Annotated in this window: 41 protein-coding genes and 3 rRNA genes (2 of these 44 only partly in view); 18 read left to right on the forward strand and 26 right to left on the reverse strand. The window is 70.7% G+C overall.

From position 1 onward, the window contains the following. The 4 genes from OG392_RS14440 to OG392_RS14455 all read left to right on the forward strand — a co-directional run. On the forward strand, positions 1–408 hold the final stretch of the coding sequence (locus OG392_RS14440; RefSeq protein WP_329279328.1) for an FtsK/SpoIIIE domain-containing protein. Its footprint begins 3,573 nt before the window's first position; the window shows 408 of its 3,981 coding nt (coding positions 3,574–3,981); its start codon lies beyond the left edge, outside the window; its stop codon occupies positions 406–408. Positions 409–531: 123 nt separating this feature from the next. After that, positions 532–1,896 carry an ABC transporter substrate-binding protein gene (locus tag OG392_RS14445; RefSeq protein ID WP_329279330.1) on the forward strand — a complete coding sequence of 455 codons (1,365 nt, stop codon included), beginning with the start codon at positions 532–534 and terminating at the stop codon, positions 1,894–1,896. Between the two features lie 9 nt (positions 1,897–1,905). Next, complete coding sequence (locus tag OG392_RS14450) at positions 1,906–3,300, forward strand: carbohydrate ABC transporter permease (RefSeq protein ID WP_329279332.1); 1,395 nt, start codon at positions 1,906–1,908, stop codon at positions 3,298–3,300. Next, positions 3,297–4,217, forward strand: coding sequence for a carbohydrate ABC transporter permease (locus OG392_RS14455; RefSeq protein WP_329279335.1), 921 nt, complete (start codon positions 3,297–3,299; stop codon positions 4,215–4,217). Before OG392_RS14450 ends, OG392_RS14455 begins: the two co-directional genes overlap by 4 nt. A 226-nt stretch (positions 4,218–4,443) precedes the next feature. Here the strand turns inward: OG392_RS14455 and OG392_RS14460 are convergent, their stop codons facing one another. After that, on the reverse strand, positions 4,444–5,043 hold the full coding sequence (locus OG392_RS14460) for a TetR/AcrR family transcriptional regulator (RefSeq protein ID WP_329279339.1): 600 nt from the start codon (positions 5,041–5,043) through the stop codon (positions 4,444–4,446). A 152-nt stretch (positions 5,044–5,195) separates the two neighbouring features. Here OG392_RS14460 and OG392_RS14465 point away from each other — a divergent pair, with 152 nt between their 5' ends. Genes OG392_RS14465 through OG392_RS14475 form a run of 3 tightly spaced genes read left to right on the forward strand, consistent with a single transcriptional unit; the run spans position 5,196 to position 8,342 of the window. Next, positions 5,196–6,158, forward strand: a complete 963-nt coding sequence (locus OG392_RS14465; protein WP_329279341.1) for an ABC transporter permease — start codon at positions 5,196–5,198, stop codon at positions 6,156–6,158. Beyond that, a complete protein-coding gene (locus OG392_RS14470; protein ID WP_329279343.1) occupies positions 6,151–7,002 on the forward strand; it encodes an ABC transporter ATP-binding protein in 852 nt (283 codons plus the stop codon). Before OG392_RS14465 ends, OG392_RS14470 begins: the two co-directional genes overlap by 8 nt. A gap of 26 nt (positions 7,003–7,028) precedes the next feature. Then, complete coding sequence (locus OG392_RS14475; protein ID WP_329279345.1) at positions 7,029–8,342, forward strand: glycosyltransferase 87 family protein; 1,314 nt, start codon at positions 7,029–7,031, stop codon at positions 8,340–8,342. Positions 8,343–8,415: 73 nt separating this feature from the next. On the opposite strand, the gene OG392_RS14480 is transcribed toward OG392_RS14475, so the two are convergent. Beyond that, positions 8,416–13,389, reverse strand: coding sequence for an NAD-glutamate dehydrogenase (locus tag OG392_RS14480; RefSeq protein WP_329279348.1), 4,974 nt, complete (start codon positions 13,387–13,389; stop codon positions 8,416–8,418). 434 nt (positions 13,390–13,823) lie between these two features. Between OG392_RS14480 and OG392_RS14485 the strand changes: the two genes are divergently transcribed. Beyond that, a complete protein-coding gene (locus OG392_RS14485; RefSeq protein WP_329279350.1) occupies positions 13,824–14,378 on the forward strand; it encodes a DJ-1/PfpI family protein in 555 nt (184 codons plus the stop codon). Positions 14,379–14,531: 153 nt separating this feature from the next. On the opposite strand, the gene OG392_RS14490 is transcribed toward OG392_RS14485, so the two are convergent. Together OG392_RS14490 and OG392_RS14495 are read right to left on the reverse strand one after the other, a co-directional pair. Beyond that, positions 14,532–15,203, reverse strand: coding sequence for an HAD family hydrolase (locus tag OG392_RS14490; protein WP_329279352.1), 672 nt, complete (start codon positions 15,201–15,203; stop codon positions 14,532–14,534). A 59-nt stretch (positions 15,204–15,262) separates the two neighbouring features. After that, the gene (locus tag OG392_RS14495; RefSeq protein WP_329279354.1) at positions 15,263–15,769 is read right to left on the reverse strand and encodes a DUF6912 family protein; all 507 of its coding nucleotides are present in this window, start codon (positions 15,767–15,769) and stop codon (positions 15,263–15,265) included. Positions 15,770–16,043: 274 nt separating this feature from the next. Here OG392_RS14495 and OG392_RS14500 point away from each other — a divergent pair, with 274 nt between their 5' ends. Then, positions 16,044–16,559 (forward strand): Rv3235 family protein, encoded by a 516-nt coding sequence (locus tag OG392_RS14500; protein ID WP_329279356.1) that lies wholly within the window; start codon positions 16,044–16,046, stop codon positions 16,557–16,559. 161 nt (positions 16,560–16,720) lie between these two features. On the opposite strand, the gene secA is transcribed toward OG392_RS14500, so the two are convergent. Beyond that, on the reverse strand, positions 16,721–19,534 hold the full coding sequence (gene secA / locus OG392_RS14505) for a preprotein translocase subunit SecA (protein ID WP_329279358.1): 2,814 nt from the start codon (positions 19,532–19,534) through the stop codon (positions 16,721–16,723). 239 nt (positions 19,535–19,773) lie between these two features. Here secA and OG392_RS14510 point away from each other — a divergent pair, with 239 nt between their 5' ends. Together OG392_RS14510 and OG392_RS14515 are read left to right on the forward strand one after the other, a co-directional pair. Beyond that, entirely contained in the window at positions 19,774–20,361 is a 588-nt protein-coding gene (locus tag OG392_RS14510; protein WP_329279359.1) for a GNAT family N-acetyltransferase, read from the forward strand. Positions 20,362–20,412: 51 nt separating this feature from the next. Then, positions 20,413–21,576, forward strand: a complete 1,164-nt coding sequence (locus OG392_RS14515; RefSeq protein ID WP_329279361.1) for a winged helix-turn-helix domain-containing protein — start codon at positions 20,413–20,415, stop codon at positions 21,574–21,576. Between the two features lie 55 nt (positions 21,577–21,631). On the opposite strand, the gene OG392_RS14520 is transcribed toward OG392_RS14515, so the two are convergent. From OG392_RS14520 to mtrA, 6 genes are all read right to left on the reverse strand, one after another. After that, positions 21,632–22,384 (reverse strand): response regulator transcription factor, encoded by a 753-nt coding sequence (locus tag OG392_RS14520; RefSeq protein WP_329279363.1) that lies wholly within the window; start codon positions 22,382–22,384, stop codon positions 21,632–21,634. Between the two features lie 207 nt (positions 22,385–22,591). Further along, positions 22,592–23,272 carry a ribosome hibernation-promoting factor, HPF/YfiA family gene (gene hpf / locus OG392_RS14525; RefSeq protein ID WP_443054776.1) on the reverse strand — a complete coding sequence of 227 codons (681 nt, stop codon included), beginning with the start codon at positions 23,270–23,272 and terminating at the stop codon, positions 22,592–22,594. A gap of 292 nt (positions 23,273–23,564) precedes the next feature. Then, a complete protein-coding gene (locus OG392_RS14530) occupies positions 23,565–24,374 on the reverse strand; it encodes a ComF family protein (protein ID WP_329279367.1) in 810 nt (269 codons plus the stop codon). A gap of 237 nt (positions 24,375–24,611) precedes the next feature. Continuing rightward, positions 24,612–26,378 (reverse strand): LpqB family beta-propeller domain-containing protein, encoded by a 1,767-nt coding sequence (locus OG392_RS14535; protein WP_443055071.1) that lies wholly within the window; start codon positions 26,376–26,378, stop codon positions 24,612–24,614. A gap of 94 nt (positions 26,379–26,472) precedes the next feature. Next, on the reverse strand, positions 26,473–28,491 hold the full coding sequence (gene mtrB, locus OG392_RS14540; protein ID WP_329279371.1) for an MtrAB system histidine kinase MtrB: 2,019 nt from the start codon (positions 28,489–28,491) through the stop codon (positions 26,473–26,475). 1 nt (position 28,492) lies between these two features. After that, positions 28,493–29,170, reverse strand: a complete 678-nt coding sequence (gene mtrA / locus OG392_RS14545) for a two-component system response regulator MtrA (protein WP_003968748.1) — start codon at positions 29,168–29,170, stop codon at positions 28,493–28,495. A 330-nt stretch (positions 29,171–29,500) separates the two neighbouring features. On the opposite strand from mtrA, the gene OG392_RS14550 reads away from it, so the two are divergent. Genes OG392_RS14550 through OG392_RS14570 form a run of 5 tightly spaced genes read left to right on the forward strand, consistent with a single transcriptional unit; the run spans position 29,501 to position 34,911 of the window. After that, on the forward strand, positions 29,501–30,721 hold the full coding sequence (locus OG392_RS14550) for a DUF7544 domain-containing protein (protein WP_329279377.1): 1,221 nt from the start codon (positions 29,501–29,503) through the stop codon (positions 30,719–30,721). A 4-nt stretch (positions 30,722–30,725) separates the two neighbouring features. Next, complete coding sequence (locus OG392_RS14555; protein ID WP_443054777.1) at positions 30,726–31,418, forward strand: DUF4129 domain-containing protein; 693 nt, start codon at positions 30,726–30,728, stop codon at positions 31,416–31,418. Next, entirely contained in the window at positions 31,415–32,608 is a 1,194-nt protein-coding gene (locus OG392_RS14560; protein ID WP_329279381.1) for a DUF4350 domain-containing protein, read from the forward strand. The genes OG392_RS14555 and OG392_RS14560 overlap by 4 nt, the downstream gene beginning before the upstream one ends. Further along, complete coding sequence (locus tag OG392_RS14565) at positions 32,605–33,588, forward strand: AAA family ATPase (RefSeq protein ID WP_329279383.1); 984 nt, start codon at positions 32,605–32,607, stop codon at positions 33,586–33,588. Before OG392_RS14560 ends, OG392_RS14565 begins: the two co-directional genes overlap by 4 nt. A 12-nt stretch (positions 33,589–33,600) precedes the next feature. Then, complete coding sequence (locus OG392_RS14570) at positions 33,601–34,911, forward strand: DUF58 domain-containing protein (RefSeq protein WP_329279386.1); 1,311 nt, start codon at positions 33,601–33,603, stop codon at positions 34,909–34,911. 69 nt (positions 34,912–34,980) lie between these two features. Here the strand turns inward: OG392_RS14570 and OG392_RS14575 are convergent, their stop codons facing one another. From OG392_RS14575 to OG392_RS14595, 5 genes are all read right to left on the reverse strand, one after another. Beyond that, entirely contained in the window at positions 34,981–35,484 is a 504-nt protein-coding gene (locus tag OG392_RS14575; protein WP_329279387.1) for a hypothetical protein, read from the reverse strand. A 165-nt stretch (positions 35,485–35,649) separates the two neighbouring features. Beyond that, positions 35,650–35,766 (reverse strand): 5S ribosomal RNA (gene rrf, locus OG392_RS14580). Positions 35,767–35,840: 74 nt separating this feature from the next. After that, positions 35,841–38,963 (reverse strand): 23S ribosomal RNA (locus tag OG392_RS14585). Between the two features lie 288 nt (positions 38,964–39,251). Next, positions 39,252–40,777, reverse strand: a 16S ribosomal RNA gene (locus OG392_RS14590). The 16S, 23S and 5S rRNA genes sit together here, the layout of an rRNA operon. A 590-nt stretch (positions 40,778–41,367) precedes the next feature. Then, positions 41,368–42,375 (reverse strand): stage II sporulation protein M, encoded by a 1,008-nt coding sequence (locus OG392_RS14595; RefSeq protein WP_329279389.1) that lies wholly within the window; start codon positions 42,373–42,375, stop codon positions 41,368–41,370. A 120-nt stretch (positions 42,376–42,495) separates the two neighbouring features. Here OG392_RS14595 and OG392_RS14600 point away from each other — a divergent pair, with 120 nt between their 5' ends. After that, a complete protein-coding gene (locus tag OG392_RS14600; protein WP_329279391.1) occupies positions 42,496–43,449 on the forward strand; it encodes an RDD family protein in 954 nt (317 codons plus the stop codon). Between the two features lie 3 nt (positions 43,450–43,452). Here the strand turns inward: OG392_RS14600 and OG392_RS14605 are convergent, their stop codons facing one another. The 8 genes from OG392_RS14605 to OG392_RS14640 all read right to left on the reverse strand — a co-directional run bounded on the left by OG392_RS14605 (position 43,453) and on the right by OG392_RS14640 (position 52,476). Continuing rightward, positions 43,453–44,067 carry a hypothetical protein gene (locus OG392_RS14605; protein ID WP_329279393.1) on the reverse strand — a complete coding sequence of 205 codons (615 nt, stop codon included), beginning with the start codon at positions 44,065–44,067 and terminating at the stop codon, positions 43,453–43,455. 191 nt (positions 44,068–44,258) lie between these two features. Next, positions 44,259–45,713: an adenosylhomocysteinase gene (gene ahcY / locus OG392_RS14610; RefSeq protein ID WP_329279395.1), complete on the reverse strand. Its 1,455-nt coding sequence runs from the start codon at positions 45,711–45,713 to the stop codon at positions 44,259–44,261. Positions 45,714–46,052: 339 nt separating this feature from the next. Then, entirely contained in the window at positions 46,053–47,018 is a 966-nt protein-coding gene (locus OG392_RS14615; RefSeq protein ID WP_329279397.1) for a cation diffusion facilitator family transporter, read from the reverse strand. 66 nt (positions 47,019–47,084) lie between these two features. Further along, the gene (gene manA / locus OG392_RS14620; RefSeq protein ID WP_329279398.1) at positions 47,085–48,236 is read right to left on the reverse strand and encodes a mannose-6-phosphate isomerase, class I; all 1,152 of its coding nucleotides are present in this window, start codon (positions 48,234–48,236) and stop codon (positions 47,085–47,087) included. 160 nt (positions 48,237–48,396) lie between these two features. Beyond that, positions 48,397–49,545: an SIS domain-containing protein gene (locus OG392_RS14625; RefSeq protein WP_329279400.1), complete on the reverse strand. Its 1,149-nt coding sequence runs from the start codon at positions 49,543–49,545 to the stop codon at positions 48,397–48,399. Between the two features lie 753 nt (positions 49,546–50,298). Beyond that, a complete protein-coding gene (locus OG392_RS14630) occupies positions 50,299–50,478 on the reverse strand; it encodes a Trm112 family protein (RefSeq protein ID WP_329279401.1) in 180 nt (59 codons plus the stop codon). Between the two features lie 95 nt (positions 50,479–50,573). After that, positions 50,574–51,938 (reverse strand): phosphomannomutase/phosphoglucomutase, encoded by a 1,365-nt coding sequence (locus OG392_RS14635; protein ID WP_329279403.1) that lies wholly within the window; start codon positions 51,936–51,938, stop codon positions 50,574–50,576. Positions 51,939–52,041: 103 nt separating this feature from the next. Further along, on the reverse strand, positions 52,042–52,476 hold the full coding sequence (locus OG392_RS14640; RefSeq protein WP_329287267.1) for a DUF3499 domain-containing protein: 435 nt from the start codon (positions 52,474–52,476) through the stop codon (positions 52,042–52,044). 299 nt (positions 52,477–52,775) lie between these two features. Here OG392_RS14640 and OG392_RS14645 point away from each other — a divergent pair, with 299 nt between their 5' ends. Further along, the gene (locus tag OG392_RS14645; RefSeq protein ID WP_329287269.1) at positions 52,776–53,231 is read left to right on the forward strand and encodes a metallopeptidase family protein; all 456 of its coding nucleotides are present in this window, start codon (positions 52,776–52,778) and stop codon (positions 53,229–53,231) included. 52 nt (positions 53,232–53,283) lie between these two features. Here the strand turns inward: OG392_RS14645 and OG392_RS14650 are convergent, their stop codons facing one another. Beyond that, on the reverse strand, positions 53,284–54,825 hold the full coding sequence (locus OG392_RS14650) for a DUF5719 family protein (RefSeq protein WP_329279405.1): 1,542 nt from the start codon (positions 54,823–54,825) through the stop codon (positions 53,284–53,286). Then, positions 54,822–57,671 carry the 3' portion of a glycosyltransferase family 2 protein gene (locus OG392_RS14655; RefSeq protein WP_329279407.1) on the reverse strand. It continues 909 nt past the right edge of the window, so the window shows 2,850 of its 3,759 coding nt (coding positions 910–3,759); its start codon lies off the right edge, out of view — the gene reads right to left on this strand; the stop codon is at positions 54,822–54,824. The genes OG392_RS14650 and OG392_RS14655 overlap by 4 nt, the downstream gene beginning before the upstream one ends.

Genomic DNA, 57,671 nt, shown 5'->3' on the forward strand with positions numbered 1-57,671 from the left:
GAGCGGCTCGGCGTGCACCTCGTCGCGACCTCCGCGCGTCCCGACCGGACCGCCGACACGGAGCTGGCCCACGGGGCCCGGCTGCGGATCGTGCTCGACGCGCCCCCGGTGACCCCGGGGCCGGACGTGCCGGCGGCCGGGCGCGGCCGCCTCGGTCATCCGGACGGCCGGGTGACGCCCTTCCAGGCGGGACGGGTCACCGGCCGGATCCCCCGGACGGCGACGCTCCGCCCCACCGTCGTGCCGCTGGAGTGGGAGCGGATGGGCGATCCGCCGACCCGCCGTCCGGTCCGCGAACTGGGCAACGGGCCGACCGATCTGGCCCTTCTCGCGAGCGCCCTCGACCGTGCCGCTCGCTCGGTCGAGGCGACCCCCGTGCCCCCGCTGACCCCTGCGACCCAGAGCTGATACGACGTCACGAGGGCGTCACGATCGCCCACTTGACACGGAAGGCGGTATTGCGGGGCCTCGTCACCGGGCGTAGACCTGTCGGCACGGGACAGCGAAGCGCACGAACGAGACGGGGCAGAAATGCGTACAACTCTTCGTCCACGCAAGACCGCGGTGGCCGTCACGGCGTTCACCGCCCTCACCGCACTGACCCTCGCGGCCTGCGGTGGCGGCGGATCCGACAAGGATCCGGGGGAGTCCGGGCCCAGCGGCGGCGCGCTCCCCCTCAAGGGCGAGAAGATCGAGGTCGCCGCCGTCTGGACGGGCCCCGAGCAGGAGAACTTCACCGAGGTCCTGAAGGAGTTCGAGAAGCGCACGGGCGCGACCGTCACCTTCGTGCCCGCCCAGGACCCGATCGTGAACTTCCTCGGCACGAAGATCGCGGGCGGTTCGCCGCCGGACGTCGCGATGCTCCCGCAGGTCGGCGCGATCCAGCAGGCCGCCGCGCAGAAGTGGCTGAAGCCGGTCGGCCCCGAGGCGAAGGCCGCGCTGGCCGCCAACTACTCGCGCGGCTGGCAGGAGCTCGGCGCGGTCGACGGAACCCAGTACGGGGTCTACTTCAAGGCCGCCAACAAGTCCCTGGTCTGGTACAACTCCGCGGTCTTCGAGAGCGCCGGCGCGACCGAGCCGAAGACGTGGAAGGAGTTCCTGACCACCGCCGAGACGATCTCGGCCTACGGCGTCACCCCGGTCTCGGTGGGCGGCGCGGACGGCTGGACCCTCACCGACTGGTTCGAGAACATCTACCTCTCCCAGGCGGGCCCGGCCAAGTACGACCAGCTGGCGAAGCACGCGATCAAGTGGACCGACCCGTCCGTCACGGCGGCCCTGACCACGCTCGGCGAACTCTTCGGCAAGCCGGCGCTCCTCGCGGGCGGCACGAGCGGCGCGCTGCAGACGGAGTACCCGGTGTCGGTCACCCAGACGTTCACGGGCGGCGACACCCCCAAGGGGGCGATGGTCTTCGAGGGCGACTTCGCGGCGGTCAACATCGCGCAGACGAAGGCGAAGATCGGCACGGACGCGAAGGTCTTCCCGTTCCCCACCGTCGGCACGGGCACCACCCCCGTGGTGACGGCCGGCGACGCGGCCGTGGCCCTCAAGGACACCAAGGGCGCACAGGCCCTGCTCGCCTTCCTCGCCTCACCGGACGCGGCGAAGATCTGGGCGGCCGCGGGCGGCTTCGTCTCCCCCAACAAGAACCTGGACCCGTCGGCGTACCCGAACGACGTCCAGCGCGAGATCGCCAAGGCGCTGATCGGCGCCGGTGACGACTTCCGCTTCGACATGTCGGACCAGATGCCGCAGTCCTTCGGCGGCACCCCGGGCAAGGGCGAGTGGAAGGCGCTCCAGGACTTCCTGAAGAACCCGAAGGACATCGCGGGGACCCAGGCGCGCCTGGAGAAGGACGCCGAGAAGGCGTACCGGGCCGCGGCGAAGAGCTGAGGCCCCGGCATGCCGAGGCACGACACGCTCCAGAAGAGCGGCCGCAAGCCCGGGCGGAGGATCGGCCCGGACTCCGGCCGGAAGCCCGGCCGGAGGACCGGCCACAGGACAGGGAGCCGGAGCAGGACCGTCGCCGCGGGATTCCTGCTCCCCGCCCTGCTCCTGCTCGGCGCGCTCGTCGTCTACCCCATCGGGTACTCCGTCCAGCGCTCGTTCTTCGACGGCTCCGGCTCCTCCTTCGTCGGCCTGGACAACTACCTCGCCCTGGTCACCGACGACTCGCTCCGCACCGCCGCCCGCAACAACGTGATCTGGCTGGTCGTCGCCCCGGTGGCCGCGACCGCCCTCGGTCTGATCTTCGCCGTGCTCACCGAACGGGTCCGCTGGGGAACGGCGTTCAAGCTGGTCGTCTTCATGCCGATGGCGATCTCGATGCTCGCCGCCGGGATCATCTTCCGGCTGGTCTACGAGCAGGACCCGGACCGCGGGGTCGCCAACGCCGTCTGGGTGGGGGTCCACGACACCTTCGCCGAGTCCTCCGGCTTCCCGCGGGCCCGGCCGCTGCCCGTCCATCCGCTGGAGGCGGCGGGTGACGGCGCGTTCGTCACGAAGGAGCCGGTGCGCGCCGGGGAGCCCGTACGGCTTCCGCTGATCGGGGTGGCACCGGGTCAGATGCCGGAGGAGGCCCGTCCGGCGCGGGCGCCGGACGCGGCACCGGGATCGCCGGAAAAGATCACCGGCACCGCCTGGCTGGACTTCACCCGGGGCGGCGGCGGGCGGCAGAACGACGTCGACCCGGCCGAACTGGGCCTCGCGGGGCTGCGGATCGAGGCCGTACGGGACGGAAGGGTGGTCGCCCGGGCCACGGCGGCGGCCGACGGCAGTTTCGCGCTGCCCGCCGACCGCGCCGACGGAGCCGTACTGCGGCTGCCCGCGAGCAACTTCCGGGAGCAGTACGACGGCGTGGAGTGGCTGGGCCCCCGGCTCGTCACCCCAGCCGTGATCGGCGCGTACGTGTGGATGTGGGCCGGGTTCGCGATGGTGCTGATCGGCGCCGGACTCGCCGCCGTCCCGCGCGAACTGCTGGAGGCGGCGCGGGTGGACGGGGCGAACGAGTGGCAGGTGTTCCGCCGCATCACGGTGCCGCTGCTCGCCCCGGTCCTCGCCGTCGTCCTCGTCACCCTGATGATCAATGTGCTCAAGGTCTTCGACCTGGTCTTCGTCATCGCGCCGGGCTCGGCCCAGGACGACGCGAACGTGCTCGCGCTCCAGCTGTACCGCTCGTCGTTCGGTACGGACGCCGATCTCGGGGTCGGCTCGGCCATCGCCGTCCTGCTGCTGCTGCTGGTGGTCCCGGTGATGGTCCTCAACATCCGCCGCATGCGCCGGGAGGCCCGCCGATGAGTTCCTCCGCAACCCGCACGCGCGCGCGTACCGACGCCTCCGCACCGCTCGCGGGGTCGTCCGCGCCCCGGACGTTCGCCGCGCGGGCCGCCGCCCGGGCCGCCGGGGGCGCGGTCCGGGTGTTCCTCGTCCTCGCCGGGCTGTTCTGGCTGCTGCCGACGATCGGGCTGCTGCTCTCCTCGCTCCGTTCGCCCTCCGACATCGCGGCGAGCGGCTGGTGGCAGGTGTTCACGGCCCCGGCCCAGCTGACCACCGAGAACTACGGCCGTCTCCTCGCCGACGACACGATCACGGACTCCCTGCTCTCCACGGTCCTGATCACCGTCCCGTCCACGCTGCTCGTCCTCCTCCTCGGCTCGTTCGCCGGGTACGCCTTCGCGTGGCTGGAGTTCCCGGGCAGGGACTGGTGGTTCCTCGGGGTGGTCGCCCTGCTCGTGGTCCCCGTGCAGGTGGCCCTCGTCCCGGTGTCGAAGCTCTTCGGGGCGGTGGGCCTCTTCGAGACGACCCTCGGGGTGGTCCTCTTCCACACGGCCTTCGGCCTGCCGTTCGCGATCTTCCTGCTGCGGAACTTCTTCGCGGAGATCCCACGCGAGCTCCTGGAGGCGGCGCGCCTCGACGGGGCCGGCGAGGTGCGGCTCTTCACCCGGGTGGTGCTGCCGCTCGGCGGTCCCGCGATCGCCTCGCTGGGGATCTTCCAGTTCCTGTGGGTGTGGAACGACATGCTGATCGCGCTGATCTTCGCGGACTCGCAGTCGCCGCCGATCACGGTGGCGCTCCAGCAGCAGGTACGGCAGTTCGGCAACAACGTCGACGTGCTGGCGCCGGGGGCGTTCGTGTCGATGGTGGTGCCGCTGGTGGTCTTCTTCGCCTTCCAGCGCCAGTTCGCCACGGGGGTCATGGCGGGCGCGGTGAAGTAGCGGTCGCCCACCGGCGGGCGCGGCGAGCCCGGCCTATCGACAAGGCGCCTCCTAGGGCCTGTCGTCAAACTTGCGTCTGCCCCGCGACGCCTGGCACGCACTCTCGCCGCACCGGGCGAAAACCCGAGTACGTCCAGTACGAGGACTTCCTCCCGGCACACCGAGAGCACGCACCAGACGCCGCGGGGCCGCCCTCCGGGCGACGACGGGAGTTTGACGACAGGCCCTATGCCTTGAGCGCCGCCACCGCCGACCGCGTCAGATCGTCCACGTACCCCGCGGGCAGCGGCGTACGGACCACGACGAGGCGCCAGTAGAGCGGCCCGACCACCAGGTCGAGGGCGCGGCCCGGGTCGGCGCCCTCGGGGAGTTCGCCGCGGGCGACGGCTTCGCGGACGATCTGGGTCATGACACCGCGCTGGCCGTCGAGCAGCGCGGCCGTGACGGACTCGGCGATCTCGGGCTGCCGGGCGGCCTCGACGAGCAGGTCCGGGATGACCTGCGAGGCGACGGGGTGGCGCAGCGCGTGCGAGGCGACCTGGAGGAGCGCGCGCACGTCCCCGTGCAGGGAGCCGGTGGCGGGCGCCGGCAGGCCCTGCGCGGCGAAGGCCCCGACGATGTCCAGAACGAGGGCGAGCTTGGACTTCCAGCGCCGGTAGACGGCGGTCTTGCCGACGCCCGCGCGGCGCGCGATGCCCTCGATGGACATCCGGGCGAAGCCTACGGCCGCGAGCTCCTCGAAGACGGCGGCCCGGATGGCCTCGGTCACGTCCTCGCGGAGTACGGCCGCTCCGGCGGGGGCGCGGCGGGGGGTCGGATCGGTCATGAACGGCATCCTAACCAACGGCGACGCCCCGAGCCCGTCACGACGATACGGTTGCGTTCCGACGTGCGGTCGCCCTAATCTCCCCGTAGCGACGATACGGACCCGTTCCATCGCCGAGGATGCCCGCACCCTTCGTCGAAAGCGCCCTGCCCGTGACCACTCAGACGCTTCCCCCACCCCTGCGGAAGCCCCCTCCGCCGGGGGCCTCGCACCAGGAGACCGCCGGCTCGCCCCGCGAGGCCGCCGACGCGGATCTGCGCGAACTCGCCCGGCGCCACGGCCTCACCGTCAGCGGCGCCCGCCCCTCGCTGCCCGCCTACGCGCGGCAGATCTGGTCCCGCCGCGACTTCATCACCGCCTTCGCGACGGCCCGGCTGACCGCCCAGTACAGCCAGGCGCGGCTCGGCCAGGTCTGGCAGGTGATGACCCCGCTGCTCAACGCCGCCGTCTACTACCTGATCTTCGGCGTCCTCATGGACGCCAAGCAGGGCGTCGCCGACTACGTGCCCTTCCTGATCACCGGCATCTTCGTGTGGACCTTCACCTCGAACACGATCCTGGCCGGGACCCGGGCGATCAGCGGCAACCTGGGCCTCGTCCGCGCCCTGCACTTCCCCCGCGCGAGCCTGCCGATCTCGCTGTCGATCCAGCAGCTCCAGCAGCTGCTGCTCTCGCTCGCCGCGCTGGCCATGATCCTGTGCGGGCTCGGCGAGTTCCCCACCTGGAGCTGGTTCCTCGCCGTCCCCGCGCTGCTCTGCCAGGCGCTGTTCAACACGGGCGTGGCGCTCGTCCTCGCCCGGCTCGCGGCCCGCACCCCGGACATCTCCCAGCTGATGCCGTTCGTGCTCCGCACCTGGATGTACGCCTCGGGCGCGATGTGGTCGATCCAGAACCTGGCGGCGAGCGGACGGTTCCCCGACGGCGTGGTGCTCGCCCTCCAGTGCAACCCGGCGGCGGTCTACATCGACCTGATGCGCTTCGCGCTCATCGAGAGCTACACCTCGGCGCAGTTGCCGCCGCACGTCTGGGCACTCGCCGCCGGCTGGGCCCTCCTGGCCTTCGGGGGCGGTTTCATCTGGTTCTGGAAGGCGGAGGAGACGTACGGCCGTGGCTGACCCGCAGAGCACCCCGACATGCACCCCCACCCCGACCTCCCCTCCCGCACCCGTCCCGACCGTGGTGGCCGACGGCGTCCACATCACCTACACGGTCAACGGCGGCGGCGCGGGCGGCCGGGGTGCCGCGACGGCCGCGCTGAGCCGGATGCTCCGGCGCGGCGAGAAGCGGCCGGCCGACCGTCGGGTCCACGCCGTGAAGGGCGTCAGCTTCGTCGCGTACCGGGGCGAGGCAATTGGCCTGATCGGTTCGAACGGATCTGGGAAATCCACCCTCCTGAAGGCCATCGCAGGCCTCCAGCCCGTGGAGCGTGGCCAGGTGTACACCGACGGGCAGCCCTCGCTCCTCGGCGTCAACGCGGCCCTCATGAACGACCTCACCGGCGAGCGGAACGTGATCCTCGGCGGTCTCGCGATGGGCATGAGCCGTACGGAGGTCCGCGAGCGCTACGACGAGATCGTGGAGTTCTCCGGCATCAACGAGAAGGACGACGCGATCTCCCGCCCCATGGGGACGTACTCCTCCGGCATGGGGGCGCGGCTGCGCTTCTCCATCGCCGCAGCGAAGAGCCATGACGTCCTGCTCATCGACGAGGCGCTGTCCACCGGCGACGCCCGTTTCCGCCGCCGGAGCCAGCGGCGGATCGACGAACTGCGGGCGGAGGCGGGGACGGTCTTCCTGGTGAGCCACTCGAACTCGACGATCACGGAGACATGCGAGCGGGCCCTGTGGCTGGAGGCGGGCACGCTGCGGATGGACGGCCCGGCGAAGGAGGTGGTGGCGGCGTACGAGGAGTTCACCGCGACAGGAGCCGGACCAGGAGCCAAAGAAAAGGGCAAATAAGACATTAAGGGCTACAGTGCGGAAGGATGACGAACGATCACCCCCAGCCGCCACCGGAAGCCCAAGGGACCCGCGCCGAGCCCCCCGGCCTCACCAAGTCCCCCTTCGACTCGGACACCTTCACCTCCGCCACCTTCGTCACGGTCGGCCGCGGCCCCTACCTCGCCGTCGCCTCCGTCTGGCTGATCACCCGCGTCGGCATGGTGCTGCTGCTCCTCCGCGACACCCTCGGCATCGGCGGCGTCCGCCGCGAGGTGGACCTCTACCGGTACTGGTACGGGCAGTTCGCACAGGGCACCTTCCCGCCCGGCGACGTCACCTGGCAGTACCCGCCCGGCGCGGGGCTCGTGATCATGGCGCCGGGCGTCCTCCCCTGGCTGACGTACGTCCAGGCGTTCGTCGCGCTCACCCTCCTGGCCGACGCGGTCGTCACCGCCGCACTCGCCCGCGCCGACAGCGCCCGGCTCACCCACGGCGCATGGATCTGGGTCTGCGGCCTGCCGCTCCTCCTGCATCTGCCGCTCGCCCGCTACGACGTCCAGACCACCGCCCTCGCCGTCCTCGCCCTGCTCGCGCTCACCTCCCGCCCGGCCGTCGCCCACCGGCTCGGCGGAGCGCTCGCGGGCATCGGCGCGATGGTCAAGGTCTGGCCGGCCCTCGCCCTGATCGGCACCCCCCGGGGCCGTACCACCCGCGAGGCGTGGACCGCCGCGGCCGTCGCGGCCCTCGCCCTGCTCGCCACCCTCGCGCTGTTCTTCTCCGACTCCCTCGGCTTCCTGCGCCAGCAGGGCAGCCGAGGCATCCAGATCGAGTCGCTCGGCGGCACCGCCCTCGCCCTTGCCGGGGCCGGCGGCGTCTGGCCGGGCAGGGTCGAGTTCCGCTACGGAGCCTTCGAGTACGTCGGCCCGTACGTCTCCAGCCTCGGCCACCTCGCCCTGCTGCTCACCGTCATCGCCTTCGGCTGGCTGCTCCTGTGGCGCGTACGGGCCCACCGCTGGACCGCCGCCACCCCGCTCGACGCGGCACTCACCGCCGTCCTGCTGTTCACCGTCACCAGCCGGGTGATCAGCCCCCAGTACATGATCTGGCTGCTCGGCCTCGCCGCCGTCTGTCTGACCTCGCGCAGCACCGTGATGCGCCCGGTGGCGCTGCTGCTGCTCCCGGCAGCCGCCCTCAGCGCCCTCGCGTACCCCGTCCTGTACGACCATGTCGTCGCCGGCACCACCGAGGGGCTGACCGTCATGGCCCTGCGCAACGGCCTGCTGCTCGCCGCGACCCTGCTCGCCGCCCGCCGCCTGTGGACCTCGACGGTGACAGGGCCTCCCGAGGAGACGGCCTAGGGGGAGACATCGGGCGCGTGACAGGGGAAGGGCCCCGCCGGACGTCCGGCGGGGCCCTTCCTCTCGCTCGTGCCTAGCTGTGCGTCCGCAGCAGCGTGCGCATCGTCCGCATCGCCACCGACAGGTTCGCCAGGTCGAAGGTGTCCGAGCCCTGGATCTCCTCCAGGGTCGTCCGCGCGCGGCCCAGGATCGCCGCGTTCTTGTCCTCCCAGTCCTTGAACCGCTGCTCCGGGCTCGACGAGCCGTTCCCGGCCGCCAGGACGTCCGCCGTCAGCGCCGAGTGCGCCGCGAACAGGTCCTCACGGATCGACGCACGGGCCATCGACTGCCACCGGTCGTCGCGCGGCAGCTCGATGATCCGGTCCATCAGGTCGGTGATCCGCAGCCGGTCGGCCAGGTCGTAGTAGACCTCGGCCACCGCCAGCGGGTCCTTGCCCGTGCGGTCCGCGATCGCCACGATGTCGAGGATCGGGAAGGCCGAGGAGAAGCCGGCCACCCGCAGCGCGAGCTCCTCCGGCACGCCGACCTCGGTCAGCTCCTCCACGATCGACTGGTACCACTCCAGGTCCGCGCCGCGCAGCAGGTTCGGCAGCTGCGTCCAGACCTGCTCGACGCGCTCGGCGAAGAACTCGATGGTCTCGGTGAGCTGGAGCGGCTGCGGCCGGTTGTTGAGCAGCCAGCGCGTGCCGCGCTCGACGAGCCGGCGGGAGTGCAGCCGCATCCGGGTCTGGACGTCGGCCGGCACCTGGTTGTCGAGGGCCTCGACGGCGTCCCAGACCTGGCCGAGGCGGAAGACGATCCGGGCCGCGGTCTGCGCCCGGACGATCTCCTCGATCGACGCGCCCGTCTCCTCACGGAGGCGGTGCAGGAAGGTCGAGCCACCGGCGTTGACGGTGTCGTTGACCAGGACCGTGGTGATGATCTCGCGGCGCAGGGCGTGGTTGTCGACGGCCTCGGTGAACTTCTCGCGCAGCAGCGTCGGGAAGTACGCGTGGAGCAGGCCGCGCAGGTACGGGTCGTCCGGCAGCTCGGTGCCGATGAGCTCGTCGGCCACCGTGATCTTGGTGTACGCGAGGAGGACGGCGAGCTCCGGCTGGCTCAGACCGCGGCCGTTGTTGAGCAGCTCACGGATCTGCCGGTCGTTGGGCAGGAACTCCAGGGACCTGTCGAGGGCCCCGTCACGGCCGAGCCGGCGCATGAAGCGCTGGTGGGCGTGGAGCAGGGACGGCGACTGGGCGACGGCGTTGGCGAGGGCCGTGTTCTGCGCGTAGTTGTTGCGCAGGACGAGCTTGCCGACCTCGTCGGTCATCTCCGCGAGGATCTTGTTGCGCTGCTTGACGGTCATGTCGCCCTCGGCGACGAGCCCGTTGAGCAGGATCTTGATGTTGACCTCGTGGTCGGAGGTGTCGACGCCGGCGCTGTTGTCGATGGCGTCGGTGTTGACCTTGCCGCCCTGGCCCTCGGGGCCGCCGGTGCGGGCGAACTCGATACGGCCCAGCTGGGTCGCGCCGAGGTTGCCGCCCTCGCCGATGACCTGGGCGCGGACGTCCTGGCCGTCGACGCGGATGGCGTCGTTGGCCTTGTCGCCGACGTCGGCGTTCGACTCGGCCGAGGACTTGACGTACGTGCCGATGCCGCCGTTCCACAGCAGGTCGACGGGCGCGTGGAGCACGGCCTTCATCAGCTCGGCCGGGGTCATCTTGGTGATCCCGCCCTCGATGCCGAGGGCGGCCCTGACCTGCGCGTTGACCGGGATCGACTTGGCGCTGCGGGGGTGGATGCCACCGCCCGCGGAGAGCAGCGAGGTGTCGTAGTCGGCCCAGGACGAGCGGGGCAGCTCGAAGAGCCGGCGGCGCTCGGCGTACGAGACGGCCGCGTCCGGGTTCGGGTCGATGAAGATGTGCCGGTGGTCGAACGCGGCGACGAGCCTGATGTGCTCGCTCAGCAGCATGCCGTTGCCGAAGACGTCGCCGGACATGTCTCCGACGCCGACGACGGTGAAGTCCTCGGTCTGGGTGTCGTGGCCCAGCTCGCGGAAGTGCCGCTTGACGGACTCCCAGGCACCGCGGGCGGTGATGCCCATGCCCTTGTGGTCGTAGCCCGCCGAGCCGCCGGAGGCGAACGCGTCGCCGAGCCAGAAGCCGTACGACTCGGCGACCCCGTTGGCGATGTCGGAGAAGGTCGCGGTGCCCTTGTCGGCGGCGACCACCAGGTAGGTGTCGTCCTCGTCGTGGCGGACCACGTCGAGGGGCGGCACGACCTCGCCCGCGACCAGGTTGTCGGTGATGTCGAGCAGCGCCGAGATGAAGGTCTTGTACGAGGCGATGCCCTCGGCCAGCCAGGCGTCACGGTCCACGGACGGGTCCGGGAGCTGCTTGGCGACGAAGCCGCCCTTGGCGCCGACGGGCACGATGACGGTGTTCTTCACCATCTGCGCCTTGACCAGTCCGAGGATCTCCGTACGGAAGTCCTCACGGCGGTCGGACCAGCGCAGACCGCCTCGGGCGACCTTGCCGAAGCGCAGGTGGACACCCTCGACGCGCGGGGAGTAGACCCAGATCTCGAAGGCCGGGCGGGGCGCGGGAAGGTCCGGGATGGCCTGCGGGTCGAACTTCATCGACACGTACGAGTGCGGTGTGCCGTCCGCCGTCAGCTGGAAGAAGTTCGTCCGCAACGTGGCCTTGATGACGGTCAGGAAGGACCGCAGGATCCGGTCCTCGTCCAGGCTCGCGACCTGGTCGAGGGCGGCGTCCAGCTCCTCCAGGAGTGCGTCGATCAGCTCGGTGCCGGCGCGCTGGCGCTCCGGGGCCATCCGGGCCTCGAAGAGGTTCACGAGCAGCCGGGTGGTGTGGACGTTGTTGCGGAGGGTGTCCTCCATGTAGTCCTGACTGAACGTCGCACCGGCCTGGCGCAGGTACTTGGCGTAGGCGCGCAGCACCATCGCCTCGCGCCAGTTGAGCCCGGCGGAGAGGACGAGCGAGTTGAAGTTGTCGTTCTCGGCCTCGCCGGTCCAGGTGGCGGCGAAGGCCTCCTGGAAGCGCTCGCGGGCGTCGTCGCCGAGGTAGTCGCCGCCGTTGCCGGTAGCGGCGGGCATCCGCAGGCCGAAGTCGTACACCCAGGCGTGCGTACGGTCGGCGCAGCGCAGCTCGTACGGCCGCTCGTCGGTCACCTCGACGCCGAGCCGGTTGAGCACCGGGAGCACGGCGGAGAGGGAGATCGGGTCGCCCGTCTTGTAGATCTTGAAGCGGCGCTCGCCGGGGCCCGCGCCGACCGGCTCGTAGAGCGAGAGCGCGAAGTCCTTGCCGCCGCCGGCCCGGACCAGGGCCTCCAGGTGGACGAGGTCGGCGACGGCCGCGCGCGGCGAGTGGTCGGCCTTGTAGCCCTCGGGGAAGGCGTTGCCGTAGCGGCGGAGCAGCTCGGCGGCCCGTTCCTCGCCGCACTCGGCGTTGAGCGCCTCGCCGAAGCCGTCGGACCAAGAGCGGGCGGCCTCGACGAGCCGGGTCTCGATGCGGTCGACGTCGGCGTCGGTGAGCTTCGCCAGCTCGTTGCCGGGCTGGACGCGGACGACGAAGTGCAGCCGGGACAGGATCGACTCGGTGTTCCAGGCGGTGAAGTCGACGCTGATGCCGTCGAGCTCCTCCTTCAGGATGTCGATGATCCGCAGCCGGACGCGGGTCGTGTAGCGGTCGCGCGGCAGGTAGACGAGGGCCGAGTAGTAGCGGCCGTACTCGTCCTGGCGCAGGTACAGGCGCAGCCGGCGCCGCTCCTGCAGGTACAGGACGCTGGTGACGACGGACCGGAGCTGGTCGGCCGGGGTCTGGAAGAGCTCGTCGCGCGGGTACGTCTCCAGGATCTGGAGCAGGTCGCGGCCGTCGTGGCTGTTCGGCGAGAAGCCGGCGCCCTCCAGGACCTCCTGGACCTTGCGCTTGACCACGGGGACGCGCCGCACGGACTCGGTGTAGGCGGCCGAGGAGAACAGGCCGAGGAAGCGGCGCTCGCCGATGACGTTGCCGTCGGCGTCGAACTTCTTCACACCGACGTAGTCGAGGTACGAGGGGCGGTGCACGGTCGAGCGGCTGTTGGCCTTCGTCAGGATCAGCAGCTTGTGCTCGCGCGCCTTGGCACGGACGTCCTCGGGCAGCCGGCTGAAGGACGGCGAGACGGGGTGGGCGTGGTGGCCCTGGTCGTCGCCCCCGTGCTGCGGGTCGGAGCGCAGGATGCCGAGGCCGGTGCCGGGCACGGCGGACAGGGCGTCACCGTTGACCAGCTGATACTCGCGGTAGCCGAGGAAGGTGAAGTGGTCGTCGGCGAGCCAGCGCAGCAGCTCGCGGGCCTCCTCCACCTCGGTCGGACGCAGGTCGGAGGCAGTGGGCTCGGCCGGGAGGCCCTCGGCGATCCGCAGGGCGGCGTCGCGCATCTTCTCCCAGTCCTCGACCGTCTCGCGGACGTCGGACAGGACGCGCAGCAGATCGGAGGTGATCTGCTTGAGGTCGGCGCGGTCGGTCTCCCGGTCGATCTCGACGTGGATCCACGACTCGGTGAGCGCGTCGTGCGGCAGCTCGCCCTGGATCTGCGCCGACAGGACCTCGATGAGCTTGCCCGTGAGGTCACGGCGGACAAGGACCTGCGGGTGGATCACGACGTGGATGCCGCGGCCCTGGCGCGAGAGCTCGTTGGTGACCGAGTCCACCAGGAACGGCATGTCGTCGGTGACGACCTCGACGACGGAGTGGCTGCTCGTCCAGCCGTTCTCCTCGACCGTCGGAGTGTGGACGCGCACGTTCGCCGTGCCCTGCGGACGGTTCTCCGCGAGGCGGTAGTGAGAGAGCGCCGCGCCGAACACGTCGACCGGGTCCCGGTCGCCGAGGTCCTCCGGTGCGGTGTGCAGGTAGTAGCGCTGGAGGTACTCGAGCACGGTGTCCCGGTCCGGGTGCTCCCCGGCACCCTCCGGGCCCGTCGGAAGTCGCCCCCCGACCGGGCTGTGCTCAGCTACCCGAGCGGCCCTTTCGAGCAGCTCGGCCTTGGCTTCGTCCAGCTTGGTCTGCATGTCCTCTGACTCCTGTCGCGCGCCGTTGCGTGACGTCGGTGGAAGAAAGGACAGAACGACGCCTCGACGCGGTGATTCCGGTCGAAGACGACGTTATGCCCGAATGAGAGATGCCCGGGTCGTTATCGGCCACGGAGAGCGGCGCGCCCGGACGGAGAGGATCGGCGAACGCGCTGTCGGCCCGGCCGCTGTCGCGGGCCGGGCGGCAGCCGGGGGCTTCACTGCCCCCACGGCGTATCGCGCTGATCACGGCAAAAGCCTATCGCCCTCGCCCCCCGAACCGTCATGGTCCGTATGTGTACAAAAGAGGGGGTGGAAGTTTGACGTTCTGGACAGCGACACATGTCCTCTTGGCAAAGCGCCCCGCCGCGGGCACCGTGTACGCGAGCATGGGCGCAGCAGTGCAGACCGACCATCTGTGATCTGGGAGAGCCATGGCGAAGATCCTGATCGTGACCGGGGACGCGGCGGAGTCGCTGGAGGTGATGTACCCCTACCAGCGGCTGCTGGAAGAGGGATACGAGGTCCACATCGCCGCGCCGGCACGCAAACAGCTCCGCTTCGTCGTTCACGACTTCGAGCCCGGCTTCGACACGTACACCGAGAAGCCCGGCTACACCTGGCCCGCCGACCTGGCCTTCTCCGAGGTCGACCCGGGCGCGTACCTCGCGGTGGTGATCCCGGGCGGCCGGGCGCCGGAGTACCTGCGCAACGACCCGGAGCTCCGCAAGATCCTCAAGGCCTTCTTCGACGCGGACAAGCCGGTGGCCCAGATCTGCCACGGGCCGCTCCTGACGGCCGCGGTCGGCGGCCTGGAGGGCCGCCGGGTCACCGCGTACCCGGCCCTGGAACTGGACATGCAGGCCGCCGGGGCGACCTTCCAGGACAGCGCGGCGGTGGTGGACGGCCTCCTGGTCTCCTCACGGGCCTGGCCGGACCACCCCACCTGGATGCGCGAGTTCCTGAAGGTCCTCCGCGCCAAGGCCTGACCTCCGGGGTCAGGGGGCCGTGGCGGGGCGGTGGGCTCGCGTTCCGCACGGGCGGAAAGCGGGGCGCGACCGCCCACCGGCCTGCACTAGGCCCCCTGCCCCCGCCCGCCACCGGACGGGCCCGTCACGCCGCCCGGTGACCGGACGGTCCTGTCAGACCAGCTCCTCCGCGATGGCCACGGCCTCGGCCAGCGAGTCCACCACCGGCACCCCGACCCGTTCCAACGACGCGCGACTGTGCGAGCCCCCGGTGTAGAGCACTGCCTTCGCCCCCACGTGCGCCGCGGCGATCGCGTCGTCCGCCGCGTCACCGATGACGACGATCCGCTCGGGGAGCACCCCTTCCAGCGCGGCCAGATGCCGCACCATGTGCCCCGACTTCCCGTCCGTGGACGCGTCGACCCGCCCGTCCATCCGCACGAAGCGCTCCGCGATCCCATGCCTCCGCACCAGCGGGATCAGCTCCGCGTGCGGCGCCAGCGACAGCAGTGACTGCGTGAACCCGGACGCCTGCCGCGCCGCGAGCAGCTCGGCGGCCCCGGAGGTCAGCCCGCAGCTCTCGGCGCGCTCCCAGTAGTGCCGGTGGAAGGCTCCGTCCATGACGGACCACTCGTCGTCGGTGGGAAGTCGCCCCATGAGCCGCTCGTAGAACTTGGGCACGGGCACCGTGTAGAGCTCCCGGTACCGCTCAAGAGTGATCGATGCGAGTCCCAGCTCGGCGAACGCCGCGTTGGTCGCCCCGATGACCGCGCTGATGTCGTCGAGCAGTGTGCCGTTCCAGTCCCAGACCAGATGCTTGCCGCGCAAGCCGTCGTGCTTCCCCATGGAAAGACGGTACCCGCAGCCACCGACACCCAAGACTCGAGGGCACCGGCCGAGCCGCGTCAGCCCAGCAGCCCGGGAATCTCCTGCACCCCGAACCACAGCAGCTCGTGGTCCTCGGCCCCGTCGACGACGAACTGCGCGTCGTCGTCCCCCTGATCCGCCGCGCCCAGCGCGTGCGCCGCCGCCGTCACGTCCGCCTCCGCGTCGTCCGCGTCCGCGTGCACGGCAGCGGCCGTGGCGAGCCGAACGGGCCCGGCGATCCGGACCTCGCCGATGGAGCTGACGGTGAGGGCCCCGTCGGGGTCCGCTGCCGCGTCCTTGTCGGCGACGTCGACGGCGACGACGATCCGGCGCCGGGGCGCCTCAGGGTCGCCGGACAGCAGTCGCAGGGAGGCGGAGGCGGCGCGGTTGAGCGCCGCGTACTCCAGCTCCTCGATGTCGTCGGAGACGTACCACTCGCGCAGGGCGGGGGTGACGGCGTAGGCGGTCAGCGGACCGGGGCCCAGCTCGCCCGCCTTGTGCGCCTGTGCGAGACCGGGGAGGGTCAGGGGGACGTACACGCGCATGGCTGGCCGCTTTCGTAGACAGAGAGGCCCTCAGGATACGTGCGGAGTCCCCCTTCGGGGTGGTCGGCCGGAGCCGGCACACGTCCACCGCGGGAGGCGGCTCCCGGGACCTCGGAGAGCCGATTTTCCCTCGCGTCACCCGGATAGGTGATTCGGTTTCGACCCGCCTCGTCGTGGCGGACTCCTTGCGAGCCCCTGGAGCCCACCCGTACAAGATCCCCAACGGAAAGTTACTGACCGGTACCACACGGTCACGCAACGACAGGGGCCCGCCATGAACGCCGCACTCACCACCCAGCCGCAGCCTCGGCCACACACCCGGCCCGAGCCGCAGCACCCCGCGGCGAGCACCCGGCCCCGCACCCCGCGCCCCCGCACCGCCCCCGGCGGCCCGGCAGGCACCCGCCCGCGCGGTTCCGCCGGCACCCACCCCCGCGCCGGCCACCCCCGCGCCCTGCCGCCGCACACCGTCTTCGCCGAGCGCCTCCTCGCCGTGCTCAGCGGCGAACGCCCGGTCCACTGGATGCTCGGCCACACCGTCGGCGAGGCGTACGAACAGCTCGTCCGGATCGCCCCGCAGACGCCCCTGCGCTCCCTCGGCCCCCGCCCGGTCCTGCGCCGCTGCTCGGTCCAGGTGGACGACGACCGGGCCGCCGTGGAGGCCTTCGCGACGATCGCGACCGGCATCCGCGTCCGGGCCATGGCGTTCCGCCTGGAGCGCGGCGCCGACCAGCGCTGGCGCTGCGCCGCCGTCGAACTCGACGGCCTCGGAGCGACGGCCCGCGCATGACGGAGGGGCCGCACATGACGGAGGGGCCGGCCGCCCACCGGGCGACCGACCCCTCCGCACCACGTCTCACCGCGTTCGGCGGCACCGTGTCGACGGCACCGCCCCGGTGTCACCGCTCGTGCGGCACCGTCTCTCGACGGCGCCGCACGAGCGGCTCCCCGTCACTTCTTGCGACGACGCCCGCCGCCACCCGCGTTCTTCTGCGCCTTGCGGCGCTCCGCACGCGTCATCCCGTCACCGGCGTCGACGTCGTCCGAGGCGAAGTCGCCCTCGACGACACCGCCGTCGCCGTCCACCGTCGGCGCGGAGAAGTGCAGCCGGTCCGGCCGCTGCGGGGCGTCGAGCCCCTTGGCACGGATCTCCGGACGCCCGGCACCGGCCGGCACCGCGTCCTGCTTGTCGAGCGACGGACCGCTCGCCTGCACCGGGACCTCCTCGACCTGCTGCTCGACCTGGACCTCCAGGTTGAACAGGTAGCCGACGGACTCCTCCTTGATGCCCTCCATCATGGCGGTGAACATGTCGAAGCCCTCGCGCTGGTACTCGACCAGCGGGTCCTTCTGCGCCATGGCACGCAGGCCGATGCCCTCCTGGAGGTAGTCCATCTCGTAGAGGTGCTCACGCCACTTGCGGTCCAGGACGGAGAGGACCACGCGGCGCTCCAGCTCACGCATGATCTCCGAGCCGAGCTGCTTCTCCCGCGAGTCGTACTGCTCGTGGATGTCGTCCTTGATGGACTCGGCGATGAACTCGGCGGTGATGCCCGCCCGGTCCCCGGCCGCGTCCTCCAGCTCGTCCACGGTGACCTTCACCGGGTAGAGCTGCTTGAAGGCGTTCCACAGACGGTCGAGGTCCCACTCCTCCGCGAAGCCCTCGGCGGTCTCCTGGCGGATGTAGTCGTCGATCGTGTCGTCCATGAAGTGCTGGATCTGCTCCTGCAGGTCCTCGCCCTCCAGGACACGGCGGCGCTCGCCGTAGATGACCTGACGCTGCCGGTTGAGGACGTCGTCGTACTTCAGGACGTTCTTACGCGTCTCGAAGTTCTGGGTCTCGACCTGCGACTGGGCGGAGGCGATCGCCCGGGTGACCATCTTGTTCTCGATCGGCACGTCGTCCGGCACGTTCGCCATGGCCATCACGCGCTCGACCATCTGCGCCTTGAACAGACGCATCAGGTCGTCGCCGAGCGAGAGGTAGAAGCGGGACTCGCCCGGGTCACCCTGACGGCCGGAACGACCGCGCAGCTGGTTGTCGATACGACGGGACTCGTGCCGCTCGGTACCGAGCACGTACAGCCCGCCGAGATCCTTGACCTCCTCGAACTCCGCCTTCACGGCCTTCGCGGCGCGCTCCAGGGCGGCGGGGAGGGCAGCGGCCCACTCCTCGACGTGGTCGACCGGGTCGAGACCCGCCTGGCGCAGCTCGGCCTCGGCGAGGTCGTCCGGGTTGCCGCCGAGCTTGATGTCCGTACCGCGACCGGCCATGTTCGTGGCGACGGTGACGGCGCCGCGGCGGCCGGCCTGCGCGACGATGCTCGCCTCGCGGTCGTGGTGCTTGGCGTTGAGGACCTCGTGCTGCACACCGCGCTTGGAGAGCTGCTGCGAGAGGTACTCGGACTTCTCGACGGAGGTCGTGCCGACGAGGATCGGCTGACCCTTCTCGTGCTTCTCCGCGATGTCGTCGACGACGGCGGCGAACTTGGCGACCTCGGTCCGGTAGATCAGGTCCGACTGGTCCTTGCGGATCATCGGCCTGTTCGTCGGGATCGGGACGACGCCCAGCTTGTAGATCTGGTGGAACTCGGCTGCCTCGGTCATGGCCGTACCGGTCATGCCGGAGAGCTTCGAGTACAGGAGGAAGAAGTTCTGCAGGGTGATCGTGGCGAGGGTCTGGTTCTCGTCCTTGATCGCCACCCCTTCCTTCGCCTCGATCGCCTGGTGCATGCCCTCGTTGTAGCGGCGGCCGGCGAGGATACGGCCGGTGTGCTCATCGACGATCATGACCTCGCCGTCCATGACGACGTAGTCCTTGTCCTTCTTGAACAGTTCCTTCGCCTTGATGGCGTTGTTCAAGTAGCCCACGAGCGGGGTGTTCACCGACTCGTAGAGGTTGTCGATGCCCAGCCAGTCCTCGACCTTGGCGACACCGGCCTCGTGGATGGCGACGGTGCGCTTCTTCTCGTCGACCTCGTAGTCGCCGGTCTCCTCGATGCCCTTGAGCTGGTTGCCGGGCTCGCCCTTGGAGAGGCGGGTGACGAGCTTGGCGAAGTCGCCGTACCACTTCGTCGCCTGGTCGGCCGGGCCGGAGATGATCAGCGGCGTACGGGCCTCGTCGACGAGGATGGAGTCGACCTCGTCGACGCAGGCGAAGTTGTGGCCTCGCTGGACGAGCTCGTCCTGGGACCACGCCATGTTGTCGCGCAGGTAGTCGAAGCCGAACTCGTTGTTCGTGCCGTAGGTGATGTCGCAGTTGTACTGCTCACGGCGCTGGGCCGGGGTCATGTTGGCCAGGATGCAGCCGATGGACAGACCCAGGAAGCGGTGGACCCGGCCCATGAGCTCGGAGTCGCGCTCGGCCAGGTAGTCGTTGACCGTGATCAGGTGCACGCCCTTGCCGGACAGTGCGTTGAGGTACGCCGGGAGGGTACCCACGAGGGTCTTGCCCTCACCGGTCTTCATCTCGGCGACATAGCCGAGGTGGAGCGCGGCACCACCCATCAGCTGGACGTCGTAGTGGCGCTGACCGAGAACGCGCTTGGCGGCCTCGCGGACCGTCGCGAAGGCTTCGGGCATCAGGTCGTCGAGGCTCTCGCCGTCGGCGTACCGCTGCTTGTACTCATCGGTGAGCGCCCGCAACTCGGCGTCGGAGAGGTTGACGAAGTCCTCTTCGATGGAGTTGACCTGGTCCGCGATGCGGTGCAGTTTGCGCAGGATCTTTCCTTCGCCTGCACGCATGAGCTTGTTGAAGACGGACACTGAGGCTGGTCTCCTTGCCGGTCGGGCCTGGCACTGGGTCTTGTCATGGACGCGAGCGCGGGCACGGCAGGTGGTCCCCACCGCAACGGCCATCGTAAGCGAGACCGCCCTCGCGAAGGGAGGCCCACAGTGCCGGAGCCGTACGTCCGCCCGGAAAGAGAACGCACGAGGTGGGCGGAAGGTGCCGCCCCACCCGAAAAGTGTTCGCTTCCGGCCCGGCGGCTCCTCACAATCCACGCATGGAGCCGATCACCCTCACCACCGACCGACTGCGGCTGCGGAACTTCGTGCCCGAGGACGCCGACGCGGTGTACGCCATCTGTCAGGACCCGGACATCCGGCGCTGGACCGTCGTCCCCGACCCCTATACGCGGCAGGACGCCGAACTCTTCCTGAACCGGCTCGTGCCCGACGGCTGGCGCGAGGACACCGAGTACGCCTTCGCCGTCGAACCGCTGGCCGGCGGCCCGCTGCTCGCCGCCGTCGCCCTGACCAGCCGCGGCATGGGCACCTGGGAGGTCGGCTACTGGCTGACCGCCGAGCACCGCGGCAGCGGCTACATGACCGAGGCCGTCCGGGCCGTCGCCCACTGGGCCTTCACCGCGCTCGGCTGCACCCGTCTCGTCTGGCGCGCCGAGATCGGCAACACCGGCTCGCGCGCGGTGGCCGAGCGCGTCGGCTTCGTCATGGAGGGCGCCCAGCGCGCCGGCCTCACCAACAAGGGCACGCTCCGGGACGGCTGGATCGCCGCCCTGCTCCCCTCCGACTTCGGCCTCCCGAGCCCCCTGCCGTACCTCCCCGCCCGCGATCTGCGGACCCCCTCCTGACCCCCGGCCGGCGCGGCCGGAGTGTCAGTGCCGGGGCCTAGGGTGCGGTGCATGACGACTGTGCCGCGCCCCGCCGCCGAACTGTCCGCCGACGACGCCCGCCGGATCGCGCTGCGCGCCCAGGGCTTCCTGGGCGCGCCCGACCGCCGCGCCGGGGTGCGCGGCGTGCTGCGCGGGCTCGGCCAGGTCCAGCTCGACACGATCTCCGTCCTCGCCCGCTCGCACGAGCTCATTCCGTACGCGCGCCTGGGCGCCGTCGGGCGTACGACGGTCGAGGACGCCTACTGGACCGGCGCGCACGCCTTCGAGTACTGGTCGCACGCGGCCTGCGTGCTCCCGGTGGAGGAGTGGCCGCACTTCGCCTTCCGCAGGCGCGCCTACCGCGGCCGCCCGCACTGGGGACACGAGCTGTCCGCGGGGGCGTACGGCAAGGTGATCGACCAGCTCCGGGCCGAGGGGCCGCGGACGGCGACCGAGCTGGGCGGCGCGAAGAACAAGGGCGAGTGGTGGGACTGGTCGGACGCCAAGATCGCCGTCGAGCGGGCGCTGATGTACGGCGAGGTGGTCGTGGTCGAGCGGCGCGGCTGGAAGCGGGTGTACGACCTGGCGGAGCGGGCGATCCCGGAGGCGCTGCTCCACGACGACCTGGACGACACCGAGTGCGTGCGCCGGCTGGTCCGGCAGGCGGGCGAGGCGCTGGGCGTGGGCACCCGCGCGGACATCGCCGACTACCACCGGCTCAAGGGGGAGCAGTTCGACGCGGTGGTCGAGACGGCGGGCCTGGTGCCGGTCACGGTGGCGGGCTGGGGGAAGCCCGCCTGGGCGGACCCGGCGGCGCTCGCCTCGGAGCCGCGCGGCCGGCACCGCACGACCCTGCTGTCGCCGTTCGACTCGCTGATCTGGGAGCGGGCCCGCACGGAGCGGATCTTCGGCTTCACGCACCGCCTGGAGGCGTACGTGCCGAAGCAGAAGCGGATCCACGGCTACTTCGCGATGCCGGTCCTGGCCGGCGGCCGCCTGGTCGGCCGGGTCGACCCCGCACGCGAGGGCGGGACGCTCGTCGCCCGCCAGGTGACGCTCGACGGCCCGAAGGCCGTACCGGCGGTGGCCCGGGCGCTGCGCGAGGCGGCCGAGTGGGTCGGCTGCGACGCGGTGCGGGTGGAGCGGGTGGACACGCCGGGACTGGCGAAGGACCTGGTCGCGGCCCTGGGCTGACCGCGGCCGTCCACCGGAGCTCGGGGTTCACCTCCCCGGGGGAGGGTCCCGGCCCTCAGCGGATCTCGAGGATCTTCTCCCGCATCGCGTAGACCACGGCCTCCATCCGGGAGTGCAGCTGCAGCTTCTCCAGGATGTTCCGCACGTGGTTCTTCACGGTGTTCTCGGAGATGAACAGCTCCTTGGCGATGTCCCGGTTGTTCATCCCCGTCGCGACGAGCTTGAGGACCTCCAGCTCACGGTCGGTCAGCCGGGGCGCGGGTACGAGCCTGCGCTCGTCGGTGCGCTGGATCATCGACTTGAACTCGGTGAGAAGCTTCGACGCCATCGAGGGACTGATCTGGGACTGGCCGTCGGCGACGGCGCGGATGGCCGTCGCGACCTCGTCGGTGGAGATCTCCTTGAGGAGGTAGCCGGTGGCCCCCGCCTTGATCGCGTCGTAGAGGTCGGCCTCCTCGTCGCTGATCGTCAGCATGATGATCTTCGCGCTGGGAGCCACCTCCTTGATGGAGGTGCACGCCTCGATGCCGCCGCGCCGGGGCATCCGTACGTCCATCAGGACGATGTCCGGCAGCAGATCGGCCGCCTTGTCGACGGCCTCCGCGCCGTCACCGGCCTCGCCGACGACCTGGATGTCCTCCTCCTGCGCGAGGACGATCTCCAGTCCGCGGCGGAAGAGGGCGTGGTCGTCCACGACAAGGACCCGGATCGGCTCCTCGCGGAACGCGCCGCTGTCCGGATCCGATCCCTCCCGGACCGCACCACTGTGCTCGCGCCCGCTGAGCACCGGCCCGAAGCTGTCCGCCATCGTTCCTCCCCCTGAAGGCCGTGGCCTGAATTCGTTTCCGGTCCTCCAACCGCTACTCAGGGAGCACCGGTTGGCGTGCACGCCATGCTTTCATGCTCCGGCGGCAACGGGGTGATCCGCAGACGCACGGGGGTGCCCCTGGGGGCGCGAAGAGCGCTCCAGGGGCACCGTGAGGGGCACTTGGGGTGTGGGGGCGCGGGACGGCGGTCAGCCGCCGAGCGCACCACCGGCGCCGCCACCCTCGGCGAGCGGGTCGCTCTCCACGTGGATGACGCCGTAGTCGTACGCGTGTCGGCGGTAGACGACACTCGGCTGCTTCGTGTCGGAGTCGACGAAGAGGTAGAAGTCGTGTCCGACCAGCTCCATCTCGTAGAGAGCCTGGTCGAGCGTCATCGGGGCGGCCCGGTGGGTCTTCTCGCGGACCACCAGCGGGCCTTCGCCCTGGACTTCGATCGAGCCCATCATCGTGGTGGGCACCTTGTCGGTCTCGTCGGCGACGAGCTGGCCGTCTCCGTTGAGCTGGGCGGCGCCGGGCACCACGTCCCCGACCTCCGCCGCCGAAAGCCTGCCGTTTCCACGGCGGGTGTACCGCTTGTCGTGCTGCTTGCGCAGTCGTGCCTCGAGCTTGTCGCTGGCGAGGTCGAGGGCCGCGTACGGGTCCGCCGCCGCGGCTTCCGCCCGGATCACCGGGCCTCGGGAGTGGAGGGTGATCTCCACGCGGTCGGACCTGTCGGCCTGCCGCGGGTTGTGTTCCTTGGACACCTCGACGTCGAGGCTGATCACCTTGCCGTCGAGCTTCTGGATCCTCTCCAGCTTCAGCTTCTCGGCCACGTGCTTCCGGAACCGCTCGGGCACCTCGGTCTTGCGGCCCTTGACGACGATGTCCACGCAGAACTCCGTTCCCGGATCGCCCGGATCGGCTCTCTCGGCCGCCGGGCATCTCCCTTTGCACCAGACTCCGGTGGTCACCGGAGCTCGGACTTGGCGAGTTTCACCTCTCCTCCCCAGTCGACAAGATCCCCACCCCATCGACAAGAGGTTAATTCGCCCTGAACTCCTGTCCTGTAGGCGCAACCTTATTCAGCTAGGCGATGGCTTTCGCCATTCCTCACAACCGAACATAGCCCCTTCGGACGGGTGTCGGCACCCGCTACCGCGACATACCTCCGTTCGGGTGCCTTCACCTCTCACCACCTGCAACGTTCCAAGTTCCTTGCGAGTTCCGGTTTATTTCGAACGAAGCGGGAGAGGATGCGATCACAGCCGCCGCCCGCTGTTCGAATCCGCGCTGCCCCGAACCACTCGGTAAGCCGTGCGGTATTCCAGGAACGAACGAAAGGCGAACGTCGCCGAGGGCGCGCGCCGCCTCGGCCAGCGAGGCGCCCGTGGTCATCAGATCGTCGACGAGCACCACCTTTCCCGCCCGGAGCAGCCGCTCGCCGCCGGGCACGAGCTCCAGCGCCCCGGAGAGGTTCGCGAGCCGTCCGCGCGCCCCGAGTCCCGCCTGGTCCGCCACGTACCGCCGCTGCCGCAGCACCGGCACGACCCGCGCCCGCCGTCCCGTGCCCCGCAGTCGGGCCGCCGCCGCCAGCGCGATCCGGCGCGTCGGATCGTGGCCACGCGCCCGTACGGAGCGCCGCGAGGAGGGCACCGGTACAAGGAGCAGCGGTAGCGACGCGAGGCCCTCGACGCCCCCGGCAGCGGCCTCCACGGCGACGGCAAGGGCGCCACCCAGGGGCCTGGCGAGGGTGAGCGCCCCGCGTTCCTTGTGGGCGATGAGCAGTTCACGGACGGCGTCGGCGTACGGCGCGACGGCGTGCACGGCGGGCAGCCCGGCCGGCTCGGGCGAGGGCCGCACCCTGCGCGGCCCCTCCCCCGCTCCGGTCAACGCGGCCTCGCACGAAGCGCACAGCTCGACGCGCTGCCTGCCGCAGCCTCCGCAGGCGACCGGCAGCACCAGCCCGGCGATCTCGCGCCACCACCCCCGCATGGCTCCACTGTGCGCCTTCCCGGGCGCCTCGGCCACCCCTGTGGAAAACCGCCGCGCCTGCCCCCGGAGTACGTCAGGTACCCCGGTACGGGACAGGGGCGGCACGCCGGTACGGGACGGGGGGCGGCACGCCGCACGCCCTACCCCGAGGGTCACGGCCTCGGCCGTACCCCGACACGGGTCCCAGCGTCCGCCGCCCCGGCCGGGCCCGTCCGCCGCCCCGACCGCGAGGGCCCGCTACCCCGGATAGACGGGCGAGGTGCCGGTCTTGACCACGGGCTGCCAGTTGGTGCCCGGCACGAGCCGCACGATGCCGTCGTTGCCGGAGTCGGCGATCAGCGGCACGGAGCCCTTGTACGGCGCGGCCACCGAGGTCACCCCGTTCAGACCGGGGAGCACCGAGGTCGCCGAGGTCGAGCCGTCGGTCTGGAGGTAGCGGATCTGCTGGACGCCGCCCGCCTCCTTGCCGACCACGACGAGCCTGCTCGGCCCGGCCCAGGAGACGGCCGTGACCGACTCCATCCGGGGCGCGGCGGGCTGGAGGTCGAGCACCGAGACGACCGGCTCGTCGCCCGACGTCTGCCGCTGGACCCGGCCGATCTGCAGGGTCGTGTCGCCGTCCCGGGTGATGACGAGCGCGATCCGGACCCCGTCGGCGGAGACCCGCAGCGACTCGATCCTCGCGTCGTCCGCCAGCCACGGCGTCCGCACCTTGACGGGCTCTCCGGTGCCGTTGGGCACCATCCACAGCTGAGGGGCGGCGGGGTCACGGTCGGCGATCCACAGGTTGCCCCGGCCGTCCCAGCTGGGCGCGGACAACCGGTCGGTGGGCTTGACGCCCTTGCTGCTCATGATCGCCGGAGCCGCCGTCTCCTCGGTGGTGATCGAGGAGACGAACAGCTCGCGGCCGTTCTCCCCGACGCCGGCGGCCCGGGTCTCGCCCCGGTCCACGGCGACCGACCCGAGCCGCAGGGTGCCCTTGCCGAGCGGGCCGGGCACCTCGATGGGCGCGTTGGCCTCCTTGCCCGCGCCGACCAGCATCGTCAGCTTGCGGTGCTCGTCGACGAAGTACGGGTTCTCGTCCCGTTCCGCGTTCCGCACGGGTGCGAACTCGTCGGTCGCCTGCCCCTTGCCGAGACGGCACAGCGCCTGGCCCTTCGACCCCTGGAGCTCCACCTGCTCGGCGTTCACGGAGGTCAGGTCGCGCAGCGTGAACAGCAGCTGCGCCGCCATCCGCCGGCACGGCTCGCCGCCCACCAGGTCAGCCCTGGCGTTCAGCGGCACCTTGAGCGTGGACTGGTCGTCGGGAGTGAGCGTGGTGACGCCCTTCCGCAGCTCCGTGCCCGAGGGGAAGCTGGAGTCGACGGCGGGCTTCAACCAGTTCGTGGGGCCTTCGAGGAGCGCCCTGACCGTCTGGGTCACCGGATCCATCCGGGTGACGGGGTCCTGGCGCTGCCGGATGTAGACCGGGTCGGCGACGACCCAGTCCTGCCCGGACGCGAAGTAGTACTTGTTGACCGACCGGTAGTTACGCAGGAAATCGGCCTCGCCGAGCACCAGGCCCGGCGGCAGGCTGTCGATGCGCCACTCCCTGCCCTTGCCGTTCGCCGAGGGCTGCTGCACGACGTGGATCGACTGGAGGTACGCGGCGGGGCTGATCGGCTGGTACGCGTGCCGGGCGTCCACGGTCGCGATCTTGCGGCCGGAGAGCGGGTAGGAGCGGCCCTGGTTGTCGGGGTCGGCGTTGCGGTCGGCCAGGTCACGGTTGGGCGCGGTGGTGAGCACGGTGATGCTCTGCGCCGGCTTCCAGGTCCGCGCGGCCTGGCTCGTCAGGTACTTGCGGGCGGTGGCGAAGCCGGGGTCGTCACTGGTCATGGCCTCCAGGAAGCCGTCGACGATCTCGTCCGGGTCCGCGTTCTCCCGGGGCGCCACGGCGTAGACCCGCACCTGCGAGTCGCCCTGGTTGACCCCCTTGACCGCCTGGACGTCGCCGCTGTCGGGCATGGTCGCGCACCCGGTCACCAGCAGCCCGCCGCAGGCGGCGAGCACCACCACGTGCCCCTTGCGGAAGCCCCGCCCCGCGTGCCCCTCTGAGGAGTCAGCGCCCACGTGTCCCGTCCTCCCGCTCCGCGTTCCCGTGTGCGTCGGCCGTGGCCGAGCCCGCCCCACCGCCGTCGTTCTCCGCCGTCGCACGCGCCACGACCCGGGCCCCGCTGCCGGGCAGGGCCGTCGGGTCGACGGTCGCCCGCGACGGCGCGGGAAGCCTCGGCGGTACGGGGAGCTGCGGCCGGTCGCCGACCTGCTGCGCCGGCACCGCCGTGAGGCGGGCGGCGTCCTGGGCGCGTCCGGCGGCCGCCTGCTCGCGGTTGCGCCGGGAATCCTCGGGCTCCAGGGGTATCGGGGAGCCGCGCAGCGGCTCGTCCGCGGTCCGCGGCAGGGTGAGCCGGAACTGCGAACCTCCGCCGGGCTCTCCCCAGGCCTGGAGCCAGCCGCCGTGCAGCCGGGCGTCCTCCACCGCGATCGACAGGCCGAGGCCCGTGCCGCCGGTGGTCCGCGCGCGGGCGGGGTCGGCGCGCCAGAAACGGTTGAAGACCCGGGTCGCCTCGCCCGGCTTGAGTCCGACGCCGTAGTCGCGCACCGCGACGGCGACGGCCCCGCCGGCGGCGGCCAGCTTCACCACCACGTCCCGGCCCTCACCGTGCTCGACGGCGTTGACGACGAGGTTGCGCAGCACCCGCTCGACCCGGCGGGCATCCGCCTCGGCGACCACGGGCTGCGCGTCGCCGACGACCACGATCCGGCTGCCCTTGCGCTCGGCGAGGGGTTCGGCGCCACCGATGACCCGGCGCACGACCTGCCGCAGGTCTATCGGCTCGGCCTCCAGGGCGGCCGCTCCCGCGTCGAAGCGGCTGATCTCCAGGAGGTCGGAGAGCAGCGACTCGAAGCGGTCGAGCTGGTCGCCGAGGAGTTCGGCGGAGCGTGCGGTGATCGGGTCGAAGTCGACGCGGGCCTCGTGGATGACGTCGGCGGCCATCCGGACCGTGGTCAGCGGGGTCCGCAGCTCGTGCGAGACGTCCGAGACGAACCGCCGCTGCATCCGCGACAGCTCCTCCAGCTGCTGGATCTTGAGCTGGAGGTTCTGGGCCATCTTGTTGAAGGCTTCGCCCAGACGGGCGATGTCGTCCTCGCCGGTGACCTTCATCCGTTCCTGGAGGCGGCCCGCCGAGAGCCGCTCGGCGATCCCGGCGGCCATCCGCACGGGGGTGACGACCTGGCGCACCATGAGCCAGGCGATGGCGCCGAGCAGCACCATCACGAAGAGCCCGGCGGTCGCCAGGGTGCCCTTGACCAGGGTGAGGGAGTCCTCCTCCTGGGTCAGCGGGAAGAGGTAGTACAGCTCGTACTGGGTGCCCTCGGCGTCATTGAGCCGCTTGCCGATCACCAGACCGGCCTCGGACGACTTTCCGCTGGTGTAGTGGATGCGGGTGAACTTCTGGAAGGTGTCCGTGCCCTGGGCCACCGAGTACCGCAGTTCCGCCGGGATGCTGGTGGTCGGATCGACCTCCCCGGAGGCACGGGCACCGCGGCTCGCGGCCTCACCGGCGTCGAGGGAGAGCGCGACCACGTTGAAGGCGCTCTGACCACCACTGGCGAGCTGCTCGACCAGAGTGGAGCGCCAGTTCACCGAGGCGCCCGCCCGCGCACCGTCCTGCTGACCCGGTGCCGACGGAGTCGTCGCCGCCCGGTCCTGGGCGGCGGAGAACCCACCGGCGGCCTGGCTCTGGGCGGCCCTCTCCTTGGCGTCGAGCAGTCCGTTGCGGACCTGGCCGATCACGACCAGGCCGAGCAGCAGCACCACACCGAGCGACATCAGGAGGGTGCCCGCGACGATCCGCAGCTGGATGTTGCGCCGCCACAGCCGCAGAGCGGGCAGCAGCGGGCGACGCACCCAGCGTGCGAAGAGCCGGAGGACCGGTCCACCCGGTGTCCCGTCCCGAAAAAGCCTTCCGCCACGCGGCGGGCGGCCGGAACGCGAGCCCCCCCGCCCCGGTCCGGCAGCCCGCCCCGTACGGTCTCCCGGGTCCCCGGGCTTCGGAGCAGTACTGCCTGTACTCATGTCAGCTCGGTCCCGCCTTGTATCCGACGCCACGGACGGTCACCACGATCTCCGGTCGCTCAGGGTCCTTCTCGACCTTCGAGCGCAGCCGCTGGACGTGCACGTTCACCAGTCGGGTGTCGGCCGCGTGCCGGTATCCCCAGACCTGCTCGAGGAGCACCTCCCGGGTGAACACCTGCCACGGCTTGCGCGCCAGCGCGACCAGCAGGTCGAACTCCAGCGGAGTGAGGGCGATGGACTGCCCCTCCCGCTTCACGGAGTGCCCCGCCACGTCGATGACCAGATCACCGATGGTGAGCTGCTCGGGCGCCGGCTCCTCGGACCTCCGCAGCCGTGCCCGGATACGGGCCACGAGCTCCTTCGGCTTGAACGGCTTGACGATGTAGTCGTCGGCCCCTGACTCCAGACCCACGACCACGTCGACCGTGTCACTCTTCGCGGTGAGCATGACGATGGGCACACCCGACTCGGCCCTGATCAGGCGGCACACCTCGATGCCGTCCCTCCCGGGCAGCATCAGGTCGAGCAGCACCAGGTCAGGCTTGGCCTCCCGGAATGCGGCAAGCGCCTTGTCACCGTCCGCGACGAACGACGGCTCGAACCCTTCACCCCGCAGCACGATGCCGAGCATCTCGGCCAGTGCGGTGTCGTCGTCGACGACAAGAACGCGTCCCTTCATATCGACATCATCCCATTAGCCAATCGTTACCTGCCGTGACGTGCCCCACAGCGTCTCCCCCAGCCCGGACCGCGATCCCGTCGATCGCGCCCCGCTCGGCCCGCCACCGCACGGTTCGCGCGAGATGATCGGGTATCCGCACAGTGTGCCGTCTGCCGCTCGCACAATGAAGGTCCGGACGAAGGTACGAAGGTCACGGCCGCTCCGGCCCACGGGAGGGTCCCGCGTGGCACGATGGCACCCGGCCCGCCGCCGTGTCAGGTGTCGGCCGCCGTGACCGAGCCGGTTCGCCGATCCGGCGCCGCGACCATTCCTCCGAGGTGGACGACCGTGAACGACACTCCGGGCTGGACCTCGCCCGGATCCGCCCCCTCCGACGACCAGAACGGCTCCGGGGTCCCCCGGCCCGCCTCTCCGGCCGACGCGAACGGCTCCACCCCTCAGTGGTCCACGGACCAGCCGCCCGCCGGGCAGTGGTCCCCGCCGACCGGCCAGACCCCGCCCCCGGCCCCCGGCCGTGGCCCGGGCTGGGGAACTCCTCCCCCGAACGCCCACTGGGGCCGGCCTCCGGCCGCGAAGCCGGGAGTGATCCCGCTGCGCCCGCTGGGCATGGGCGAGATCCTCGACGGCGCGGTGAAGACCCTCCGCACCTACTGGCGCACCGTGCTGGCCATCACGGTCACGGTCGCGGTGATCTCCCAGATCGCCAACATCCTGGCCCAGAAGTACCTCGCCCCCGACGTTCCGTCCCCGACCCCGGACGCCAGCCCCGCCGAGGCGCTCGAGCAGTCCCTCGACGCGGCTCAGGCCTCGCTGATCGGCCTCGGCCCCGCCCTCCTGGTGACACTGATGGCCTCCCTGGTCAGCGCCGCCCTGTTGACCGTCGTCATCAGCCGCGCCGTCCTCGGCCGCCCGGTCTCGCTCGGCGCCGCCTGGCAGGAGGCCCGACCGCGGCTCCTCCAGCTCCTCGGCCTGACCCTGCTGCTCGCGGCGATGAGCACCGCCATCGTCATGGTCGGCCTGCTCCCCGGTCTGCTGCTCGGCGGCGCCGCGGGCGTGGCCCTGACCCTCCTCGGCGGTCTCGGCGCCCTGGCGGCGGTCGTCTGGCTGATGATCCGCTTCAGCCTGGCCTCCCCCGCCCTGATGCTGGAGCGCGGCGGCGTCACGCAGTCGCTGAAGCGCTCGGCGAAGCTGGTTCAGGGCGCGTGGTGGCGCATCCTCGGCATCACTCTCCTCACCCAGCTGCTGATCTTCATCTTCTCCATGATCATCGCGATTCCGTTCACCATCATCGGCATCGCGGTCGACGGAGACGGCTTCTCCGGCATGCTCTCGGGCACGTCCACCACCTTCGGCTGGCCGTTCCTGATCATCACGGGCATCGGCGGTGTGATCACCAGCGCGATCACCTACCCGATCTCGGCCGGTGTCACGGTCCTCCTGTACGTGGACCAGCGCATCCGCCGCGAAGCCCTGGACCTCGAACTGGCCAGGGCCGCGGGCATCCCCGGCTACGGCCCCACCGCGGGCACCCAGACCGTCGGCGGCTGATGCCGTGACGGTCACGGGGGGAATGGCCACGGCACTGGCGCGGCTCCGCGCCGACGACGACATCCCGGTGGACATCTCCCGCGTCCCCGCCCAGGAGGCGGCGGAGCGGGAGCTGTCCAAGCCGATGTACCACGAGAACGACCCGAACCTCCTCCAGCGCGGCCTCGACCGCTTCTGGGAATGGGTCGGCGACCTCTTCGCGGCCGCGTCGGGCGCCACGCCCGGCGGCGTGGTCGGCCTGGTCGCGATCGCTCTGCTCGTGATCGCCGCGGCAGCCGCCTTCTGGTGGCGCCTCGGCACCCCCCACCGCGCACCGGGCGCCACCGGCGACTCCCTCTTCGCGGACGGCCCCCGCACCGCCCGCGACCACCGGGCCGCCGCCACCCGCCACGCCTCCGCCGGCCGCTGGAACCAGGCCGTCCAGGAGCGCACCCGGGCCATCGTCCGGTCCCTGGAGGAACGCGCCCTGCTCGACCCCCGCCCCGGCCGCACCGCGGACGAGGCCGCCGCCGAAGCCAGCCGCTCCCTCCCCGCCCACGCGGACGAACTGCGCCTCGCCGTCCGCGTCTTCGACGACGTCACATACGGCGGTCGCACCGCCGACGAACCCGCGTACCGCCGCGTCGAGGAACTGGACAGCGCCCTGGAGCGCACCCGTCCCACCCTCGACACCGCCTCCACGGGGACGCCCGCATGAGCCGACCGGCCACCAGCACCACGTCGACCGCCCTCTCGGCCCACCGGCTCTGGACCCGAGCCCGAGGCGCGGCCCTCGTCCTCGCCCTGATCCTCATCGGCGGCCTGGCCCTCGCGACGCTGCGCTCCTCCGACGCCCACGGCTCCCTCGACCCCCGCTCCGCCGATCCGAACGGCAGCCGGGCCGTCGCCGAACTCCTCACGTCCCGCGGCGTCGAGCTCACCCTCGTCACCACCCTCGACGAGGCCACCGCCGCGGCCGGCCCCGACACGACGCTCCTGGTCACCACACCCGACCTGCTGACCCCGTCTCAGCAGTCCACGCTCCACCGGACCATGACGCGCTCCACCGGCCGCACGGTCCTGGTCGGTGCGGGCCTGCCGTCCCTCGGCACCCTCGCCCCGGGAGTCACCAGCTCCACCAGCACCCCCGTGGAGAACCGCACCCCCTCCTGCACCCTGGCGGAGGCCACCCGCGCCGGCAGCGTCGACCTCGGTGGCGAGCGCTACGTCACCGACCCCGCCGCCACCGCGGACTCCTGCTACCTCTCCGACGGCCTGCCGACCCTGGTCCGGCTCCCTGGCCTGAACACCCGCGACACCGTCCTCCTCGGCTCGCCCGACATCCTCCACAACAAGCGTCTCGACCAGCAGGGCAACGCCTCGCTCGCCCTGCAACTCCTCGGCTCCCGGCCCCATCTCGTCTGGTACCTCCCCTCCCTGACCGATGCCTCCGCCGCCGACGCACCCGACGGCACCACGGGCTTCCTCTCCCTCATCCCCTCCGGCTGGCTGTGGGCCACACTCCAGCTCGCGCTCGCGGCCCTGCTCGCCGCCGTCTGGCGCGCCCGTCGCCTCGGCCCCCTGGTGACCGAACGCCTCCCCGTCGCCCTGCGCGCCTCCGAGGCCACCGAGGGCCGCGCCCGCCTCTACCGCAAGGCGAACGCCCGCGACCGCGCCGCCTCGGTGCTGCGCACCGCGACCCGCACGCGGATCGCCCCGCTGCTCGGCGTCCCCGTCCAGGACGCCCAGTCCGCCGATCGTCTCCTCCCCGCGCTCTCCGCCCGTCTCCCCGAGACCACCGCGGACCCCCGACACCTCCTCTTCGGCCCGGCTCCCGCCGACGACGCCACTCTCATCCGCCTGGCGGACCAACTCGACGCCCTCGAAAGAGAGGTACGCACCTCATGAGCGCCCCGACCCCCGAGACCGCTACGAACTCGGACAGCGCCCGCGCCTCCCTGGAGGCCCTGCGCACCGAGATCGGAAAGGCCGTGGTCGGCCAGGACCCCGCCGTCACCGGTCTCGTCGTCGCCCTGCTCTGCCGTGGACACGTCCTCCTCGAAGGCGTACCCGGCGTCGCGAAGACCCTGCTGGTCCGCTCGCTCGCCGCCGCACTCGAACTCGACACCAAGCGCGTCCAGTTCACCCCCGACCTGATGCCGAGCGACGTGACCGGCTCCCTCGTCTACGACACCAGGAACTCAGAGTTCTCCTTCCAGCCCGGCCCGGTCTTCACGAACCTCCTGCTCGCCGACGAGATCAACCGCACGCCCCCGAAGACCCAGGCCTCTCTGCTCGAGGCGATGGAGGAGCGTCAGGTCACGGTCGACGGCACCCCGCGCGCCCTGCCCGAACCCTTCCTGGTGGCCGCGACCCAGAACCCCGTCGAGTACGAGGGCACCTATCCCCTGCCCGAGGCCCAACTCGACCGCTTCCTACTGAAGCTGACGGTCCCTCTGCCCTCCCGCGCGGACGAGATCCAGGTCCTCACCCGTCACGCCGAGGGCTTCGACCCCCGCGACCTGAAGGCCGTCGGAGTTCGCCCCGTAGCGGGCCCGGCCGAACTCGAAGCCGCCCGTTCCGCCGTCGCCAAGGTCTCGGTCTCCGCCGAGATCGCCGGCTATGTCGTCGATATCTGTCGTGCCACGCGAGAATCCCCCTCACTCAGCCTCGGGGTCTCCCCCCGAGGCGCCACCGCCCTGCTCTCCACCGCTCGCGCCTGGGCCTGGCTCACCGGCCGGGACTACGTCACCCCGGACGATGTGAAGGCCCTCGCTCTCCCCACCCTGCGTCATCGCATCCACCTGCGGCCCGAGGCCGAGATGGAAGGAGTCACCCCCGACTCCGTCATCCACTCGATCCTCGCCCACGTCCCCGTCCCCCGCTGAGGACGGCACCCCATGGCCCTCACCGGACGAACAGCGCTGCTCGCCGCCCTCGGATCGGTACCCGTCGGCATCCTCGCCCCCAGCTGGGCGGGAATGCTCGCCGTGAACGTGCCCCTCTCCCTCGCAATTCTGTGCGACTACGCCTTGGCGGCGCCAGTACGAACGCTCCAATTCACCCGAAGTGGTGATACATCCGTTCGACTTGGTGACGCGGCAGACGTCCAGATCACCGTCACCAATCCTTCCCGCCGCCTCCTCCGCGCCCAGCTCCGCGACGCCTGGCCCCCCAGCAGCTGGCTCCCCGGCACCGAACAGCCCGCATCCCGCCACCGTCTGGCGGTCCCCGCCGGCGAACGCCGCCGTCTCACCACGCGCCTGCGCCCGACCCGGCGCGGCGACCGCCGGGCCGAGCGGATCACGGTCCGCTCGTACGGCCCCCTGGGCCTGGCGGCCCGCCAGGGCAACCACGAGGTTCCCTGGACCGTCCGCGTCCTGCCCCCGTTCACCAGCCGCAAGCACCTGCCGTCCCGCCTGGCGCGGCTCCGCGAACTCGACGGCCGCACCAGCGTCCTGACACGCGGTGAGGGAACGGAGTTCGACAGCCTCCGCGCCTACGTCCCGGGTGACGACACCCGCTCGATCGACTGGCGGGCCACCGCCCGCCAGAGCACCGTCGCCGTCCGCACCTGGCGCCCCGAGCGCGACCGCCACCTCCTGATCGTCCTGGACACCGGCCGCACCTCGGCAGGCCGCGTCGGCGACGTCCCCCGCCTGGACGCCTCCATGGACGCGGCCCTCCTGCTCACCGCGCTCGCGTCCCGCGCCGGTGACCGCGTGGACCTCCTGGCCTACGACCGCCGGCTCCGCGCCCAGGTCCAGGGCCGATCCGCCCGCGACGTCCTCCCCGCCGTGGTGGACGCCCTCGCCCCGCTCGAACCCGAACTCGTGGAGACCGACGCCCGCGGCCTGGCCGCGACGGCCCTCGCACGCGCTCCCCGCCGCTCACTGATCGTCCTTCTGACGAGCCTCGACTCCGCTCCGATCGAGGAGGGGCTCCTCCCGGTCCTGCCGCAGCTCGCCCAGCGGCACACGGTCCTGCTCGCCTCGGTCTCGGACCCGCACATCGCCCGCATGGCGACGAACCGCGGCTCGGTCGAGGGCGTCTACGAAGCCGCGGCAGCCACCCAGACCCAGACCCAGCGCGCTCGGACCGCGGAGCAGCTCCGCCGCCATGGCGTCACGGTCGTCGACGCCTCCCCCGACACCCTCGCCCCCGCCCTGGCCGACGCGTACCTCGCCCTCAAGGCAGCCGGCCGCCTGTAGGCGCCGAACGCCGATGGCCGGCACGGCGAACAACGCCGCACCGGCCATCGATCACCCGTACCGCCCGGCTCAGCGGAACACGACGGAGGCCTCCCCGGCCGCGGCACTGAAGGAACCAGGGCAAAGGAACGATCCCGAGACCTTGGTGGCCGTGAAGGGGGTGTTCACGTACTTCCTGCTGGCACCTTCGCGGTTCCAGACGATGTTCGTCACCTTGTAGCGACAGGAGACGAACGACTGCTTGCCGGTGAGGTCGATGACGTCCGTCGTCGCCGTACCGGCGGCGTCGTCGAAGGTGAAGGCCGGGTTGTTGTTGAGCGAGGCGGTGATGCCCCCGCCGCATGTCAGATTCCCGCCCGGCTTGTTGATCGTGGACCGGTCGACGGTGAGCGCGCTCGGCGGAGCCGCACTGCCGTCGGCGCCGGTCCAGCTACAGGTGTTACCCGAGACGACCATCACGCCGTCGACCTCCGCGCCGGCAGCGCTGCCGCTCGCATAGGCAGACGCCGGAACAGCGATGCCGACCGCCAGCACCAGCGCGGCCAGACCGGTCAGGGTGGGGGTGTACTTCATGTCGCTCTCCTTGCCACAGTTTGTGGGTGGGGGACTTCGGAGTGCGGACGGAGCGTGTCACAGCGAACATGAGATGTCATGGACGCATCAATCATTGGCCGAAAGTAGCTGAACGCAAAAATGCCTCAACCCCCGGACATGGTCCGGGGGTTGAGGCTAAAAATTGTTCGGCGGCGTCCTACTCTCCCACAGGGTCCCCCCTGCAGTACCATCGGCGCTGAAAGGCTTAGCTTCCGGGTTCGGAATGTAACCGGGCGTTTCCCTAACGCTATGACCACCGAAACTCTATGAAGTTAACCAACCGGATATCGGCACAGTTCGTTACTTCAGAACTAACACAGTGGACGCGAGCAACTGAGGACAAGCCCTCGGCCTATTAGTACCGGTCAGCTCCACCCATTACTGGGCTTCCACATCCGGCCTATCAACCCAGTCGTCTACTGGGAGCCTTACCCTCTCAAGGAGGTGGGAATACTCATCTCGAAGCAGGCTTCCCGCTTAGATGCTTTCAGCGGTTATCCCTCCCGAACGTAGCCAACCAGCCATGCCCTTGGCAGGACAACTGGCACACCAGAGGTTCGTCCGTCCCGGTCCTCTCGTACTAGGGACAGCCCTTCTCAATATTCCTGCGCGCGCAGCGGATAGGGACCGAACTGTCTCACGACGTTCTAAACCCAGCTCGCGTACCGCTTTAATGGGCGAACAGCCCAACCCTTGGGACCGACTCCAGCCCCAGGATGCGACGAGCCGACATCGAGGTGCCAAACCATCCCGTCGATATGGACTCTTGGGGAAGATCAGCCTGTTATCCCCGGGGTACCTTTTATCCGTTGAGCGACGGCGCTTCCACAAGCCACCGCCGGATCACTAGTCCCGACTTTCGTCCCTGCTCGACCCGTCGGTCTCACAGTCAAGCTCCCTTGTGCACTTACACTCAACACCTGATTGCCAACCAGGCTGAGGGAACCTTTGGGCGCCTCCGTTACCCTTTGGGAGGCAACCGCCCCAGTTAAACTACCCATCAGACACTGTCCCTGATCCGGATCACGGACCGAGGTTAGACATCCAGCACGACCAGAGTGGTATTTCAACGGCGACTCCACCATGACTGGCGTCACGGCTTCAAAGTCTCCCACCTATCCTACACAAGCCGAACCGAACACCAATATCAAACTGTAGTAAAGGTCCCGGGGTCTTTCCGTCCTGCTGCGCGAAACGAGCATCTTTACTCGTAGTGCAATTTCACCGGGCCTATGGTTGAGACAGTCGAGAAGTCGTTACGCCATTCGTGCAGGTCGGAACTTACCCGACAAGGAATTTCGCTACCTTAGGATGGTTATAGTTACCACCGCCGTTTACTGGCGCTTAAGTTCTCAGCTTCGCCCTGTCGAAACAGAGCTAACCGGTCCCCTTAACGTTCCAGCACCGGGCAGGCGTCAGTCCGTATACATCGCCTTACGGCTTCGCACGGACCTGTGTTTTTAGTAAACAGTCGCTTCTCGCTGGTCTCTGCGGCCACCCCCAGCTCACGGAGTAAATCCGATCACCAGACGTGGCCCCCCTTCTCCCGAAGTTACGGGGGCATTTTGCCGAGTTCCTTAACCATAGTTCACCCGAACGCCTCGGTATTCTCTACCTGACCACCTGAGTCGGTTTAGGGTACGGGCCGCCATGAAACTCGCTAGAGGCTTTTCTCGACAGCATAGGATCATCCACTTCACCACAATCGGCTCGGCATCAGGTCTCAGCCTTAATGTGTGACGGATTTGCCTATCACACGGCCTACACCCTTACCCCGGGACTACCACCGCCCGGGTTGGACTACCTTCCTGCGTCACCCCATCGCTTACCTACTACCACCTTGGGTCAGCGGCTCCACCACTTTCCTTTCCCCGAAGGGTCCGGAACGGCTTCACGGCCTTAGCATTAATGGGCTCGATACTGGGCGTTTCAAAGCGGGTACCGGAATATCAACCGGTTGTCCATCGACTACGCCTGTCGGCCTCGCCTTAGGTCCCGACTTACCCTGGGCAGATCAGCTTGACCCAGGAACCCTTAGTCAATCGGCGCACACGTTTCTCACGTGTGTATCGCTACTCATGCCTGCATTCTCACTCGTGAACCGTCCACAACTCGCTTCCGCGGCTGCTTCACCCGGCACACGACGCTCCCCTACCCATCACAGCGGGCGTTGGCCCTCATGCTGCAATGACACGACTTCGGCGGTACGCTTGAGCCCCGCTACATTGTCGGCGCGGAATCACTTGACCAGTGAGCTATTACGCACTCTTTCAAGGGTGGCTGCTTCTAAGCCAACCTCCTGGTTGTCTCTGCGACTCCACATCCTTTCCCACTTAGCGTACGCTTAGGGGCCTTAGTCGATGCTCTGGGCTGTTTCCCTCTCGACCATGGAGCTTATCCCCCACAGTCTCACTGCCGTGCTCTCACTTACCGGCATTCGGAGTTTGGCTAAGGTCAGTAACCCGGTAGGGCCCATCGCCTATCCAGTGCTCTACCTCCGGCAAGAAACACACGACGCTGCACCTAAATGCATTTCGGGGAGAACCAGCTATCACGGAGTTTGATTGGCCTTTCACCCCTAACCACAGGTCATCCCCCAGGTTTTCAACCCTGGTGGGTTCGGTCCTCCACGAAGTCTTACCTCCGCTTCAACCTGCCCATGGCTAGATCACTCCGCTTCGGGTCTTGAGCGCGCTACTGAATCGCCCTGTTCGGACTCGCTTTCGCTACGGCTTCCCCACACGGGTTAACCTCGCAACGCACCGCAAACTCGCAGGCTCATTCTTCAAAAGGCACGCAGTCACGACCCATTGAGTAAACTCAATGAGCGACGCTCCCACGGCTTGTAGGCACACGGTTTCAGGTACTATTTCACTCCGCTCCCGCGGTACTTTTCACCATTCCCTCACGGTACTATCCGCTATCGGTCACCAGGGAATATTTAGGCTTAGCGGGTGGTCCCGCCAGATTCACACGGGATTTCTCGGGCCCCGTGCTACTTGGGTGTCTCTCAAACGAGCCGTCAATGTTTCAGCTACGGGGGTCTTACCCTCTACGCCGGACCTTTCGCATGTCCTTCGCCTACATCAACGGTTTCTGACTCGTCTCACAGCCGGCAGACTGTGAAAGAGAGATCCCACAACCCCGCATGCGCAACCCCTGCCGGGTATCACACGCATACGGTTTGGCCTCATCCGGTTTCGCTCGCCACTACTCCCGGAATCACGGTTGTTTTCTCTTCCTGAGGGTACTGAGATGTTTCACTTCCCCTCGTTCCCTCCACATGCCCTATGTGTTCAGGCATGGGTGACAGCCCATGACGACTGCCGGGTTTCCCCATTCGGAAACCCCCGGATCAAAGCCTGGTTGACGGCTCCCCGGGGACTATCGTGGCCTCCCACGTCCTTCATCGGTTCCTGGTGCCAAGGCATCCACCGTGCGCCCTTAAAAACTTGGCCACAGATGCTCGCGTCCACTGTGTAGTTCTCAAGCAACGACCAGCCACCCATCACCCCACCCGACAAGCAGATGAGTTCACTGGGGCCGGCATCGCGAAGATACAAACCTTACGGCCGTACCCTCAGATACCCAACAACGTGCCAAGCACAGTCTGTTCCTCGATCCCGTCTTCCACGCCGAAGCAGTACTAACGGTTTCTCAGAGAGAGACTGTGCCAACTAATCAACGTTCCACCCATGAGCTGACCGTGCAGAACGTTTGCCTGCAATCGGTACTGTGCTCCTTAGAAAGGAGGTGATCCAGCCGCACCTTCCGGTACGGCTACCTTGTTACGACTTCGTCCCAATCGCCAGTCCCACCTTCGACAGCTCCCTCCCACAAGGGGTTGGGCCACCGGCTTCGGGTGTTACCGACTTTCGTGACGTGACGGGCGGTGTGTACAAGGCCCGGGAACGTATTCACCGCAGCAATGCTGATCTGCGATTACTAGCAACTCCGACTTCATGGGGTCGAGTTGCAGACCCCAATCCGAACTGAGACCGGCTTTTTGAGATTCGCTCCGCCTCGCGGCATCGCAGCTCTTTGTACCGGCCATTGTAGCACGTGTGCAGCCCAAGACATAAGGGGCATGATGACTTGACGTCGTCCCCACCTTCCTCCGAGTTGACCCCGGCGGTCTCCTGTGAGTCCCCATCACCCCGAAGGGCATGCTGGCAACACAGGACAAGGGTTGCGCTCGTTGCGGGACTTAACCCAACATCTCACGACACGAGCTGACGACAGCCATGCACCACCTGTATACCGACCACAAGGGGGGCACTATCTCTAATGCTTTCCGGTATATGTCAAGCCTTGGTAAGGTTCTTCGCGTTGCGTCGAATTAAGCCACATGCTCCGCTGCTTGTGCGGGCCCCCGTCAATTCCTTTGAGTTTTAGCCTTGCGGCCGTACTCCCCAGGCGGGGAACTTAATGCGTTAGCTGCGGCACCGACGACGTGGAATGTCGCCAACACCTAGTTCCCAACGTTTACGGCGTGGACTACCAGGGTATCTAATCCTGTTCGCTCCCCACGCTTTCGCTCCTCAGCGTCAGTAATGGCCCAGAGATCCGCCTTCGCCACCGGTGTTCCTCCTGATATCTGCGCATTTCACCGCTACACCAGGAATTCCGATCTCCCCTACCACACTCTAGCCTGCCCGTATCGGATGCAGACCCGGGGTTAAGCCCCGGGCTTTCACACCCGACGTGACAAGCCGCCTACGAGCTCTTTACGCCCAATAATTCCGGACAACGCTTGCGCCCTACGTATTACCGCGGCTGCTGGCACGTAGTTAGCCGGCGCTTCTTCTGCAGGTACCGTCACTTTCGCTTCTTCCCTGCTGAAAGAGGTTTACAACCCGAAGGCCGTCATCCCTCACGCGGCGTCGCTGCATCAGGCTTTCGCCCATTGTGCAATATTCCCCACTGCTGCCTCCCGTAGGAGTCTGGGCCGTGTCTCAGTCCCAGTGTGGCCGGTCGCCCTCTCAGGCCGGCTACCCGTCGTCGCCTTGGTAGGCCATTACCCCACCAACAAGCTGATAGGCCGCGGGCTCATCCTTCACCGCCGGAGCTTTCAACCAGCTCCCATGCGGAAGCCGGTGTTATCCGGTATTAGACCCCGTTTCCAGGGCTTGTCCCAGAGTGAAGGGCAGATTGCCCACGTGTTACTCACCCGTTCGCCACTAATCCACCCCGAAGGGCTTCATCGTTCGACTTGCATGTGTTAAGCACGCCGCCAGCGTTCGTCCTGAGCCAGGATCAAACTCTCCGTGAATGTTTACCCGTAATCGGGTGACACTCGCGTTGAGCGGGACAGTCATGCCGGAATAAGGCCGACTGTCCACAGCGTCCTCGCTGTGTATGTTGCCTGCAGGACCACAAGGGCCCGCAGGACTTTCAAAGGAACCTCGCCATCCGAAGATGGACGGGGTATCAACTAATCTGGCGTTGATTTTTGGCACGCTGTTGAGTTCTCAAGGAACGGACGCTTCCTTTGTACTCACCCTCTCGGGCTTTCCTCCGGGCTTCCCTTCGGTCTTGCGTTTCCGACTCTATCAGATCTTTTCGATCCGATTTCCTCGGTGCTTTCCGGTCCCTTTTGTTTTCACTCCGGGGGCCTTTCGGCGGTTCCGACTTTATCAGAATCATTTGGGCCGACCTAATCGGTGGCTTTCTTGATTCGAATAAGAATCGGGGTGACTCCGTGGAATCGAATTCCCGACCGGAGTGAAGGAGACTCTACTTGATCGCTGCCGAACTGTCCAGTTCCAGGCAACCGTTTGAATCTACCTCCCCACGTCCGCCATGTCAATGGCTTTTGTGGGCACCGGAGGACAGTAGCAGCTCAGCGGGGGCCGACGCACATCAGGCGGCGGTGGGGAGCTGGGCGCTGCGGTCGGGCTCCTCGACGTCCCCCTGGTCGCCGGCACGGGCGGCTCGGCCGCCGAGGACGTAGACGTAGACGAGGAAGAGCAGCTCAGCGGCGATGCCGATGGTGATGCGGGCCCAGGTGGGCAGGCCGGACGGGGTGACGAAGCCTTCGATCAGGCCCGAGACGAAGAGGACGAGGGCCAGGCCGATGGCCATGCCGACGGCGGCGCGACCGCGTTCCGCGAGTGCTGCGCGACGGGTGGTCGGGCCGGGGTCGATGACCGTCCAGCCGAGTCGGAGACCCGTGCCGGCGGCCACGAAGACGGCCGTCAGTTCGAGCAGGCCGTGGGGAAGGATCAGGCCCAGGAACACGTCGAGGCGGCCCGCCGACGCCATCAGACCGATGCCGACGCCGACGTTCAGCATGTTGACGAAGAGGATCCAGAGCACGGGGATGCCCAGGAAGGCGCCCAGGACCAGGCACATGGCGGCGGCCTGGGCGTTGTTCGTCCAGACCTGGGCGGCGAAGGACGCCGCCGGGTTGCTGGAGTAGTACGTCTCGTACTGGCCGCCCGGGCGGGTCATCTCGCGGAGGTCGGCGGGGGCGCCGATCGCGGCCTGGACCTCGGGGTGCGTACCGATCCACCAGCCGATGAGGACGGCGAGCAGGGTGGAGAGGACGGCGGCGGGGACCCACCAGCGGCCGGAGCGGTAGACGGCGGCGGGGAACCCCGCCGTGAGGAAGCGGGCCGCGTCGCGCCAGGAGGCGCGGCGGGTGCCGGTGACGGTGGCGCGGGCGCGGGCCACGAGGCGGGTGAGCCGGGCCGTGAGCAGGGGGTCCGGGGCGCTGGACTGCACGATCGAGAGATGGGTGGCCGTGCGCTGGTACAGGGACACGAGTTCGTCGGCCTCGGCTCCGGTGAGCTTGCCGCCCCGGCGCAGGAGGTGGTCGAGGCGTTCCCACTCGGCGCGGTGGGCGGTGACGTAGACGTCGAGGTCCATGATCGGCTGCTGCTCCAGGCATCGGCTGCGGACGGTTCCCTACTGCTGCGGCGCGCTGCGGGTCAGCTTGGCAGACTGGCGTTCGGAGGGGTCGGGGAAGGTCGGAGAAGGGTGGGTGCCGTGAGTGACGTGGTGACCGGGGATGCCGTCGTACTGGGGTTGCAGCCCGCGCGGCTCCCGAGCAGGGCGTTGGCGGTGCTCATCGATCTGGCGGTGGTCTGGGCCGCATATCTGCTGGTGACCCTCGGGCTCGCCGTCGCCACCGCGTCGCTCGACGAGGCGGCGGTGATGGCGGTGTCCATCGCCTCCTTCCTGCTGATCCTGGTGGGGGCGCCGATCGCGGTGGAGACGCTGTCCCACGGGCGTTCGCTGGGGAAGCTGGCCGTCGGGCTGCGGGTGGTGCGGGACGACGGGGGGCCGATCCGGTTCCGGCACGCGCTCGTGCGGGGGGCCATGGGGGTCGTGGAGATCCTGATGACCTTCGGGGTCGTCGCCTGTACCGCCTCTCTCGTGTCGGAGCGCGGGCGACGGCTCGGGGACGTCTTCGCGGGGACGCTGGTCGTACGGGAGCGCATACCCACGGCGCGGGTGTCGGCCGTGCCTCCGCCGCCGCCGTGGCTGGTGGGGCGTTTCGCGGGGCTGGATCTGTCGGCGGTGCCCGAGTCCCTGTGGCTGGAGATACGGCAGTACCTCACGCGGGCACGTGAGCTGGACCCGGCGGTGGGGCGGCGGCTCGCGGAGCGGCTGGCCGACGAGCTGGTGGCGCGGACCGGGACGCCTCCGCCGCCGGGAGTGCCGGCCGACGCGTATCTGGCGGGGGTGGTGGCAGAGCGGCAGACGCGGGAGGCGCGGCGCGCGTTCGGCCCCGCGGGAACGGCCGGAGTGCCGGGGGTGGCCGGGGTGGCGTCGGTGAGCGGGGTGGCCGGGGCTGTGGGAAGGCCGGCGCCGGGTGTCGTTCCTCCCGTCGCGCCTTCGCCGGCGGTTCCACCGGTGGCCGCGCCGGGGGTCTCCTCCCCCGTGGCCGACGGCCAGGGGGCCGCGGCGCCGGCCACCGGGTTCGCGCCGCCCGCCTGATCGTCAGGGGAAGACCGACGGCGGGGTCTCCAGCGCTTCGAGCTCGATGCCGGGGGCCGAGAGGACGACGTCGCCGGCGATGTGGACGGTGTGCCGTTCGCCCGTGTCCAGGGCGCTGACCTGGTACTCATCCACCATCAGGGGGCCGTTGTCAGTGGCGTGCGCTTCACTCTTCAGCAAGGCCCAGGACTGGTCGACCGTGAAGGGGGCGAGCACCGGGTCCGTGAAGGCCACGAGCCGGACGCGGGTCTCGGGGGAATCGGGGGTGAGACGCAGGAGTCGCGTGAGTGCGACGAGGAACGCAGGGGACATGCCGGTGAAGGCGTGGGCGCGCACATTGCCTTCGGTGGCGTGGGTTCCGGTGGGGTCCGTGCGGACCCAGGTGACGCCGTCGAGGGCCGCGCCGCGGACCTGCCAGCCGGCGGCGTGGAGTTCGAGACGGATGGGGCGGCCGAGTTCGTCGACGGCCAGGTCGACGGAGCCCTGATGGTCGCCCGAGGGGGTGGTGACCTGTGAGACGTAGCGCCAGCCGGAGGGGCCGGGCGCGCAGTGGAAGTGTTCGTCACCGAGGGGGGTGTGGTCGTGCGGGTCATGGAGCGAATATCGGCCGCGGGGCATGGGTCGGGTCCTCGGGACGGGGGCTGCCGGATGTGGGGGTAGGGCCTGGGCGCGGCCGGTGCTGATCCGCCGGACGGGTCCCGGGACGAGGCAGGCCCCCCGGCACGGGGGTGCGGGGGGCCTGCCTGTGTCCTCTACGGGTGTCCGGGACGGCGTCGCGCGTCAGTGCGCGGGCGCCGCCGGCCGGGGCATCAGTAGCGGTAGTGGTCCGGCTTGAACGGGCCCTCGACCTCGACGCCGATGTACGCGGCCTGCTCGGGGCGGAGGGTCGTCAGCTTGACGCCGAGGGCGTCGAGGTGGAGGCGGGCGACCTTCTCGTCCAGGTGCTTGGGCAGCACGTACACGTCGGTCGGGTACTCCTGCGGCTTCGTGTAGAGCTCGATCTGGGCCAGGGTCTGGTCCGCGAACGAGTTCGACATGACGAAGGAGGGGTGGCCGGTCGCGTTGCCCAGGTTGAGGAGGCGGCCCTCGGACAGCACGATGAGGACCTTGCCGTCGGGGTAGGTCCAGGTGTGGACCTGCGGCTTGACCTCGTCCTTGACGATGCCCGGGACCTTGGCGAGGCCGGCCATGTCGATCTCGTTGTCGAAGTGGCCGATGTTGCCGACGATGGCCTGGTGCTTCATCTTGGCCATGTCCCCGGCCATGATGATGTCCTTGTTGCCGGTCGTGGTGATGAAGATGTCGGCCTTCTCGACGACGTCGTCCAGGGTCGTGACCTGGTAGCCGTCCATCGCCGCCTGGAGCGCGCAGATCGGGTCGATCTCGGTGACGATCACGCGGGCGCCCTGGCCGCGCAGGGACTCGGCGCAGCCCTTGCCGACGTCGCCGTAGCCGCAGACGACCACGGTCTTGCCGCCGATGAGGACGTCGGTGGCGCGGTTGATGCCGTCGATGAGGGAGTGTCGGCAGCCGTACTTGTTGTCGAACTTCGACTTCGTCACGGCGTCGTTCACGTTGATCGCCGGGAAGAGGAGGTCGCCGGCCTGCTGCATCTCGTACAGGCGGTGGACGCCGGTGGTGGTCTCCTCGGTCACGCCGCGGATCTCGGACGCCAGCTGGGTCCACTTCTGCGGGTTCTCGCCGAGGGTGCGGTTGAGGAGACGGAGGATGTAGCCGTACTCCTCGCTGTCCGCGGTGGCCGGGTCCGGGGCGGAGCCGGCCTTCTCGAACTCGACGCCCTTGTGGACGAGGAGGGTGGCGTCACCACCGTCGTCGAGGATCATGTTCGGGCCGCCGGTGGGCGTGTTCGGCCAGGTGAGGGCCTGCTCGGTGCACCACCAGTACTCCTCGAGGGTCTCGCCCTTCCAGGCGAAGACCGGGACGCCCTGCGGGTTCTCCGGGGTGCCGTTCGGGCCGACGGCGATGGCCGCGGCGGCGTGGTCCTGGGTGGAGAAGATGTTGCAGGAGGCCCAGCGGACCTCGGCGCCGAGGGCGACCAGGGTCTCGATGAGGACGGCGGTCTGCACGGTCATGTGCAGGGAGCCGGTGACACGGGCGCCGGCGAGGGGCTGCTGCTCGGCGTACTCGCGGCGGATCGACATCAGGCCGGGCATCTCGTGCTCGGCGAGGGTGATCTCCTTGCGGCCGAAGGTGGCCAGGGAGAGGTCGGCGACCTTGAAGTCCTGATGGGCGGCAGTCGTCATGACTGAGCTGCTCCTCGTGTGTTCGCGTGCGAGGGTCGGTTGGGGCGCCGGGCACCACGGAGAGTCCCTGGACACAGGAATGCCCGGGTTTCCACGGTGCCGTCGTCGGAGGCCCTCTCTCCCTCGGCCGGTCCGCGAGGACCGCCCGACCGCCATCAGCAGCGACGTCTGGCTGGTCACGAATCTACACCGGACGGCGCGGCGGGCCACAGTCCGCATCGGGCCGCGGGGCGTGATCCACGGCCCGTACATACGTGCGAGGCCCCCGGGACCGTGGGGTCCCGGGGGCCTGGTGAAGGTGTGACGAGGGGGCGCCGGACAGCTGGTCGCCCCGGGTCGTCAGTGGCCGTCGGCGTCCGTGGTCTTCGTCAGGTCGGTTACGGCCGGGGCGGACGTCTCCTTGTAGATGTCCGGCTCCAGGTAGATGACCCGGGCGATCGGGACGGCGGCGCGGATGCGCTCCTCGGCGGCGTTGATGGCGTTCGCGACCTCGGCGGCCGAGTCGTCGTGCTGGACGGCGATCTTGGCGGCGACGAGGAGCTCCTCCGGGCCGAGGTGGAGCGTGCGCATGTGGATGAGGCGGGTGACGGTCTCGCCGTCCACGACCGCGGCCTCGATCCGCGCGACCTCCTCGGTGCCCGCGGACTCGCCGAGGAGCAGCGACTTGGTCTCGGCGGCCAGCACGATCGCGATGATGATCAGCAGGATGCCGATGCAGAGGGTGCCGATGCCGTCCCAGATGCCGTCGCCGGTCAGCAGGGCGAGGCCGACTCCACCGAGCGCGAGGACGAGGCCGACGAGTGCGCCGAGGTCCTCCAGGAGGACGACGGGCAGCTCGGGGGCCTTGGCCCGGCGGACGAACTGCGTCCAGGTGAGGCCGCCGCGGATCTGGTTCGACTCCTGGATGGCGGTACGGAAGGAGAAGGACTCGGCGATGATCGCGAAGAGGAGGACGCCGACCGGCCAGTACCAGGCCTCGATGGGGTGCGGGTGCTTGATCTTCTCGTAGCCCTCGTAGATGGCGAACATGCCACCGACGGAGAAGAGCACGATGGAGACGAGGAAGGCGTAGATGTACCGCTCGCGGCCGTAGCCGAAGGGGTGCTGCGGGGTCGCCTCGCGCTGCGCCTTCTTGCCGCCGAGGAGGAGCAGGCCCTGGTTGCCGGAGTCGGCGAGGGAGTGGACGCTCTCCGCGAGCATCGACGACGAACCACTGAAGAGGAACGCCACGAACTTGGCTACGGCGATCGCCAGGTTGGCGGCGAGGGCCGCCACGATCGCCTTGGTTCCGCCTGACGCGCTCATGGGTGTACGGGGTCCCTTCGTCGATGCACCGGCTCTGTCGCCGCGGTTCGGCCGGTCATTGTCGCATCAGGCGATGACGGTGGCGCGGAAGACCGTCCCCGTACCGGAGAGTTCGGTCCTCTCGCCCGCGGGCACGAAGACGGACTCTCCGGCGACGAGGGTCACTTCGCCCGTCTTCGGGCGGCCCGCGACGGCGAGCAGGATCTGCGGGGTGGGGCTCGTCAGATCGGTCGGGGCGGCGCCCTCCGGCCGTACGAAACGGGAGAGGCGGAACTCGTCGATCGGGGTGTCGTAGACCTCTTCCCCGGACGGGGAGGCCTCGGGGCGCAGGACGGCCGGGTCGTTCGGCTCGAAGCGGACCACGCGCAGGAGTTCGGGGACGTTGATGTGCTTGGGGGTGAGTCCGCAGCGCAGCACGTTGTCGGAGTTGGCCATGATCTCGACGCCGAGGCCCGAGAGGTAGGCGTGCGGGACGCCCGCGCCCAGGTAGAGGGCCTCGCCGGGCTGGAGCGTGACCGGGTTGAGGAGCATCGCCGCGATGACGCCGGGATCGCTCGGGTAGTGGTGGGCGAGGACCGCGTACGGGGCGTGCTCGCCGCCGAGCCGGTCCGCGGCCGCGGCCACCTCCGCCACGGTGTGCGCCATCTCCTGCGGGTCGGCGGTCAGGAGCGCCGTCAGGACCTCGCGGAGCGCGGCCTCTTCGGGGTGGGCGTGCAGGAGGTCGACGTACGGCTTGAGCGAGTCGACGCCGAGGGCCGCGAGCACGTCGGCGGCCTCGGCCGGCGCGCGGAATCCGCAGAGCCCCTCGAAGGGAGTGAGCGCGCAGATCAGCTCGGGCTTGTGGTTGGCGTCCTTGTACATGCGGTGCGGGGCGTCGATCGGGATGCCCGCCGCCTCCTCGGCCGCGTGGCCGGCCCGCGCCTGGGCGAGGTCGGGGTGGGCCTGGAGGGAGAGCGGGGCGCCGGCGGCGAGCACCTTCAGCAGGAAGGGCAGGCGCGGGCCGAACTTCTCGACGGAACGCTCCCCCAGTTCGCCCGTGGGATCGGCGTCGATCAGCGCGTTCAGCGGGCCACGGTCGGTTCGGGAGGGGGCGCCGGGGTGGGCGCCCATCCACATCTCGGCCTGGGGCTCGCCGGTCGGGGCGACGCCGAGCAGTTCCGGGATGGCCGTCGTGGATCCCCAGGCGTAGGGGCGAACGGTGTTGACGAGGCGGTCCATGGTGCCTGCCAGCTCCTCGGTGTGGTGACGGATGGTGAGGTGACGGGTGTCGGGAGACAGGTGACAGGGGGCGGGTGACGGGTGGGTTACGGGGTGGTGGACGGGGTTCGCCCGTCGGGGGTGGGGCGGGGCCCGGGAGGGGGCTCGGTTCCGGGCGCGTTCAGAGCGCCGTGCGGCCCGGGGTCGCCAGGGAGAGGTAGACCGCCGCGAAATCGGTCACCGCGAGGAGTTCCGCCAGGGTCTCCAGGTCACCGCCCTCCTCAGGTTCCAGCTCGCTGATCGCCGTCTCGTGGCTCAGCGCGAGCTCGCGGGCCGCGTGGGCGGCGGTCAGGCCGTCCGACGGCCGGTCCCGCAGCAGGACCACCCTGGCGCGGAGCGCCTGCGGCTCGTCCACCCGGTCACGGAAGAAGTCCTCGGGGTCCGCGCCCGCCGCGTAGTCGCCCGCGAGGAGTACGCCGTGGGCGGGGAGGGCCTCCGGGAGTTCCGCCGCGAGGGCCGGCAGACCCGCGAGCTCCGCGAGGACCGCGGCGAACCTGCGGCCCGCCGGGCCTGCGGCGGCGCCCTCCGTCCAGATCAGCGGCAGGGAGTCCGCGAGCTCGGCTGCGAGCGTCTTCGCCGGGTTGCTGTACGTGGCGATGGCCGGTCCGCAGCGCTCCGCCGTGCGGTCCAGCCGGTCGGCGACCTTCTCCAGGGCCTCGGGCGGGGCCTCCAGGAGGCCGACCCGGTCGAGCAGCATGAGCAGCGGGGTGAACAGGGCCCACAGGGTGCCGGGGCTGGCCGCGATGTTCTCGGCGTACTCGTTCGGGGCCTCGTTCGGGGCGATGGCCATCGGTACGAACAGACCGCGTGAGCCGCTGACCGTCTCGGTGAGCGGCGAGGCCTTGGGCGCCACGGCGACGACGGTGATCCCGCGGCGGTACGCCTGCTCCGCGAGGAGCGACAGGCCCGGTTCGGAGCCGTCCGTCGTCGGCAGCAGGAGGAGGTCCACGGAGCCGGCCCAGCCGGGCAGCGCCCAGCGCAGGGCGCCCGCGGCGGGGGCGACGCCGGTCGGCTGGAGGCGTACGACGGGAGCCGAGGCTCCTGCCAGGGCGCCGATCAGGTCGGCGACGGCCGCGGCGGCGGTGCCGGGGCCGGCGACGAGGACCGCGCGGGGGCGGCCCTCGGGGTGGAGGTCCGCGATGCCGGCCTCGGCGGCGTGCCTGGCCGCCGTCCGTACCCGGGCGCCGGCTTCGGCCGCGCCGCGGAGGAGGCCGCGGCGGTCTGCCAGGGCGAGGTCGTCCGGGGCGTCGAGGAGTGTCTCGTCGAGCATGGGGCGGGTGCCTCCGGTCGCGTCGTCGTCGCGGGCCCCTGCGGTGCCCTGGGGGCGGGCGGCTTGGGCGGGTGCCTTGTGGTGCGTGCACCTTCTATGGTGCGGGCCTTGCGGTGCGGGTGCGGGGTGGTGCGGGTGCGGGTGCGGGGTGGTGCGGGTACGGGTGCGGGGCCCCGCCTTCGGCCGGGCCTGCCGGCTCCCACCCCTACCACCCGTGGAGCCGGGACGGCAGGGGTGAGGGCGTTCCCGTGGGAGGTGGTCGCCGTTGACGGGATCCTCTCCGGGGAGGGGAGGCGGGCCCTCCGGGGAGGTGCGGGGGGGGTGCCGTACGGGACGGGCGGGCCCGTGCCGTGTGCGTGGGCGGGCCGACGCGGCGGGGTGCGGGCCGGGTCCCGTGCCCTGTCGTGCGAGAACGCCCCGCTCGCGGCGCGTGGCTCCGCGGACCGGGCCGGCGGGCGTGGGCCGTGGGCCGGGGACGCGCCGTGGTGCGTCGCGAGCCCGGGCCGGCCCCGTACGAGTCGGGTCTCGTGCCGTGCGGCGCCGGCCGCGTCCCTCGTGGGACGGGCGGGCGTTGCCGTGGGCGCGGGTCCCGTCCCCTCGCCGCGTGAGCCGGTGCCGTGCTGCCGGTCCCGTCGTCGAGTGGCGTGGCCCGGGGGCGGTGCCTCGGCGGTCGGGCTCGGGGGCGTCGCCGTCCTGCGGGCGCCCTTGTGGGGCTGCCGTCGCCGTGAGGTGGCTCCGGGCCGTCGGCCCCGCTTACGGGCGGCGGGCCTCGTCCGTCAGGAGGACCGGGATGTTGTCGCGGACCGGGTAGGCGAGGCCGCAGTCGGAGCTCGTACAGATGAGTTCGGGGGTCTCGTCCGCCGTGCGGTCGTTCAGCGGAGCGTGGCACGCGGGGCAGGCCAGGATCTCCAGGAGGCCGGCTTCGAGCGGCATGGGGTGTCCCTTCGAACAAGCGGTTTCGGGCCAGGTCAGCCTACCGCCGGGGGACGGGGGGCGCCCCGTTCCCCGGCGGTGGGCGATACGCGGGTTCAGGCCGCGGTGCGGACCAGGGCCAGGACCTCGTCGCGGATCCGCTCCATCGTCGCCCGGTCGCGGGCCTCGACGTTGAGGCGCAGCAGCGGCTCGGTGTTGGAGGCGCGGAGGTTGAACCACCAGTCCGCCGCCGTCACCGTCAGGCCGTCCAGGTCGTCGAGGGTGACGTCGCCGCCCTCGTACGCCGCCCTGACCTCGGCCGCGCTGGCCTTCTGGTCCGCCACCGTCGAGTTGATCTCGCCCGAGGACGCGTAGCGGTCGTACGCCGCCACCAGGGCCGACAGCGTGCCCTCCTGGCCACCGAGGGCCGCCAGGACGTGGAGCGCGGCCAGCATGCCCGTGTCCGCGTTCCAGAAGTCCTTGAAGTAGTAGTGCGCCGAGTGCTCGCCGCCGAAGATCGCGCCGGTCTTCGCCATCTCCTCCTTGATGAAGGAGTGGCCGACGCGGGTACGGACCGGCTCGCCGCCCTGCTCGCGGACGACCTCCGGCACCGACCACGAGGTGATCAGGTTGTGGATGATCGTGCCGCCGGGGTGCTTCGCGAGCTCGCGGGCCGCCACCAGGGCGGTGATCGCCGACGGCGAGACCGGCTCGCCGCGCTCGTCGACGACGAAGCAGCGGTCGGCGTCGCCGTCGAAGGCCAGTCCGAGGTCGGCGCCCTCGGCCAGGACGCGTGCCTGGAGGTCGACGATGTTCTTCGGGTCCAGCGGGTTCGCCTCGTGGTTGGGGAACGTGCCGTCCAGTTCGAAGTACATCGGGACCACGTCGAGCGGCAGGCCCTCGAAGACGGTGGGGACCGTGTGGCCGCCCATGCCGTTGCCCGCGTCCACCACGACCTTGAGGGGACGGATCGTCCTCAGGTCGACCAGGGACGTCAGGTACTGCGCGTAGTCCTTGAGCGTGTCGCGGTGGGTGATCGTGCCCGGGGTCGCGGCCGCTTCCGGCGCGCCGGTCTCCGACCAGCCCTCCGCGAGCTCCCGGATCTCCGCCAGGCCCGTGTCCTGGCCCACCGGGGCGGCGCCCGCGCGGCACATCTTGATGCCGTTGTACTGGGCCGGGTTGTGCGAGGCGGTGAACATCGCGCCGGGCAGGTCGAAGCTGCCGGAGGCGAAGTACAGCTGATCGGTGGAGCAGAGTCCGATCAGGGTGACGTCGGCGCCGAGGCGGGCCGCGCCGCGAGCGAACGCGTCCGCCAGGCCGGGCGACGAGGGGCGCATGTCGTGGCCGATGACGATCGCGTCCGCGTCCGTCACCCGTACGAAGGCGGCACCGAAGAGCTCGGCGAGCGACTCGTCCCACTGGTCGGGTACCACTCCGCGGACGTCGTACGCCTTCACGATCTGCGACAGATCGGCAGTCACGGATCCACCCTCCTGAGTTCTCGGCACGCGTGTGCGGCGCGTGTACGGAACGCCAAAACTACCCGGAGCGGGGAGGGGGTACGCGGAGGGTGGCCGGTTGCGGTCAGTTGTCCGGGGAGCGGAGCACTCTCAGGTGCCCTCTGCGGCCGACCTCCATGGGGTCGCCGCCGCGGCCTCCGCCGCCCTTGCCGCCGGCCTCGGCCGCGCGTTCCTGGGGGCGGGCCGCCTCCCGTACCGCGTTGGCCAGGGCTTCGAGGTCGTCGCCGCTGGGGCGGGGCGGGGCGGAGGCGTCGGTGAGCCGCACGACCTCCCACCCGCGTGGGGCGGTCAGGCGCTCGCTGTGCGGGGCGCACAGGTCGTAGCAGTGGGGCTCGGCGTAGGTGGCGAGCGGGCCGAGGACCGCAGTCGAGTCGGCATAGACGTACGTCAGTGTCGCGACGGCAGGGCGGCCGCACGCAGTGCGCGAACAGCGACGTACAGGGCTCACGACGTTGGACGGTACCGCACTCTTGAGCGGGCCGCGACGACTCTCCCTCAGGTCACTCCACCGTGTCGCGCTGTGAACTGCGCCACCCCCCTCCGCTCGGCGCCCTCTCCGACCTGCGTGGGAGGGGGCACAAGGGGGTGGCGCCGGGACCGGATCCGGACACTCGGGGGTACGGATCCGGTCAACCAGGGCCAGATGGCCGATCGTGAGCGGACCGCGAATCGGGCGGGCGAAAGGCCGGAACGTTCAGGTTCGGGCAGGAGGGGGAGGGGGGTCTCCGGGACACCCGGGAACGTGGCGAGGATGCGCCACGGTGCGCGGGCACCGATGAGCGTTACGCTGCGTCAGTGATGGACAGTCCTGTGCCGCCGAGCCCCCCGCACCACTCCACGGAGCCCCCGGCGGAGCCCCGGGTGCGTCGCCGCGACCGGCACGGCCGCGGGATGCGGGGACCGGTCGCCCCGCCTCAGGTGCCGCTCTCCACGAGCCGGGCCGACACCTTCCGCGATCTCGTCCTGGACTCGGTGGAGCGTCTCGAGCGGCGCTGGCCGCAGCTCGCCGACGTCGAGTTCCTCGTCATGGAGGTGCCGCCGACGGTGCCGGGCGAGACGGTGCCGCTGGGCGGATCGGCGGCCGCCGAGAAGGGCGATCCCGCCCGGGTGGTCGTCTACCGGCGGCCGGTCGAGATCCGCTCCAAGAACCGGGACGAGCGGGCGCTCCTCGTGCACGAGGTCGTCGTGGAGCAGGTCGCCGAGCTCCTCGGGCTCTCCCCCGAGTCGGTCGACCCCCGGTACGGGCAGGACTGACCCACGGGGCGGGCCCGCGCGTGGGAACCGCCCCGCCCGTGCCGACCGCCCCCTAGTCCAGGACTCCCAGGTCCTGGCGGGCCGACGGGACCTCGACCGTGCCCCGGTCGTCGACGAAGGTCTGGATCGTGAACGCCGGGGCGCCGTCCAGCGGTACCGCCAGCGTCCTCGACGCGTACACCCTGCCGCCCGAGACCGGTTCGACGGTCAGCGCGTAGGAGCCCTTGAGGCCCTGGGGGACCAGGTCGGTCAGGGCCGTCGTCGTGCCCTCCTTGACCGTGACCGTCTTCGTCACGGGTGTCCCCCCGCCGGAACCCGCCGAGGCGGTGACCTTCACCTGGGCCGCCGCGCCGACGGCGGTCAGGGCCAGCGTCGTCCCCTTGGCCCTGTTGTCGGCGATCGTCGCGCGGGCCGAGATCGCGCCGGTCGCCGGTACGAACGCGACCTCGGTGTCGTCGCCCTTGCCGCGGACCACCCGGAGGGCGGCCACGACCGGGACGGGCTTCTTGGGGTCCGCGGCGCTGAGCATCAGCGAGCCCACCTCGCCGCGGGTGAGGTCCGGCAGCTCGACGGAGGCCGTCATCCCCGACTTCACGTGCAGGGAGCGGGCGCTCGCCGGGACGATCGTGCCGTTCTGGGTGACCAGCTGGATCTTCAGGTCGGCGTCGTCCTCGCCCGGGACGAACGCCACCAGGCGGACGGCGGTGGCGTCGGCCGGGATGCCGGGGAGCACGGCGGTGCTCGCCGGGTCAGCCGAGGCCGCGAGCCAGTCGCTGCCGAGCTTCTCGTCGGCGGAGCCGATGGCCGCGCCGACCCGTCCGCTGCGGGTGGTGACGTGGACGGTGACGGACTGCTGCGCGGCCTCGGCCGTGAGGGTGGAGAGCAGCACGGGGACCGTGGAGTGGGCGGGCACCGGGATGCCCTCGGTGAACTGGGACTTGAGGACGCCCTCGGGGCCGTACAGCTGGATGTCGGCGACGGCGGCCGTGTCGTCCGGGTTGGTGAGGTGGACGTAGTCCTGGCGTTCCTTGGCGGTGGAGGCCGCGGGGAACCAGAAGTCGGTGTCGGGGGCGCCGCAGCCGAGGCCGAGGAGGCCGCGGGCGCCGCCCGCCGGGACGAGGGTGGTCTGCTGGACGGTCCAGCCGGGGGCGAGGGTGCCGGTCGCCGCACCGGTGAGGGCGGGGGCGGCGGGGCCGTTCGCCGCGGCGGTGACGGGCTTGCCGGGGGCGGTGACGGTGCCCGGGACCTTCGGGGCCGTGGCCTTCTTGCCGCCCGTGGCGGCGCCGCCGGAGGTCGTCGCGTTCGCGGCGGGCCGCAGCTGGGCGGTGGCGGCGGACGGGTCGGCAGCGCCGGAGCCGCCCGTGCCGCCCTTCGCCGGGTCCGTGCCGGGCGGGGTGTACGAGGTGTAGAGGGTCTCGGCCACCTCCGAGGTGCTGGGCACCGGGCAGGCCAGGCCCGCGCGCGCGACCGGCAGCCGGGTGGGCGCCTTGGCCTGGGGGGCGGCGGAGCCGTCCGGGGTGGTGAGGGACGCGAAGCCGGTGACGGCGGCGAGCGCCGTGGCACCCGCGATCAGGGAGAGGGTCGTGCGCTTCACTGGTTGCTGCTCCCGTCGGGACGCTGCTCGGTCTCGTGGCCCTGGGGGTGCCCGTAGCCGTAGCCGTACGGGTCGTACTGCTGCGGGTCGTACTGCCCCTGTTGCCGCGGGTCGTACTGCTGCCCGCCGTACTGGCCCTGCTGGGGGTCGTACGGCTGCTGCTCGTAGCCCTGGTCGGCGTAGGGCTGCTGCTGGTCGTACTGCTGCGGCTGCTGCTCGTAGCCCTGCTGGGGGTACGCGTACGGCTGCTGCTGGTACGGGTCGGCCGCGTACTCCTGGTAGTAGCCCTGCTCGGCGTACGCCTGGGGCTGTTCCTGCGGGGCGCCCTGCGGCTGGTCCTGGGCCGGTGCGTAGGCGGGGTCGTAACCGCCGCCGCCGTCCCATTCCCCGGGTTCCTGGTTCTGCTGCTCCGGGATCGCGGTGGTCTCCGGAGCCGGGTCCTGGCCGCCGGCCTCGGCGGCCTCGCCCTCCGCCTCGGCCTCCGCGGCGGCGCGCAGGCGGCGGGCACGACGGCCGTCGCCCTCGGTCGCCTGGGCGGGGATGGCGAGCTCCTCCTCGGGGAGGTCGTCGTCGATCTCGCGGCGCCGCCCGGGCAGGGCGAGGACGAGGAGGACGACGGCGAGGCCGACCTGGGCCCAGATCCACGCGCTGTGGGTGAGCGGCTGGTCGTACGTGAGGTCGAGGCGGCCGGCCTGGGCGGGAAGCTCGAAGCCCTGGGCCCAGCCGTCGACGGTGGTGCGGGTCAGCTCCTTGCCGTCGAGGGTGGCGGTCCAGCCCTCGTCGGCGCGGTCGGCGAGGCGCAGGACGCGGCCGGCGGGGCCGGCCGGGATCTCGGTGTGGGCCTCGACGGGGCCGGCGGCGACGGCGACGGGGGCGGTCGGCGCCTTGGCCGGGTCCGCGGTCCCCTGCGTCGCGCCTTCCGGGGTCTTCGCCGCCGGCGGGACGATCATGACGCGGGCGATCTCGCGGTCCACGCGCCAGAGCGCGCTGCCGTCGAGCTGGCTGAGGCGGCTGAGTCCGGGGGTGGAGTCGAGGACGCGGCTCATCTGGCGCGGTGCCCCGTCCCGTACCAGGACGTAGCGGATCGCGTAGCCGCTGAGCTGCTGGGTCTGGTCGGCGCCGGAGCCGGCGACCAGGTGGGCGACGACGCCGTCGAGACGCGGGTCGTCCGCGGCGGTCTGGGTGAGTTCGGCGTCGCCGAGGCGGGCGCCGGAGCCGCGGACCAGGGTGTAGGTGACCTCACCGGGCGACGTGCCGCCCAGGACGAGGGTGCGGGGCTGGTCGCGGGTGCCGGACTCCTCGGCGACGAACGCCGGGACCTGGACCGGGTCGCGGCGGGTCAGCGGGCCGTCGGCCCCGGCGATCATCCAGCCGACGGCGGCGACGGCAGGGCCGAGGGCGCAGGCGAGGGCGATCAGGGCGGCGACGGGCTGGCGCCAGCCGAAGCCGTGGGCGGCGACGCGGGTGCGGCCGCCCTCGGCGCCGATCATGCCGGCGGCGATGAGGGCGGCGCCGTAGACGAGGGTGGCGGGTCCGGCCCAGCCGGTGCCGCCCGCGCCGTTGGACAGGGCGGCGAAGAGGAGGCCGGCGAGGCCGGCGGCCCAGGCGGCGCGGACGGCGAGCTGCCGCTCCTCGCGCAGCAGTCCGGCCAGGCCTGCGAGGACGAGGCCGGCCAGCAGGAGGCCGCCGGTGGTGCCGGGGCCGCCGGGGCTCGTGCCGAGCAGGTCGAGCGCGCCGGCCGTGCCGGTACGGATGTCGAGGCCGGCCTCGCGCAGGAACGCGGCCGGGTCGGTGAGCAGCGTCAGCGACCAGGGGGCGAGGACGAGGAGGGGGGTGCCGACGGCGGCCAGGAAGCGCAGCCCGTACGCGGTGATGTCGGAGCGGCGGACGACGAGCACGCCGAGCCCGAGGAGGACCGCCAGCGGCCAGACGACCGGGGTGAACGCGGTCGCGAAGGTCAGCAGGAAGGTGTACGCCCAGGTGGCGCGCCAGCTGCCCCGGTCCGGCCGGTTGAAGCCGTGGGCGGCGACGGCGGCGCGGGCCGTCAGCGGCAGCAGGATCGCGAGGACCGCGGTGCCGAGCCTGCCGGTGGCGAGGGCCCCGGTGACGGCGGGCAGGAAGGCGTACGCGATGGCGCCCCAGGCGCGCAGCAGCCGGGACTCGACGATGCCGCGGGCGGCGAAGTACGCCGTGAAGCCGGCGAGCGGGACGGAGCAGACGAGCAGCAGGGTCAGCGCGGTGGAGGTGGAGCCGAGGAAGAGCGCGGAGAGCGCGGCCAGGACGGCGAGGTACGGCGGGGCGGTCTGGGTGCCGCCGGTGCCGAGGGCGTGCCAGCCGTCGGCGTACCGCGACCAGAGCTCGGAGACGGTGTCGGGCGCGGGGAGCAGGGCGCCGCCGGCCAGCGAGCCGCCGGCGAAGAGGTTGCGGGAGGCGACCAGGGAGATGAGGAGCAGGAGGGCGAAGAGGACCGGGCCGGGCTTGCGGGCGATCTTCTTGAGCCGGGCGAACTGCTCGATCTCCAGGTAGTCGGCGTCGTCGCCGCCGGGTCCGGACTCGACGACGCCGTGGCGGGAGCCGCCGGAATCGGCCTCGGAGCCGCCGAAGTTGGCGGTGAACTGTTCGGCGGCGGCGCGGACGGTGGCGCCGGGCGGCGGGAACAGGGGGCGGAGGTCACCCGCGGGGACGACGGGGTTCTTGCGGCGCTTGCGGGCGGCGAGGATCTTCTCCGGGCGCAGCAGGGTCGCGAGGAGGCCCATGACCTCGTCGACGGCCTGCCCGGGGACCTTGCCGACAAGGTAGGCGAGGGTGCGGAGCAGGGTGCTGACGACGAGCCGGACGAGGACGTA

It is taken from the genome of Streptomyces sp. NBC_00691, assembly GCF_036226665.1.
Taxonomy (GTDB): Bacteria; Actinomycetota; Actinomycetes; order Streptomycetales; family Streptomycetaceae; genus Streptomyces.

What these genes read in the sequence shown, in the direction of transcription:
- mtrB (WP_329279371.1), bottom strand. Translation starts at nt 28,491, where the DNA reads ATGAGTACAGGCAGTACTGCTCCGAAGCCCGGGGACCCGGGAGACCGT.
- OG392_RS14560 (WP_329279381.1), top strand. Translation starts at nt 31,415, where the DNA reads ATGAGCCGACCGGCCACCAGCACCACGTCGACCGCCCTCTCGGCCCAC.
- OG392_RS14445 (WP_329279330.1), top strand. Translation starts at nt 532, where the DNA reads ATGCGTACAACTCTTCGTCCACGCAAGACCGCGGTGGCCGTCACGGCG.
- OG392_RS14570 (WP_329279386.1), top strand. Translation starts at nt 33,601, where the DNA reads ATGGCCCTCACCGGACGAACAGCGCTGCTCGCCGCCCTCGGATCGGTA.
- OG392_RS14595 (WP_329279389.1), bottom strand. Translation starts at nt 42,375, where the DNA reads ATGGACCTCGACGTCTACGTCACCGCCCACCGCGCCGAGTGGGAACGC.
- OG392_RS14615 (WP_329279397.1), bottom strand. Translation starts at nt 47,018, where the DNA reads ATGAGCGCGTCAGGCGGAACCAAGGCGATCGTGGCGGCCCTCGCCGCC.
- OG392_RS14535 (WP_443055071.1), bottom strand. Translation starts at nt 26,378, where the DNA reads ATGCCCGACAGCGGCGACGTCCAGGCGGTCAAGGGGGTCAACCAGGGC.
- OG392_RS14630 (WP_329279401.1), bottom strand. Translation starts at nt 50,478, where the DNA reads ATGCCGCTCGAAGCCGGCCTCCTGGAGATCCTGGCCTGCCCCGCGTGC.
- OG392_RS14605 (WP_329279393.1), bottom strand. Translation starts at nt 44,067, where the DNA reads ATGCCCCGCGGCCGATATTCGCTCCATGACCCGCACGACCACACCCCC.
- mtrA (WP_003968748.1), bottom strand. Translation starts at nt 29,170, where the DNA reads ATGAAGGGACGCGTTCTTGTCGTCGACGACGACACCGCACTGGCCGAG.
- OG392_RS14520 (WP_329279363.1), bottom strand. Translation starts at nt 22,384, where the DNA reads ATGGCGGACAGCTTCGGGCCGGTGCTCAGCGGGCGCGAGCACAGTGGT.
- OG392_RS14510 (WP_329279359.1), top strand. Translation starts at nt 19,774, where the DNA reads ATGGAGCCGATCACCCTCACCACCGACCGACTGCGGCTGCGGAACTTC.
- ahcY (WP_329279395.1), bottom strand. Translation starts at nt 45,713, where the DNA reads ATGACGACTGCCGCCCATCAGGACTTCAAGGTCGCCGACCTCTCCCTG.
- OG392_RS14475 (WP_329279345.1), top strand. Translation starts at nt 7,029, where the DNA reads ATGACGAACGATCACCCCCAGCCGCCACCGGAAGCCCAAGGGACCCGC.
- OG392_RS14625 (WP_329279400.1), bottom strand. Translation starts at nt 49,545, where the DNA reads ATGCTCGACGAGACACTCCTCGACGCCCCGGACGACCTCGCCCTGGCA.
- OG392_RS14450 (WP_329279332.1), top strand. Translation starts at nt 1,906, where the DNA reads ATGCCGAGGCACGACACGCTCCAGAAGAGCGGCCGCAAGCCCGGGCGG.
- OG392_RS14500 (WP_329279356.1), top strand. Translation starts at nt 16,044, where the DNA reads ATGAACGCCGCACTCACCACCCAGCCGCAGCCTCGGCCACACACCCGG.
- OG392_RS14575 (WP_329279387.1), bottom strand. Translation starts at nt 35,484, where the DNA reads ATGAAGTACACCCCCACCCTGACCGGTCTGGCCGCGCTGGTGCTGGCG.
- OG392_RS14485 (WP_329279350.1), top strand. Translation starts at nt 13,824, where the DNA reads ATGGCGAAGATCCTGATCGTGACCGGGGACGCGGCGGAGTCGCTGGAG.
- OG392_RS14460 (WP_329279339.1), bottom strand. Translation starts at nt 5,043, where the DNA reads ATGACCGATCCGACCCCCCGCCGCGCCCCCGCCGGAGCGGCCGTACTC.
- OG392_RS14515 (WP_329279361.1), top strand. Translation starts at nt 20,413, where the DNA reads ATGACGACTGTGCCGCGCCCCGCCGCCGAACTGTCCGCCGACGACGCC.
- OG392_RS14645 (WP_329287269.1), top strand. Translation starts at nt 52,776, where the DNA reads ATGGACAGTCCTGTGCCGCCGAGCCCCCCGCACCACTCCACGGAGCCC.
- OG392_RS14455 (WP_329279335.1), top strand. Translation starts at nt 3,297, where the DNA reads ATGAGTTCCTCCGCAACCCGCACGCGCGCGCGTACCGACGCCTCCGCA.
- OG392_RS14490 (WP_329279352.1), bottom strand. Translation starts at nt 15,203, where the DNA reads ATGGGGAAGCACGACGGCTTGCGCGGCAAGCATCTGGTCTGGGACTGG.
- OG392_RS14480 (WP_329279348.1), bottom strand. Translation starts at nt 13,389, where the DNA reads ATGCAGACCAAGCTGGACGAAGCCAAGGCCGAGCTGCTCGAAAGGGCC.
- OG392_RS14495 (WP_329279354.1), bottom strand. Translation starts at nt 15,769, where the DNA reads ATGCGCGTGTACGTCCCCCTGACCCTCCCCGGTCTCGCACAGGCGCAC.
- OG392_RS14530 (WP_329279367.1), bottom strand. Translation starts at nt 24,374, where the DNA reads ATGCGGGGGTGGTGGCGCGAGATCGCCGGGCTGGTGCTGCCGGTCGCC.
- manA (WP_329279398.1), bottom strand. Translation starts at nt 48,236, where the DNA reads ATGGACCGCCTCGTCAACACCGTTCGCCCCTACGCCTGGGGATCCACG.
- OG392_RS14565 (WP_329279383.1), top strand. Translation starts at nt 32,605, where the DNA reads ATGAGCGCCCCGACCCCCGAGACCGCTACGAACTCGGACAGCGCCCGC.